We start from the raw sequence: 55,586 nt of genomic DNA on the forward strand, positions 1-55,586 counted from the left end.
CTGGCGACTATAGCCGTTTGGAACCACCTGATACCATCTCGAACTCAGAAGTGAAACAAACTCGCGCCGATGATAGTGTGGGGTCTCCCCATGTGAAAGTAGGTCATCGCCAGGGCTTTTTTTAAATGAAATAGTCAAAAATCTAGAAGTTGGCTAAAAGAGCATGCTAACAAATGATTGACAAAGAGATAATAAATGCTTCTTAAATAGAAGCATTTTTATTACCTGAAATTTGTTAACAGCTTATTGTTTTTGCTGGCATAGCTCAGCAGGTAGAGCAACTGATTTGTAATCAGTAGGTCCCGGGTTCGACTCCTGGTGCCAGCACCATCTAGATAATACCTCAGATCAAGCTATTGACTTTAGTTGTTCCATGAAAGAAAATGGCGTTTTTTTGGAGGGGTTCCCGAGCGGTCAAAGGGATCAGACTGTAAATCTGACGGCTCAGCCTTCGAAGGTTCGAATCCTTCCCCCTCCACCAATGTTTGTGGATAGGAGTTTTGTAGCGAAAAGCATGGCTTGAAGCTGTATAAACACCATGTAGCGGGTGTAGTTCAATGGTAGAACCTCAGCCTTCCAAGCTGATGGTGTGGGTTCGATTCCCATCACCCGCTCCAATTTATAAGCAAAGGATAGTTTTAAAACGATAATACATAGTCTGCTGTGTAACTGCCCACATAGCTCAGGCGGTAGAGCACTTCCTTGGTAAGGAAGAGGTCGCTGGTTCGAGTCCAGTTGTGGGCACCATAAAATGATTAACTAATGAAACGGGGGAGATTTTCCGATGGCGAAGGAAAAGTTTGAACGTACGAAGCCGCACGTGAACGTGGGAACGATTGGTCACGTAGACCATGGCAAGACGACACTGACGGCGGCGATCACTACGGTTATGGCGAAGAAATTTGGTGGTACTGCCAAAGCATATGATCAAATTGATGCGGCACCGGAAGAGAGAGAGCGTGGTATTACAATTTCTACTGCCCACGTTGAATATGAATCATCCAACCGACACTATGCTCATGTGGATTGCCCTGGACACGCGGATTATGTGAAGAACATGATCACTGGTGCGGCGCAGATGGATGGCGCGATTTTGGTTGTATCTGCTGCGGATGGTCCGATGCCACAAACTCGCGAGCACATTTTGCTGGCTCGTCAGGTAGGGGTACCATACATTGTTGTTTACTTAAACAAAGCAGACATGGTTGACGACGCTGAGTTGCTGGAACTGGTGGAGATGGAAGTCCGTGATTTGTTGAGCTCATATGAGTTTCCTGGCGATGACATTCCGATTATTGTTGGTTCAGCACTGAAAGCTTTGGAAGGGGATACCAGTGAAATTGGTGTGCCTTCAGTTGAGAAGCTGGTTGACACGATGGATTCTTACATACCTGAGCCAGTTCGTAACATTGACAAGAGCTTCTTGTTGCCGATTGAAGACGTATTTTCTATTTCTGGACGTGGTACTGTGGTTACCGGCCGTGTTGAGAGTGGAATTGTCAAAGTTGGTGAAGAAGTTGAGATTGTTGGTATACGTGACACAGTTAAGACGACTTGTACTGGTGTTGAGATGTTCCGCAAGCTTCTGGATGAAGGTCGAGCTGGGGACAACGTAGGTGTGTTGCTGCGTGGTACGAAGCGTGATGAAGTTGAGCGTGGCCAGGTATTAGCTAAGCCAGGCACCATCAAGCCACATACGAAGTTTGAAGCGGAAGTTTATGTGTTGTCTAAAGATGAAGGTGGTCGCCATACACCATTTTTCAATGGTTATCGCCCACAGTTTTACTTTAGGACAACCGACGTAACAGGCACCTGTGATTTACCGGAAGGTATTGAGATGGTGATGCCAGGTGATAACGTTCAAATGACTGTTAGCTTGCATTCTCCAATTGCTATGGACGAAGGTTTGCGTTTCGCTATCCGCGAAGGTGGTCGTACCGTAGGCGCTGGTGTTGTTGCTAAAATTATTGAATAAAACAACACTATTTGTTTTCATACTTCCTGCCCAACAGGAAGTATGAATGATTGTTAGGCCAGTAGCTCAATTGGCAGAGCGGCGGTCTCCAAAACCGCAGGTTGGGGGTTCGATTCCCTCCTGGCCTGCCAACTAACCATACAAATATGAAAGAAATAAATAAGTCTAGAATACAGCCTCATGAAATAGCTTCCTGGATTGGCATTGTTTTAGTGACAGTAGCTGCCTTTTTTGGCACCTACTATTTTCATTTTTCTGGTCCGATTAAAGCATTGATTTGGGTGGGTTGGTTGGTCTTGATATTTGCCTTGGCTTTTTTTACATCGCAGGGGCAAAAAGTATTTTCTTTTTCTAAAGAAGCAAAAACTGAATTACAAAAAGTAGTGTGGCCTACTCGGCAAGAAACAGTGCAAACCACATCGATAGTAATGATCATGGTGGCAGTTACAGGGTTCATCCTTTGGGGTATTGACACCGGGATGATGTGGGTAATTGGAAAAATAACACATTTGGGTTGATAATGGTGGAAGAGCAAAAAACAAAACAATGGTACGTTGTGCATGCTCAATCTGGGAGAGAAAGATATGTTATGGACGAGATTAAATCTCGTGCTGCACACCATCATCTAGAACATAAGATCGGCGAAGTCGTAGTTCCCTCTGAAGAAGTAGTAGAAATGCGCGCTGGCCAAAAGCGAAAGAGTACAAGAAAATTTTTTCCAGGTTACGTGTTAGTCAATATGGTGATGGATGATGAAACCTGGCATATGATCCGTGCAATCCCGCGCGTTCTTGGTTTTATCGGCGGAACCAGTCAAACACCTACTCCAATTTCAGATAAAGAAGCCAATGCAATTTTACAACGCGTTGAAGAAGGAGTAACCAAACCCAAACCTAAAGTACTGTTCGAACCAGGTGAAGTGGTGCGCGTTAAAGAAGGTCCGTTTGTTGATTTCAACGGAGTAGTCGAAGAAGTAAATTACGAGAAAAACCGCTTGCGGGTTGCTGTCCTTATTTTTGGACGTTCTACCCCTGTAGAACTTGAATTCAGTCAAGTTGAAAAGACTTAAAATTGTGTGTGGGACTTAATGAGTCCTGATTAACCGGGGAGCCAAAGTAAACTTTGTTGAAATGGCGTTAAACCCAAATTGAGGTGTAATATGGCTAAAAAAGTAGAAGCATATATTAAGTTACAAATTCCTGCCGGTAAAGCAAACCCAAGTCCACCAGTTGGACCTGCATTGGGTCAGCGCGGTGTTAATATTATGGAATTTTGTAAAGCGTTTAACGCAGCTACCCAATCTATGGAACAAGGATTACCAACTCCAGTTGTAATTACTGTTTATAGTGATCGTAGTTTTACATTCGTTACCAAAACTCCACCTGCTTCTGTATTGCTCAGAAAAGCAGCTGGAATTCAAAAAGGCAGTGGCAGACCCAATACCAATAAAGTCGCTAAGCTTAATCGCGAACAGCTTGAAGCAATCGCAAAGACTAAAGAGCCTGATTTGAGCGCTGCTAGCTTGGCAGCTGCTGTTCGTTGCATTGCTGGTACAGCACGCAGCATGGGTATCGAAGTAGAAGGTTTGGAGTAAGCATTATGCCTAAGATAAGTAAAAAGCGACAAAAAATTAGAGAAAAAATACAGACAAACCGTTTGTATAAAGCTGATGAAGCCATTCAATTATTACAAGAATTTGCGAGTAAAAAATTTGTTGAAGGCTTGGATATCGCCGTTAATTTAGGTGTTGATCCACGTAAATCTGATCAGGTTGTGCGTGCATCCACCACGCTTCCTAAAGGTACCGGAAAAACCGTGCGCGTCGCAGTTTTTGCTCAGGGTGACAATGCCAAGAAAGCAAAAGACGCTGGAGCAGATATCGTTGGTTTTGAAGATTTGGCTGAGCAAATCAAAGCAGGTGAAATGAACTTTGATGTTGTCATCGCTACGCCTGATGCAATGCGCATCGTGGGGCAACTCGGTCAAATTCTTGGCCCACGTGGTTTAATGCCAAACCCTAAAGTAGGCACGGTTACTACCAACGTTGAAGCTGCAGTAAAAGATGCCAAGGGCGGTCAGGTTCGTTATCGAACCGATAAGATGGGTATAATTCATTGCACCGTCGGCAAAATTAATTTTTCTGCTGCTGACTTAATTGAAAACATACAGACATTAATTGCTGATTTGAAAAAAGCAAAGCCCGCTTCATCAAAAGGTATTTACATTAAGAAAATTACCTTGTCTTCGACCATGGGTCCAGGCTTGCCTATTGATCCAGCATCAATTGCTGTGTAGAATATTCACCCACTTTAAAGATTTCACGGCATAGACTTCGGTTCATGCCGTCGAAGACCGCAGGTGCTAACGCTTAATATCCTGCGCAGACGGTGAACCGGCTCTGGGATCCATGACTCTGAGACGGCCACCATAACTGGCAAATCCTCGATTTGCGCATTTAGGAGGTCAGTAACGTGACATTAAACTTAGCTGGAAAAAAAGCTGTAGTTGAAGAAGTAACCGCTGTTGCTTCCAAAGCTATTTCAGCAGTTGTTGCTGATTATCGCGGTTTGACTGTTAATCAAATGACCCAACTACGTGCTGAAGCGCGTAAGGCAGGGGTATATCTTCGCGTAGTGAGGAACACCTTAACCCGCAGGGCATTTGAAAATACAGAATTTGCTTGTCTGAGCGACATGTTGGTTGGTCCTTTATTTATCGCCTTGTCACTGGATGCACCCAGTGACGCTGCAAGATTATTAAAGGAATTTAACAAAACATTCGAAAAGCTTGAAGTCAAAGCCTTATCAGTCGGTGGTAGAGTGTATGGTGCTGAACAGCTCGATGCTGTCGCTAGCTTGCCAACCAAAGATGAAGCGATTGCTAAGCTGATGTATGTAATGAAAGCACCAATCGAGAAATTCGTTCGCACGCTGGCAGAGCCACATGCCAAATTGGTCAGGCTGCTTGCTGCGGTTAAAGACAAAAAAGCAAGTTAATCGCTAATCTTAACTAATTATTAAACTTAGGAGCTAGAAATGGCTGTAAACAAAAATGAGATCCTAGAAGCTATATCCAACATGTCTGTTATGGAAGTAGTAGATTTAATCGAAGCAATGGAAGAGAAATTTAACGTTTCTGCTGCAGCTGCTGCTGTTGCCGTTGCTGCACCTGCTGCTGCCGCTACTGCTGCTGAAGAGAAAACAGAGTTTGACGTTGTTATGACAAGCTTTGGCGATAACAAAGTTGGTGTTATTAAAACTATCCGTACCATCACTGGTCTTGGTTTGAAAGAAGCTAAGGATTTGGTAGAAGGTACTCCATCAACTGTCAAGGAAGGCGTATCTAAAGCAGAAGCTGCTGACATTAAGAAACAACTTGAAGAAGCTGGTGCTTCTGTCGAAGTTAAGTAACTCCGATAAGTCAAAAATTGATGACCCAGCCATGATTCATGGCTGGGTTTACTTGTTTAAAGATTTCAATATTTTATAGAGGAACCACCATGGCCGAAGCAGTTGCTAACAATCAATATTCGCATGCTGAGAAAAAACGATTTCGCAAGAGCTTTGGTAGACAAACTGAAAGGATGGCAATCCCTAACCTCCTGGAGATTCAGTTAAAGTCGTATAATGATTTCCTGCACCCCAATCCATCAGAACAATATAAAACAGGATTGCATGCAGCATTCTCATCCGTATTTCCAATTCACAGCTTTTCAGGTAACGCCAGACTTGAATACGTAAGTTACAGCTTAGGCGAGCCAGCTTTTGATGTGCGTGAATGCAAATTGCGTGGATTAACTTATTCTGCGCCGCTGCGCGTCAAGATTCGTTTGGTTGTTTTAGATAAAGATGCGACGGGTGAGCCAAAACCAATTAAAGACATTCGTGAACAAGATGTGTTCATGGGCGAAATCCCCTTGATGACCGATGTAGGTACTTTCGTAGTAAATGGTACAGAACGCGTTGTCGTATCGCAGTTGCATCGCTCCCCAGGTGTTATATTTGAGCATGATCGCGGTAAAACTCACTCATCTGGAAAATTATTATATTCCGCACGAATTATTCCTTACCGTGGTTCATGGCTAGATTTTGAATTTGATCCAAAAGATGCCGTGTTTGTACGAATCGATCGACGTCGCAAATTGCCGGTAAGCATTTTATTGCGCGCACTTGGTTTGGATGCTGAAGCCATTTTGGCCGAATTTTTTGAAACCACTGGTTGCCATATTAAAAATGGTGAATTCCACATTGATTTGGTTCCTTCCCGTTTACGTGGCGAAATAGCTTCATTTACCATTACAGTTCCTGAAACTGGTGAAGTCATCGTGGAAGAAGGCCGTCGCATCACGGCGCGCCATATCAAAATGATGGAAAAAAGCAATATGACCGTTCTTGTAGTTCCCCGCGATTACTTGATCGGCAAGGTATTGGCTAAAAATATTGTAGATACATCTACCGGTGAATCCATTGCGCAAGCAAACGATGAAATTACCAGCGAATTATTGGATTCCATCATTGATCATGGCATTCATGATTTTGAATTGATTTATACCAATGACTTGGATCATGGTTCTTATATATCAGACACGCTTCGCATTGATCCCACTTCTTGCCAATTGGAAGCGCTGGTCGAAATTTATCGCATGATGCGTCCTGGCGAACCACCGACTAAAGAAGCTGCAGAAGCTTTATTTAAAAATTTGTTCTTCACTGAAGAGCGTTATGATTTATCTGCCGTCGGTCGTATGAAATTTAATCGCCGCGTTGGCCGGAAGGATGATCATGGCCCTGGCACGTTAACAAAAGAAGACATTCTGGCTGTTATCAAGACTTTAATCGATATCCGCAATGGTATTGGCATGGTTGATGATATTGACCACTTGGGTAACCGTCGGGTACGCAGCGTTGGTGAAATGGCAGAAAACCAATTCCGCGTTGGTTTAGTGCGCGTCGAGCGAGCTGTAAAAGAACGTTTAAGCCTGGCCGAATCCGAAAATTTAATGCCGCAGGATTTGATTAATGCCAAGCCAGTTTCGGCAGCAGTAAAAGAATTCTTTGGCTCAAGCCAATTGTCCCAATTTATGGACCAAGTTAATCCATTGTCTGGAGTAACGCATAAGCGCCGTGTATCGGCTTTAGGGCCCGGTGGTTTAACCCGTGAGCGTGCCGGTTTTGAAGTACGCGACGTACATACGACTCATTATGGCCGTGTCTGTCCAATTGAAACTCCGGAAGGTCCAAACATCGGACTTATCAACTCATTGTCTGTATATGCACGTACAAATGAATATGGTTTCATTGAAACACCTTGCCGGAAAGTCATAGATGGACGGGTAACTGATGAAATTGAATACATATCTGCCATCGAAGAAGTAGACATGTATATTGCTCAATCTACGGTTCCTGTCGATAAAGAAGGGAATATTCTGGCTGATTTGGTGCCATGTCGTCACCAAAATGAGTTTTCATTAACAACGCCGGATAAAATCAATTATATGGACGTGTCGCCAAAACAGATCGTGTCCGTAGCTGCCTCATTAATCCCATTCTTAGAGCATGATGATGCGAACCGTGCACTGATGGGTTCAAACATGCAGCGCCAAGCCGTTCCTACCTTGCGTGCTGAAAAGCCACTAGTTGGAACTGGTATGGAGCGCACGGTGGCTTCTGATTCCGGCGTGTGCGTCGTTGCTAAGCGTGGTGGTGTGATTGATTTGGTCGATGCTGCACGTATTGTGGTTCGCGTTAATGATGATGAAACTTCCGCCGGTGAAACAGGTGTGGATATTTACAACTTAACTAAGTATTTCCGCTCAAACCAAGATACTTGCATCAACCAAATTCCGATTGTTGCAAAAGGCGATCGCATTAACCGCGGCGATATATTAGCTGATGGCCCTTGTACTGATATGGGTGAACTGGCTTTAGGCCAAAATATGCTAGTGGCTTTCATGCCTTGGAATGGCTACAACTTTGAGGACTCCATCCTCATCTCTGAGCGTGTCGTACAGGAAGATCGATTTACTACCATTCACATCGAAGAATTGACTTGTATTGCTCGCGATACCAAATTAGGCACAGAAGAAATTACCGCTGATATTCCCAATGTAGGTGAGTCGGCTCTTGCTAATCTGGATGAGTCCGGTGTGGTTTACATCGGTGCGGAAGTAAGCGCTGGCGATATTCTGGTGGGTAAAGTTACTCCTAAAGGCGAGACACAGCTTACCCCGGAAGAAAAATTATTACGCGCTATTTTCGGCGAAAAAGCTTCTGACGTTAAGGATACGTCGTTGCGCGTGCCTTCAGGTATGAATGGTACCGTAATTGACGTACAAATTTTTACCCGTGATGGTCTTGAAAAAGATGAGCGCGCGAAGAGCATTGAAGAAGAATATCTGGCTCGGGTTCGTAAGGATTTAATTGATGAGCGCCGCATCCGGGAAGAAGATATCTATCACCGTGTTTATAACTTGCTTATTGATAAAGTGGCCACTGGTGGTCCTAGCAGTTTAAAGCCAGGATCGAAAGTGACTGCAAGCTATCTTGAAAAAACTGATCGTGAAAAGTGGTTTGATGTGCGCTTGGAAGACGATGCTAGCAGTCAACAGCTAGAGCAACTGTCCAAACAAATGGAATCCTTGGCACAGGAAATAGAAAAACGTTTCAATGACAATCGCAAAAAAATCACCCAGGGCGATGATTTAGCTCCAGGTGTTTTAAAAATTGTAAAAGTTTATCTGGCGGTGAAACGACGTATCCAGCCCGGTGATAAAATGGCGGGTCGCCATGGAAACAAAGGGGTAATTTCAATTGTAGTACCAGTGGAAGATATGCCTTATATGGAAGATGGGACTCCAGTCGATATCGTATTGAACCCATTAGGCGTGCCTTCGCGAATGAACATTGGTCAAGTACTTGAAACCCACTTGGGGCTTGCTGCCAAAGGCTTGGGCCACCGTATTGGTGAGTTACTGGACAGCAGACGTTCTATTGCAGAAGTCAAAGAATATTTGCACACCATCTACAACCATGATGAACAAAAGCGAGTCGCACTGGATCGATTGAGTGATGAAGAACTCCTCTTGCTGGCAAATAACTTGCGGGCAGGGGTTCCCATGGCTACCCCAGTATTCGACGGTGCAAGTGAAGCTGAAATTAAGTCCATGCTTAAGCTGGCTGGCTTACCTTTAGACGGCAAAACAACATTGATTGATGGTCGAACTGGTAGAAAATTCGACAACCCGGTTACTGTTGGATACATGTATATGCTGAAGTTGAACCACTTGGTGGATGACAAGATGCATGCCCGTTCCACGGGTTCATACAGCTTGGTTACCCAACAACCATTAGGGGGTAAAGCCCAGTTCGGAGGCCAGCGTTTCGGGGAGATGGAAGTTTGGGCCTTGGAAGCTTATGGTGCTGCTTATACTCTGCAGGAAATGTTAACTGTTAAATCGGATGACGTGAGCGGTCGAACCAAGATATACAAAAATATTGTGGATGGCGACCACCGTATGGATGCCGGCATGCCTGAATCCTTTAACGTGTTGTTAAAGGAAATCCGCGCATTGGGCATTGATATTGAGTTAGAACACGACTAACTGTATTTATTCGACTGTAACGAGCACGGCAATCGCTTGTCTGTGCTCAATGATGTTACTTCTGACTGACCATTTTTGGAGGCATTAACTTGGCTAATCTAGGCAACGAATCGATGAAGAAAACACCTGTAATGAGTGATTTGCTAGGCATGCTCAAACAACAAGGCCAAAGTGAAGAATTTGATGCAATTAAAATTGCGTTAGCTTCTCCTGAATTAATTCGTTCATGGTCTTATGGTGAAGTCAAAAAACCTGAAACCATTAATTACCGCACGTTTAAACCAGAACGCGATGGATTATTTTGCGCCAAAATTTTTGGCCCTATCAAAGATTATGAATGCTTATGCGGAAAATATAAGCGTTTAAAACACCGTGGTGTAATTTGTGAAAAGTGTGGTGTTGAGCTTGCGCTGACCAAAGTAAGACGTGAGCGCATGGGGCATATTGAATTGGCAAGTCCTGTAGCCCACATTTGGTTTTTAAAATCTCTGCCTTCCCGCATCGGTCTGTTATTGGATATGACTTTAAGAGATATTGAGCGTGTACTTTACTTTGAAGCATTCGTAGTGGTTGACCCAGGAATGACTGAGCTTGAGCGCGGGCAACTGCTCAATGATGAAGCATATCTCGAAGCGATGGAAGAATATGGCGATGAGTTTGACGCACGCATGGGTGCTGAAGCAATCCGTGACTTGTTGCGTCAAATCGATTTGGAAGAGGAAATTAAATCGCTACGTGAGGAATTGCCGACTACCAATTCTGAGACAAAAATTAAAAAAATCACCAAACGTCTCAAATTACTTGAGGCATTTTATGATTCAGGAAATAAACCGGAATGGATGATTATGAATGTCCTTCCTGTTTTGCCACCGGATTTAAGACCTTTGGTTCCTTTGGATGGCGGTCGCTTTGCTACCTCTGATCTCAATGACTTGTACCGTCGCGTTATTAACCGTAATAATCGTTTGAAACGCCTGTTGGATTTAAATGCTCCGGATATTATTGTCCGTAATGAAAAGCGCATGCTGCAAGAATCAGTAGATGCTTTATTGGACAATGGTCGCAGGGGTCGTGCCATTACAGGAACGAATAAGCGTCCATTAAAATCTTTGGCTGACATGATCAAAGGTAAGCAAGGTCGCTTCCGCCAAAACTTATTGGGTAAGCGTGTCGATTATTCAGGCCGTTCGGTTATTGTAGTAGGTCCTACACTACGTTTGCATCAATGCGGGTTACCTAAAAAGATGGCTTTGGAATTGTTTAAGCCATTCATATTCAGCAAGCTGGAATTTCGTGGTTTAGCGACTACGATTAAAGCGGCTAAAAAAATGGTAGAACGTGAAGAGCCCGTGGTTTGGGATATTCTTGAAGACGTAATACGTGAACATCCGATTCTCTTAAACCGTGCTCCAACACTCCACCGTTTGGGGATTCAGGCATTCGAACCCGTTCTCATCGAAGGCAAGGCAATTCAATTGCACCCGCTGGTGTGTACAGCATACAACGCAGACTTTGATGGTGACCAAATGGCTGTGCACGTGCCACTGACCATTGAAGCGCAGTTGGAAGCTCGTTCATTAATGATGTCTACCAATAATATCTTGTCGCCAGCAAACGGCGAACCCATTATTGTTCCTAGCCAGGATGTGGTACTGGGCTTGTATTATTTAACCCGCGAACGCGTAAATGCTTTAGGCGAAGGTAAAATATTTGCCAATATTCAAGAAGCACAGAATTTTTATGAAGATGGTTATGTTGATATCCATGCCAAGGTAAAAATTCGCATGCCCGTAGACAAATCGGTTCATCCTTCTGGTTATCAGTTGGTTGATACCACGGTTGGAAGAGCAATTCTTGCTGACATCCTTCCTAAAGGCATGCCGTTTTCCAACATCAACAAGCCGATGACTAAAAAAGCCATATCCAGGGTCGTCGATAGCTGTTACCGAAACTTTGGCTTAAAGGAAACCGTCATATTTGCAGACCAATTGATGTATATGGGCTTTAAATATGCCACCCGTGCCGGTGCATCCATCGGTATTGAAGATATGGAAATTCCGGATGATAAAGCAGATATTATCGAGCAAGCTGACAATGAAGTTCGGGAAATTGAATCACAATATCGTTCTGGTCTGGTAACCAATGGTGAGCGTTATAACAAAGTCATCGACATTTGGTCGCGTACCAATGAGATGGTCGCCAAATCGATGATGACCAAAATTGCGACCGAAGAAGTAGTCAATGCCGAAGGAAAAGCAGTTCGGCAGGATTCATTTAACCCAATCTTTATGATGGCTGACTCAGGAGCGCGGGGTTCGGCGGCCCAGATCAGACAGTTAGCCGGGATGCGCGGATTGATGGCGGCTCCGGACGGCTCTATTATTGAAACCCCGATTACTGCGAATTTCCGCGAGGGATTAAATGTATTCCAGTACTTTATTTCGACCCACGGTGCGCGCAAAGGTCTTGCTGATACAGCATTGAAGACAGCAAACTCCGGTTATTTGACCCGGCGCCTCGTAGACGTAGCGCAGGATGTCGTGATTACTGAAGATGATTGCGGTACGGAAAAAGGCATTTTAATGCAGCCGTTAATTGAGGGTGGTGACGTAGTAGAGCCTTTGCAAGAGCGCGTTTTAGGGCGCGTGGTAGCTACCGACGTGTATGTGCCTCACCAAAGTGAACCCATCGTCACGGCAGGAACATTGCTGGATGAAGAATGGGTTGAGCGTTTGGAAAAGATAGGTGTTGACCAAGTTTATGTCCGTTCACCTATCACTTGTGAAACGCGTTTTGGCTTGTGTGCTAAATGCTATGGTCGCGATTTGGCACGTGGGCATTTGGTAAACACTGGGGAAGCAGTAGGGATTATTGCTGCGCAATCCATTGGTGAACCGGGTACACAGTTAACCATGCGTACTTTCCACATTGGAGGTGCTGCATCACGGGCCACTGCTGCTAATAATATCCAAGTTAAAAACAAGGGTATAATCAGGCTGCATAATATTAAGACCGTAACCCATGAAAATAATAATTTAGTTGCTGTATCCCGCTCTGGGGAAGTAACCATTGCTGATGAGTTTGGCCGTGAGCGTGAGCGTTACAAGCTGCCATATGGTGCCGTATTATCTGTGCGTGATAACTCACCGGTTGAAGCAGGGCAAGTCATTGCCACTTGGGATCCGCACACCCATCCAGTCATTTCAGAAGTGGCCGGAAAATTGAAGTTCGTCGATTTGATTGAAGGTTTGACCATGAATCGTCAAACCGATGAGCTGACCGGGCTTAGCAACATTGTTGTCATTGATGCCAAACAGCGTGGTATCGCCGGGCGTGATTTACGTCCTATGGTTAAGCTGGTATCTGATGAGGGTGATGATATTTTCTTGGCAGGTACCAATGTTCCTGCTCAATACTACCTGCCTGTTGATGCCATCATCAACTTTGAAGATGGCAGTCGCGTTGGCGTGGGTGATGTTATTGCCCGTATTCCGCAAGAGCGCTCGAAGACCCGTGATATCACCGGGGGCTTGCCGCGTGTAGCAGACTTGTTTGAAGCCCGCAAGCCAAAAGATTCGGCAGTCATGGCGGAAATATCTGGAATTGTTAGCTTTGGTAAAGAAACCAAGGGTAAACGCCGCCTGATCATTACAGGAGCCGATAATCAAATTCATGAAGAATTGATACCAAAATGGCGACATATTTCTGTGTTTGAAGGTGAACATGTAGAAAAAGGGGAAATCATTGCCGATGGTCCTCCAAATCCGCATGATATATTACGTCTTTTGGGAGTCGGTGCATTAGCGAATTACATCGTCAATGAAGTTCAGGATGTGTACAGACTGCAAGGCGTAAAAATTAACGATAAGCACATTGAAACCATCGTGCGGCAAATGTTGCGGAAAAGAACCATTGCATTCGCTGGCGACTCCAAATTCTTGGTGGGTGAGCAAGTGGAAGAGACGGCTATGCTCCAGGAAAACGATAAACTGGTTGCAGACAATAAAATGCCTGCAGATGGTACGCCGATACTCCTTGGAATCACTAAAGCTTCATTGGCTACCGAGTCGTTTATTTCAGCGGCGTCATTCCAGGAAACGACACGTGTATTGACTGAAGCGGCGGTAAGCGGAAAAGTTGACGATTTGCGTGGTCTTAAAGAAAACGTCATGGTGGGACGATTGATTCCAGCAGGTACTGGATATGCTTATCATCAAGGACGTAAAGCCAAGCGCAGGTCGCTTATGGAACAATCTTCGCACACAGTTACTGCAAGCGATGTTGAGCATGCATTAAGCGAAGCATTGAATGCAGATAATCGCGATGAGGGAACAGGGTTCTAAGATTGATAATTTTGGGAGTTTTTAATTAAATTTTCGTGAGCGGTTTTGCTGCCTTACATGCAAATGTCAGGCAGCAAAGTATCATGTGTATCCATGCAATAAACAGCGAGCTCAAAATTTAGCTTTGCTTTAGCGATTAAGGCAAAGTTGAAACTCAAAATTTAATAATCTGAAACCAGGTGCATACAGGTTAGGCTTGACAAACCGGCTGGAGCTATATAGAATCCGGCCTCCTTATGCATACGAAAATAATCTAAAGATAAAGTTCGGAGTTAACAATAAATGGCTACTATTAATCAGCTGGTGAGAAAGCCACGTCGGGATGTTAAAAGAAAAAGTAACGTTCCAGCGTTAGAATCTTGCCCACAACGCAGAGGGGTATGTACCCGCGTTTATACAACAACACCTAAAAAGCCTAACTCAGCTATGCGTAAGGTGGCGCGTGTACGGTTAACAAATGGCTATGAAGTAACCTCCTATATCGGCGGCGAAGGTCATAACCTTCAAGAGCATTCTGTTGTTCTCATCCGTGGGGGCCGGGTTAAAGACTTGCCTGGTGTGCGCTATCACACGGTTCGCGGTAGCTTGGATACGTCAGGTGTTAATGATCGTAAACAAGGCCGCTCTAAATATGGAACCAAAAAACCAAAAGATAAGAAATAATCTTAGATTAGGAATTTAGACATGCCAAGAAGAAGAGAAGTCCCCAAAAGAGAAATTTTGCCTGATCCAAAATATCATAGTGAATTGTTGGCAAAATTTATTAACGTTTTAATGATCAGCGGTAAGAAATCAACTGCTGAAAAAATCATTTATGGTGCCTTATCCATCCTGGAAGAGCGCCTGAAGAAAGTTAAAAAATCGGATGAAGACGAAGGCGATGCTGGCAGCAGTTCTGCTACAGGCGTTTTACGTTATTTTGAACAAGCATTGGATAACGTTCGCCCTACCGTTGAAGTTCGTTCACGCCGTGTTGGTGGTGCAACTTATCAAGTTCCGGTGGAAGTCCGATTGGATCGCAGCATTGCATTAGGTATGCGCTGGATTGTTCAAGCTGCACGTTCACGCGGTGAGAAGGGCATGATGTTGCGCCTGGCGGGTGAACTGCTTGATGCATTTGAAAGCAAAGGTTCAGCCGTGAAAAAACGTGAAGAGACCCACAGAATGGCAAAAGCTAACCAAGCCTTTGCGCATTTCAGATGGAATTAATGAGAGAGGTTATCCGTGTCAACTACACCTTTAGAATTATATAGAAATATTGGCATCGCCGCACACGTTGATGCGGGAAAGACCACCACCACAGAACGCGTTCTTTTTTATACTGGTCGTTCTCATAAGCTGGGTGAAGTGCATGAGGGTGCTGCGACTATGGATTGGATGCCCCAAGAACAAGAGCGGGGAATCACCATTACATCAGCAGCAACTACTTGCTACTGGTCTGGCATGGATAACCAATTCAAGCGCCATCGCGTTAACATCATTGATACCCCTGGACACGTTGACTTCATGATTGAGGTAGAGCGTTCTCTACGCGTTTTGGACGGTGCGGTTGTCGTATTCGACTCAGTATCTGGCGTAGAGCCGCAATCCGAAACCGTGTGGCGGCAAGCAGACAAATATGGTGTGCCACGCATTGTTTTCGTAAATAAAATGGATCGCATGGGTGCTAATTTCATTCGTGTGGTCAAGCAAATTAAAGAACGTCTGGGCTCTAATCCGGTGGTTGTGCAATTACCTATTGGTGCTGAAGAAACCTTCAAAGGGGTAATTGACCTCGTAAAAATGAAAGCAATTCACTGGGATGAAGAAAGCAAGGGTATGAAATTTGAATACCATGAAATCCCTGCTGAATTAAGAGCACAGTGCGAAGAATTGCGTAGTCAAATAGTTGAAGCTGCTGCCGAAGATTCTGAAGCGTTGATGGAAAAATACCTCGAAGGCGAAGAACTTTCCGAAGAAGAAATTAAGGCTGCATTACGCCGCAGAACGATCAATAATGAAATCGTCCCCGTTTTTTGTGGCTCTGCCTTCAAAAACAAAGGCGTACAAGCCGTGTTGGACGGCGTGGTTGATTATTTACCTTCTCCACTCGATATTCCTCCTGTACGGGGTGTTGATGAAGATGGTGAAGAAGCTTTCCGTAAAACATCTTATGATGAGCCTTTTTCGGCATTGGCGTTTAAAATTGCTACCGATCCATTTGTAGGTACGTTAACTTATTTCCGTGTTTACTCTGGGGTATTGAAGTCAGGTGATACGGTTTATAACCCAGTTAAAGACAAAAAAGAACGAATTGGCCGCTTGTTGCAAATGCATGCTAACTCTCGCGAAGAAATCAAAGAAGTTAGGGCAGGAGACATAGCCGCAGCCGTTGGATTGAAAACAGTAACCACAGGGGACACTTTGTGTGATACTAATTCAATCATCACCTTAGAGCGTATGGACTTTCCAGATCCAGTAATTGCTGTTGCCGTTGAACCTAAGACAAAAGCTGACCAGGAAAAAATGTCGATTGCATTAGGTAAGCTGGCACAGGAAGACCCTTCGTTCCGAGTGCATACCGATGAAGAGTCAGGACAAACAATCATTCAAGGTATGGGTGAATTACACCTTGAAATTATCATCGATAGAATGCGCCGCGAATTTTTGGTTGAAGCAAATGTAGGTAAGCCGCAGGTTGCTTATCGTGAAACTTTAAAATCCGCTGTGGAACAAGAGGGCAAATTCGTACGTCAGTCAGGCGGTCGTGGTCAATATGGTCACGTTTGGCTTAAAATCGAGCCTAAGGCGCGTGGTGAAGGTTACGAATTCGTTAATGCAATTGTCGGCGGTGTTATTCCAAAAGAATATATTCCTGCTGTTGATAAAGGTGTACAAGAGCAATTGCAAAACGGTGTTATTGCTGGTTATCCAGTGGTAGACGTGAAGGTAACATTGTTTGACGGTTCTTTCCACGAAGTTGACTCAAGTGAAATGGCATTTAAAATTGCCGGTTCGCAATGTTTCAAACAAGGTGCATTAAAGGCAACCCCTATATTGCTTGAGCCAATTATGAAAGTGGAAGTAGTTACCCCTGAAGATTACATGGGTGATGTAATGGGTGACTTAAGCCGCCGCAGAGGTGTATTACAAGGTATGGATGAGTCTCCAGCTGGTCGTGTTATTCGTGCAGAAGTACCACTTGCTGAGATGTTTGGTTATTCCACTGATTTACGCTCTGCAACCCAAGGACGAGCTACGTATACCATGGAATTTGCTAAGTACGCAGAAGCGCCAGCAAATATTGCTGAAGCGATCATCAAGAAACAATAAAAGTTAACGAGGTACAAGATGGCGAAGGAAAAGTTTGAACGTACGAAGCCGCACGTGAACGTGGGAACGATTGGTCACGTAGACCATGGCAAGACGACACTGACGGCGGCGATCACTACGGTTATGGCGAAGAAATTTGGTGGTACTGCCAAAGCATATGATCAAATTGATGCGGCACCGGAAGAGAGAGAGCGTGGTATTACAATTTCTACTGCCCACGTTGAATATGAATCATCCAACCGACACTATGCTCATGTGGATTGCCCTGGACACGCGGATTATGTGAAGAACATGATCACTGGTGCGGCGCAGATGGATGGCGCGATTTTGGTTGTATCTGCTGCGGATGGTCCGATGCCACAAACTCGCGAGCACATTTTGCTGGCTCGTCAGGTAGGGGTACCATACATTGTTGTTTACTTAAACAAAGCAGACATGGTTGACGACGCTGAGTTGCTGGAACTGGTGGAGATGGAAGTCCGTGATTTGTTGAGCTCATATGAGTTTCCTGGCGATGACATTCCGATTATTGTTGGTTCAGCACTGAAAGCTTTGGAAGGGGATACCAGTGAAATTGGTGTGCCTTCAGTTGAGAAGCTGGTTGACACGATGGATTCTTACATACCTGAGCCAGTTCGTAACATTGACAAGAGCTTCTTGTTGCCGATTGAAGACGTATTTTCTATTTCTGGACGTGGTACTGTGGTTACCGGCCGTGTTGAGAGTGGAATTGTCAAAGTTGGTGAAGAAGTTGAGATTGTTGGTATACGTGACACAGTTAAGACGACTTGTACTGGTGTTGAGATGTTCCGCAAGCTTCTGGATGAAGGTCGAGCTGGGGACAACGTAGGTGTGTTGCTGCGTGGTACGAAGCGTGATGAAGTTGAGCGTGGCCAGGTATTAGCTAAGCCAGGCACCATCAAGCCACATACGAAGTTTGAAGCGGAAGTTTATGTGTTGTCTAAAGATGAAGGTGGTCGCCATACACCATTTTTCAATGGTTATCGCCCACAGTTTTACTTTAGGACAACCGACGTAACAGGCACCTGTGATTTACCGGAAGGTATTGAGATGGTGATGCCAGGTGATAACGTTCAAATGACTGTTAGCTTGCATTCTCCAATTGCTATGGACGAAGGTTTGCGTTTCGCTATCCGCGAAGGTGGCCGTACCGTAGGCGCTGGTGTTGTCGCTAAAATTATTGAGTAAGAGAAAATGAGCAATAATCAAAACATTAAAATTCGTCTCAAATCATTCGACCACCGAATGATTGATGCCTCAACACGTGAAATTGTTGATACTGCCAAGCGTACAGGCGCACAAATTCGTGGTCCTATTCCTCTTCCCATGAAGAAGGAAAAATTTACTGTGCTCACTTCTCCGCATGTGAATAAAGATGCACGGGATCAATACGAGTTGCGTACCCACAAGCGTTTAGTCGTTATTGTTAATCCAACTGAAAAAACAGTGGATGCATTAATGAAGCTAGATTTGGCTGCCGGTGTGGATGTTCAAATTAGTCTTGATGATTAGCTAAGTGGACACAGGATATTTAAAGAGGTGTTAAAATGACGACGATCGGTTTATTAGGCCGTAAAATCGGTATGACGCGAGTTTTTACAACAGAAGGAAAATCTATTCCTGTGTCTGTAGTGGAAGTTTACGCCAATCGCGTTTCACAATTGAAAAATGTCGATGTTGATGGGTATACAGCTGTACAGTTAGTAGCTGGCACAAAAAAAACGAGCCGAGTTAACAAAGCTATGGCAGGTCACTTTGCAAAGGCACAAGTTGAAGCAGGAGATATGCTGTGCGAGTTCCGCTTGGATGATATTGACCAGTACACACTGGGACAAAGCTTGACTGTTGCCGATGTATTTAACGAAGGTCAATTCGTAGATGTGTCTGCAATTTCCAAAGGTAAAGGATTTGCCGGTACGGTTAAGCGTCATAACTTCCGCACACAAGACGCTACGCATGGTAATTCACGTTCACACCGTGTCCCAGGTTCAATTGGACAAAACCAGACCCCTGGCCGTGTATTCAAAGGCAAAAAGATGGCTGGGCAAATGGGTAACAAACGCTGCACCATACAATCGCTGGAAGTAGTAAAAGTTGATAACGAGCGTAATTTGCTTTTAATTAAAGGCGCTATTCCTGGTGCTCCGGGAGCCCGAGTCGAAGTTAAGCCCGCAACTAAAAAGCAAGTAAGGGGCCAATGATGCAATTAGAAACAAGAGATACAAACGCAAAGTTTGACGTTAGTGAGGCAATATTTGCCTATGACTACAATGAAAGTTTGGTTCACCAAGCTGTTGTAACGTTCATGAATAATGCACGTAGTGGTAATAGTGCGCAAAAAACCCGTTCAGAAGTTCGTGGCGGCGGTAAAAAACCTTGGAATCAAAAAGGCACTGGCCGCGCTCGTGCCGGGACGATCCGCAGCCCTTTGTGGCGTAGTGGTGGTGTTACCTTCGCTTCCAAAAAGCGTGATTATTCACAGAAATTAAACCGCAAAATGTATAAGCGTGCCATGCGCAGTATCCTTTCTGAGCTGCAGCGTACAGAAAATTTAATAGTGGTTAGCGATTTTCAGTGCCCTTCATTGAAAACTAAAGATTTTATGCAAAAAATGAAGGAACTTAATTTAGAAAATGCGTTAATTGTCATGGATGAAATCGGTGAAAATGAATACTTGGCTTCACGTAATCTCATTCAATATGAAGTATGTGATGTTGTCGGATTAGATCCGGTAAACTTACTGCGCTTTGAAAAGGTTTTAATTACTAAAGATGCCATCAAGAAATTAGAGGAGCAGTTACAATGAATGCTGAACGATTAATGATGGTTCTAAGAGAGCCGCATACCTCTGAGAAAACAACTGTTATGGCTGAGCATTTTAAGCAGTTTACTTTTAAAGTGCTTAAAAATGCTACTAAGAATGAAATTAAACAAGCTGTTGAACATATTTTTAACGTAAAAGTTAAAAACGTATCTGTGGTGAATGTGAAAGGCAAACAAAAACGCTTCAGACAGATGCTCGGTAAGCGTAGTGACTGGAAAAAAGCGTTTGTTACTTTACAGTCAGGCTACGATATCGACTTCAGCGTAACAGAATAAAAGGCAGATTAAGATGGCATTATTAAAATCAAAACCTACGTCACCTGGAAAGCGCAGTGAGCTGCGGGTTGTTCACCATCATATCCATAAAGGCAAACCGCACGCAGCATTGACAGAAAAGCTGAATAAAACCGGTGGGCGCAACAACCAAGGTCGAATTACGGTACGCCATATTGGCGGCGGTATTCGCGGACAATACCGTTTAATCGACTTTAAGCGCAATAAAGATGGGATTGAAGCCAAGGTTGAACGAATAGAATATGATCCAAATCGTTCTGCATTAATTGCTTTAGTTGTTTACAAAGATGGCGAACGGCGGTACATTATTGCCCCATCCCATTTGAAGCAAGGGGATGTGATTGTAAGTGGGGATGATTCTCCGATCAGCAATGGAAATTGCCTGCCTTTAAAAAATATTCCGGTAGGTACAACCATTCACTGTGTTGAACTCAAGCCTGGCAAAGGTGCACAAATGTTACGCAGTGCTGGTTGCAGTGGACAGATCGTTGCAAAAGAAGGTGCTTACGCAACTATTAAACTTCGCTCTGGCGAAATGAGGAAAGTTCTAATTGCTTGTCGCGCTACTGTTGGTGAAGTAAGCAATAGTGAACACAGTCTTCGCTCTTTGGGTAAAGCCGGCGCAAAGAGATGGCGTGGTGTACGACCGACCGTCCGTGGTGTTGCAATGAACCCAGTTGACCATCCTCATGGAGGTGGTGAGGGAAGAACTTCTGGTGGCCGTCATCCTGTGACTCCTTGGGGTGTACCAACCAAAGGTTATAAAACAAGAAGTAATAAACGGACTGACAAGTTTATTGTAAGAAGACGCAAGAAAAAATAATTCGTTAAGAGGATATAAAAGTGGCACGTTCTGTTAGAAAAGGTCCATTTGTTGATCATCACCTGCTTACCAAAGTGGAGGCGGCTGTTGAGTCTAAATCTAAAAAGCCGATTAAGACTTGGTCAAGACGTTCTACAATCATTCCAGAAATGATTGATTTAACCATAGCCGTCCATAACGGCAAAGATCATGTTCCTGTGTTCATTACGGATAACATGGTTGGTCATAAGTTAGGCGAATTTGCCATGACTCGCACATTCAAGGGCCATGCTGGTGACAGAAAGGCCAAAGGTAAGTAAAGAGGGCAATGATGGAAGTTACAGCTAGATTAAAAAATGCACCATTATCTGCTCAGAAAGGCAGATTGGTTGCTGACATGATTCGTAATATGAACGTTTCAGGGGCAGTGGAAGTACTAAGGTTTACCCCTAAAAAAGGGGCGCAGTTAATGCTGAAATTATTAGAATCTGCTATTGCTAATGCAGAAAATAATAATGGCGCGGATATTGACGAACTGAAAGTAGGTATGGTGTGCGTAGACGAAGGGGTTACATTAAAACGTATTAGCCCTCGTGCAAAAGGCCGCGCAAATCGTATAAGCAAGCGTACTTGCCACATCACCATTAAAGTGTCTGACGAGGAATAGCAATGGGACAAAAAGTAAATCCAATCGGTATACGCCTTGGCATTATTAAAGATTGGAACTCAAAATGGTACGCAAGCAAAAATTATGCACAGTTATTGAATCAAGATATCAATTTGCGTAAACAATTAAAAAAGAAATTGATGGCAGCTGCCATCAGCCGCATCCAGATTGAGCGTCCTGCTAATAATGCAGTAGTAACCATCCATAGCGCTCGTCCTGGTGTTTTAATTGGTAAAAAAGGTGGCGGTATTGAGTCTTTACGCAGTGAAATTTCTGCTGAGCTTGGTGTGCCGGTACATTTAAACATTGAAGAAGTTCGCAAACCCGAACTGGATTCGACGCTTGTTGCTGAGAGCATTGCTCAACAGTTGGAACAACGTGTTATGTTCCGCCGTGCAATGAAGCGTGCTGTTACGTCTGCGTTAAAAGCTGGTGCCAAAGGTATTAAAATTTGCGTAAGCGGTCGTTTGGGTGGTGCAGAGATTGCGCGAAGTGAATGGTATCGAGAAGGCCGAGTTCCTTTGCATACTTTCCGTGCTGATATTGATTATGGCACTGCTGAGTCTAAAACAACCTACGGTATTATTGGCGTCAAAGTTTGGATCTTTAAGGGTGAGACTGTTACACAAAAAACCCGTAGTGCTGACAGCGATAAGAAGTGAGGATTTGAATTATGTTACAGCCAAAACGAACAAAATATCGTAAGCAAATGAAAGGCCGAAATCGTGGTCTGGCACTAAGAGGTTCCAAGATCAGCTTTGGCGAATTTGGTTTGAAAGCGGTAGAACGAGGCCGTTTGACGGCAAGACAAATTGAAGCAGCACGTCGTGCCATGACTCGTCATGTCAAGCGTGGTGGCAAAATTTGGATCCGCGTTTTCCCTGACAAACCAATTACACAAAAACCTTTAGAAGTCCGGCAAGGTAAGGGTAAAGGTAACGTTGAGTACTGGGTTGCTCAAATTCAGCCTGGCAAAGTTCTTTTTGAAATGGAAGGTGTGAGTAAAGAACTTGCAATGGAAGCATTTGATTTAGCTAAAGCAAAGCTACCATTCAAAGTTGTATTTGAAGAGCGCAAGGTGATGTGATGAAAAGTATAAATGAACTGAAAAACATGACGATTGATGAATTGCAGACTGAGTTGCTCTCTTTACGTAAAGAACAGTTTAACTTACGCATGAAAAAGGCTAATGGCACACTGGATAAGACACATTTAGTTTCCAAAGTAAGAAGATTGATTGCCAGAATTAAAACACTTATGACTGAAAAGGCAGGTAATTAATATGTCAAACAGTGAATCAAATGCCAGAACAATGATTGGTAAAGTAGTTAGTGACAAGATGCAAAAAACCATAGTTGTCATGGTTGAACGTACGGTTAAGCATCCAAAATATGGAAAAATCATGAAGCGTAGAACCAAATTACACGCTCATGATGAAAATCAAATATGTAAAATTGGTAATATTGTGAAAATTCGTGAATCCAGACCTCTGTCAAAACTGAAAAGCTGGGTCCTAGTCGAAGTAATTTCTTAATATTCATAATTTGATTACTTTTAAAAAACCAAGAAGGCTGATATAATCAGCAGCCTTTTTCTGGTCGAATTTAGAGCTGGAGAATAGAATGATACAAATGCAGACCGTGCTCGATGTCGCAGATAATAGTGGCGCGCGCAAAGTAATGTGTATCAAAGTGCTTGGCGGATCGCATAGGCGTTATGCACGCATTGGTGATATTATCAAAGTCAGTGTTAAAGAAGCCATTCCACGCAGCAAAGTTAAAAAAGGTGCTGTGATGAATGCAGTTGTAGTGCGTACAAGCCAAGGTGTGCGTCGCGATGACGGATCTTTAATCCGCTTTGACGGAAATGCTGCCGTACTTTTAAACAACCAGTATGAGCCTATTGGTACCCGTATTTTCGGGCCAGTAACTCGCGAGCTAAGAGAGCGATTCATGAAAATTATTTCTCTTGCCGCTGAAGTATTGTGAGGATTGTTTATGAAACGCATTAAAAAAGGCGATACAGTCATTGTGACAGCCGGAAAAAGTAAGAATCACGTAGGCAAGGTACTGCGTGTGGTTGGGGAAAAGCTGGTAGTTGAAGGCGCTAATGTCGTTAAGAAACACGTCAAGCCAAATCCTCAAATAAACCAAAAGGGTGGAATTATAGCAAAAGAAGCTCCATTAGACGCTTCAAATGTAGCTTTATATAATCCTGCCACGAAAAAAGCCGATAAAGTTGGGTTCAAGTTTCTTGAGAAAGACGGTAATCGATACAAGGTAAGATACTTCAAATCAAATGATGAAGTAATCGACCTTGTTTAATTAGGTGATGGAAATGGCTAGACTGAAAGAATTTTATAAAAAAGATGTAGTCGAAATGATGATGAAAAAATTTGGCTACAAAAGTGTCATGCAAGTCCCCAAAATTGAAAAAATCACCCTGAATATGGGGGTTGGTGAAGCAGTGGGCGACAAAAAAGTAATGAACTTTGCAATCGAAGACATGACAAGAATCTCTGGTCAAAAGCCAGTTGTTACGCGTGCAAAAAAATCCATCGCCGGTTTTAAAATTCGCGAAGGCTGGCCTATTGGATGTAAAGTTACTCTGCGTAAAGACCGCATGTATGAATTTTTAGATAGATTGATTACTGTAGCTTTGCCACGGGTGCGTGATTTTAGGGGTTTAAATCCTAAATCATTTGACGGAACCGGCAATTACAGCATGGGGATACAAGAGCAAATCGTATTCCCTGAAATCGATTTTGATAAAATTGATGGTATTCGTGGGCTTGATATTTGCATCACGACCAGCGCAAAAACGAATGAAGAAGCTAAAGCTTTATTAGAGGCCTTTAATCTTCCATTAAAAGATAAAGATAGAAAATAAGAAGGGTATAACTGTGGCTAAAAAATCTATAATAGAACGTGAGAATCAAAAAGCTCATCTAGTAGAAAAATATAGAGCTCGACGAGCTGAATTAAAAGACCTCATTAAGTCATCTACTGATTTTGATGAAATCATGTCAGCTCAGGCGAAGCTAGCCAAGTTACCGGTTAACTCGAATCCTGTTCGTCTTAGTACACGTTGTCAACAATGTGGCCGTCCTCATGCTGTATACCGTAAATTTGGACTCTGCAGAATTTGCCTACGCCAGCAGTTGATGAGTGGAAACGTTACTGGCGGCAGAAAGTCCAGCTGGTAAGAACATTTATTCATTGGAGAAAGATTGTGAGTATGCATGATCCCGTTGCTGATATGCTGACTAGAATTAGGAATGGCCAGCAAGCAAAGCATCAGTATGTGACGTTAGTTTCGTCAAACTTAAAGGAAGCAATTGCAAAAGTGCTAAAAGATGAAGGATACATAGCAGACTACGCTGTTGAGTCCTTGGATAATAACCTTAAGAAAATTACTTTGCAGCTTAAGTATTATCACGGGCGCCCGGTTATTGAGCGAATTAAGCGTATCAGCCGACCTGGATTGCGGATTTATAAATCAGCAAAACAATTGTCTGCTGTACCAGGGTTCGGTATCGCTATTTTATCAACCTCTGAAGGCGTGATGTCGCACATTAAGGCAAAAAAGAGTGGTGTAGGCGGCGAAGTTATTTGTGAAGTCGCGTAATAAAGAACGAGGATAGATATGTCTAGAGTAGCAAAAGCCCCTATTGTTCTGCCGGCCAATGTTGAATTGACAGTCGATAAAGATACAGTAACAGTAAAAGGGCCCAAAGGTTCATTAACCCAGCATCGCAATCGACTGGTTGATGTACAAACGACTGAAGAAAATGGTAAAAAAGTTATTTTTAAACCTGCTTCAAATGACCCAAATGCTTGGGCACAAGCTGGAACAGCACGTGCTTTAGTAAATAATATGGTAAAAGGTGTTACCGACGGTTTCGAAATGACTCTTGAACTGGTAGGCGTAGGTTATCGTGCGCAAGCTAAAGGCAAATCTGTTTCATTATCGCTTGGTTATTCTCATAACATTGATTACAACCTGCCTGAAGGTGTGGTTGTAGAGACGCCTAACAACACGACCGTCATCCTGAAAGGTATTAATAACCAGCTTTTAGGACAAGTTGCAGCCGAGATTCGTGCTTTCCGTCCACCTGAGCCATATAAAGGGAAAGGTGTTAAATACGCTGGTGAAGTGATTATTCGCAAAGAAGCGAAAAAGAAATAAGGTGTAAATCATGACAAAATTGAAAGCCCGTGAACGGAGAGCTGCTAAAGCAAAAGCTGTTATTAAAAGCTCCCGCTCTAACCGTCCTAGACTGGTAGTTCGTCGCAGTGCATCGCATATTTATGCACTCATTGTAGAAAAAGGCTTAAATGGCGATCAAGTGCTTGCATCTTCATCTACTGTAGATAAAGAATTGAAAGCCACTTTGAAAGGCAATAAGTGCGAGCAAGCACAGCAGGTTGGCAAATTATTGGCGCAGCGTGCCAAAGAGAAAAACATATCTCAAGTAGCGTTTGACCGAGCAGGTTATAAATATCATGGCCGAGTTAAAGCGCTGGCAGATGGTGCTCGTGAAGCGGGCTTGGATTTTTAAGGAACGGTTATGGCATTAGATGAATCAACAAAAACTGATGGCTACCAAGAGAAATTAGTATCCGTAACGCGTACTGCTAAAGTAGTAAAAGGCGGTCGGGTTTTTGGATTTGCAGTTTTGGTAGTAATTGGTGATGGTAAGGGTAAGGTTGGCTTTGGTCGTGGTAAAGCTCGTGAAGTTCCGATTGCTATTCAAAAGGCAATGGATCAAGCACGTAAAAACATGGTGTATGTCCCTCTTGCAGGTACAACCATTCATCATGAAATAACTTGGAACTATGGTGCCTCTAAAGTATTTATGAAGCCTGCCAGTGAAGGTACAGGAATTATTGCCGGTGGTGCAATGCGGGCTGTTCTTGAAGTTTTGGGCGTACAAAACATTTTAGCTAAAAGCATTGGTTCCACCAATCCAAGCAATATTGTCCGTGCGACAGTTGGTGCGCTGACCAACATTGGTACACCGGATTACGTCGCTGCCAAGCGCGGTAAGACCGTTGAAGAAATTACGGCAGGTTAATCATGAACAATAACAAAATTAAAATCACACTCGTTAAAAGTTTGATTGGCCGACTGCCCAAACATATTGAAATTGCTCGGCAGCTAGGCTTACGTAAAATGAACCATTCAGCTATACATCAAGATATTCCACAAATTAGAGGTTTAGTGAATGTAATTAGCTACTTGGTTAAGGTTGAGGAGAGCGCATAATGAAGTTAAATACACTTTCTCCTGCACCAGGCGCACGCACTAGCCGTAAGCGTTTAGGGCGCGGTATAGGCTCCGGACTTGGTAAAACAAGCGGAAAAGGTCACAAAGGACAAAAAGCCAGAGCTGGTGGCTATCACAAAATCAATTTCGAAGGCGGTCAGATGCCTATCCAACGCCGTTTGCCCAAAATGGGATTTAAATCGCGCGTTGCTAAGACAATTGATGAAGTTACTTTAGGCGAACTGGCTAAGTTGGATGCAGAAGTAATTGATTTGGCTGCCTTAAAAGCTGCTGGATTAATTAATAAGTCCATATTGGATGTCAAAGTCATTTTGTCTGGTGAATTAACCACTGCTATCAAGCTTAGAGGCCTTCGTGTAACCCAGGGTGCACGTAAAGCAATTACTGATCTGGGTGGAAGCATAGAAGAGTGACTATGAAAAACCAGAAACAAGCAACATCCGGTCTAGCTCGTGGTGGCTTGGCTGAGCTAAAGTCAAGATTGCTATTTGTGGTTATTGGGATTTTGGTATACAGACTTGGAGCGCATATACCTGTTCCAGGTCTGGATCCGCAAAAGCTAGCAAATTTCTTTAACGAACAACAAAATACTATTTTTGGCTTGTTCAATATGTTTTCTGGTGGCGCATTATCACGAGTCACTGTATTTGCTATCGGGATCATGCCATATATTTCTGCTTCCATCATGATTCAGTTATTTTCAGTTGTCGTTCCATCGTTGGAACAATTGAAAAAAGAAGGCGAATCGGGCCGGCGGAAATTAAATCAGTACACGCGCTATTTAACCTTATTCTTGGCTATATTCCAGTCATTGGGAATGGCAAGATGGTTAGCCAGCCAGCAGATTGCATTGCAACCGGATTTATTTTTTTATTTTACGGCTGTAGTCACTTTAGTTACTGGTACAATGTTTCTTATGTGGCTTGGTGAGCAAATTACCGAAAAAGGGATAGGAAATGGCATTTCTCTTATCATTTTTTCTGGGATTGTATCAAGCATGCCTAGTGCAATTGCTTCTGTTTTGCAACAAGTAAAAGAAGGGCAAATGCAGGCATTAACCTTGATATTAATAGCAGTAATCGTTGTGTTGGTAACTGGGTTTGTTGTGTTTATAGAGCGCGCACAACGGCGAATTCGTGTAAACTATGCGCAAAGAACGCAAGGGCGCAAAGTTTATGCAGCGCAATCAAGCCATTTACCTTTGAAAATTAATATGGCTGGAGTTATTCCACCTATATTTGCATCAAGTATTATTTTGTTGCCTGCAACGTTGGCTCAATTTTTTGCTCGCGGCAAGGGAATGGATTGGTTGGCTGACATTGGCATGGCTTTATCACCCGGACAACCATTGTACTTAATTGTATATGCTGTTGCGATTTTGTTTTTTGCATTTTTCTATACAGCGTTGGTATTTAATCCGAAAGATACAGCTGACAATTTAAAGAAGTCTGGTGCTTATATTCCTGGAATTAGACCAGGAGAACAAACGTCAAGATACATTGATCAGGTCATGACACGCTTGACATTAGTTGGTGCAATATACTTGGTTTTAGTTTGTTTGTTGCCCCAGCTGCTAATGTATACATGGCATGTTCCTTTTTATTTTGGTGGTACTTCATTATTGATTATTGTTGTCGTAATTATGGATTTTGTTGCACAAATACAAGCCCATTTGATGACCCAGCAATATGATTCATTAATGAAAAAAGCCAATTTTAAAGGCACGAAATTGCCGGGTCTGTTATGATTTTATTTGGAGTTAATAAGAATGAAAGTTAGAGCGTCAGTAAAGCGAATTTGCCGCAACTGTAAAATTATTAAGCGCAGTGGATCTGTGCGAGTAATCTGTAAAGATGCCCGGCATAAGCAAAAGCAAGGCTAACAAGCTTGATTTTAATTAATGAAACTAGTATTCTTCTGTCCCTTTCGGCAGAGCAAATAACGATCGGAGAAATTAATGGCTCGTATTGCAGGTGTGAACATACCGGATAATAAACACATAGTAATTGCACTTACATCGATCTACGGTATTGGAAAGCCAACATCTCTTAAATTATGCCAACAAGTTGGTATTGATCCTGCGACAAAAGTGTCGCAATTGAGTGATGACCAACTGGAATTGTTCAGAAATGAGATTGCAAAAATAACAGTTGAGGGCGATTTACGCCGTGTAATTAGCATGAATATTAAGCGTCTGATGGATCTTGGTTGTTACCGAGGTTTACGTCACCGTAGAGGTTTGCCACTGAGAGGCCAGCGTACGAAGACAAATGCTAGAACACGAAAAGGTCGACGTAAAGGCACTGTGGTTTGATTTTTCACGTAGGAAATTAAGATGGCTAAGGCAAAACAACAAAGGGTAAGAAAAAAGGTTAAACGTGTAGTATCAGATGGTATTGTTCACGTACATGCCTCCTTTAACAATACAATCATTACTTTTACTGATCGCCAGGGTAATGCGCTGTGTTGGGCTACCGCGGGTGGTTCGGGCTTCCGTGGCTCACGTAAAAGTACACCTTATGCAGCCCAGGTTGCTACTGAAAGAGCAGCAGCTACTGCCAAAGAATATGGCATGAAGTCTGTAGCTGTTTTTGTACATGGTCCGGGACCTGGCCGTGAATCAACTATTCGTGAATTGATAGCGCAGGATTTTAAAATCGTAGAAATAACCGATGTAACGGGTATACCTCATAATGGTTGTAAACCGCCTAAAAAACGTCGTGTATAAAGACTCAGGAGTATTCAATGGCTAAATATCTTGGTCCAAAGTGTAAATTGTCACGTAGAGAAGGGACCGATTTATTCCTTAAAAGTGGTGTTCGTGATTATAAATCAAAATGCAAAGCTGAGAAGTTGCCTGGTCAACACGGTGATAAGCGCCCACGTTTAAGCGATTATGGTTTGCAATTACGTGAAAAGCAAAAAATTAGACGTTTGTATGGCGTGCTAGAAAAGCAATTCCGTAACTATTATAAGCTGGCTAGCCGGCAAAAAGGTGCCACGGGCGAAAACCTGATGATTGCTTTGGAGCGACGTCTAGATAACGTTGTGTACCGTATGGGATTTGCCAGCACACGTGCTGAGGCAAGACAATTGGTTTCACACCGAGCTATTTTGGTCAATGACAAAATTGTTGATATAGCGTCATATTTAGTTAAGGCAGGCGATGTTGTGTCAATTCGGCAAAGAGCAAAAGATCAGGGCCGTATTCAAGCTGCAATCGCATTGTCTGAACAGCGTGCACCTTGTGCCTGGTTGAATGTAGATGCAAATTCTTTGAAAGGTACATTTACGTCATTGCCAACATTGAATGATCTACCTGCTGATTTTAACGTTAACTTGGTGGTAGAACTTTACTCTAAGTAAAACTGGAGGCATAGCCGAATGTATACTGATATTAATGAAATGCTGACCCCTAAGGTTTTAAAAGTGCAGTCTGAGACGCCTAATCACTCAAGAATTGTACTCGAACCCTTAGAGCGTGGGTTTGGGCATACTCTTGGTAATGCATTGAGACGAATTTTAATTTCTTCCATGCCAGGCAGTGCTATCACCGAAGCTACAATTGAAGGCGTGCTGCATGAATACAGCACGATTGAAGGCGTACAAGAAGACGTAGTGAATATTCTTCTAAATCTGAAGGAAGTTGCTGTTAAAATTTCCGTCGGACATGAAGCTACCTTGACTTTGAACAAGCAAGGTCCTTGCCAAGTTACTGCCGGTGATATTCAGCTGACTCACGGTGTTGAAATATTAAATCCAGACTTTGTCATTGCTAACTTGAATGAGAATGGAAAACTCAATATGACTTTAAAGGTCGAAAAAGGAGTAGGTTTCCGCTCTACTGAAACATTCGCTCACTATGCTCTGGATGAAGAAGTACAAAAGAAATCTGTAGGCAAGTTAAAAATTGACAGTATTTTTTCACCCGTACGTAAAGTTGCTTATTTTGTCGATAATGCGCGTGTGGAAAATCGTACTGACTTGGACAAGTTAACTATTGATTTACAAACGAACGGTACTCTGGATCCGGAAGAAGCCATTCGAATTTCAGCCAGCATCCTGCAACGTCAGTTGCATGCGTTTGTTGATATGAAGTTTGAAGAGTCACGCCTTGATCATAAAGAGCGTAATGAATTCGACCCCATACTGTTACGCCCTGTGGATGATCTGGAGCTAACTGTACGTTCAGCAAACTGCTTAAAAGCTGAAAATATTTACTACATCGGTGATTTGGTGCAGAAAACAGAAAATGAATTGTTGAAGACACCAAATTTGGGTAAAAAATCACTGACCGAAATCAAGGATGTTCTGGCTTCCCGCTCTTTATCATTAGGGATGAAACTTGAGAATTGGCCGCCAGAGAACCTTGGCGAATAAATTTAGGAGTTTTTGTTATGCGTCATCGTAATATCGGACGTAAATTAAGTCGTACAAGCAGCCATAGAGAAGCGATGTTTTCAAACATGTGCTGTTCTTTAATCAAGCATGAGTTGATTAAGACGACATTGCCGAAAGCAAAAGAATTACGTCGTTACATTGAGCCATTGATTACTACTGGAAAATCCGATTCAGTAGCAAGCCGAAGACAAGCTTTTGCTTCTTTACGTTGCAAAGAATCAGTTGGCAAATTGTTTACAACCCTAGGGCCAAGATATGCAAAGCGTCCCGGTGGTTATGTTCGTGTGTTAAAATGCGGTTTTCGTCCAGGCGACAATGCCCCTATGGCAATTGTTGAATTGGTAGACAGAGCAGAAGCTACTGAGGAATAAAAATCAGTAGTAAAAAGCCAGGCTTGTCCTGGCTTTTTTGTTTTTTTATAAATCGTTTTAAGTTTCTTTTGTAAAGCCTGCGTTCAGAAGCTGGTACAGCAACATTGGAACATGCCGCTTCTGTCACCCAAGTAAGTTCAACTGTTATCTCCTTGCCTTTTATTATGATTGCGATGTGGTGTAGCCAAAGGAATATGCTTAACATCATCCATTGAAAAGTTGCTTAGACTAAAGCTTATTATGTGAGGCGTATCGGGTTGGATCTGCTATGCCTGCTTCGGCAAAACCTTTCTTGCGATACGTGCAGCTGTCGCAATACCCGCATGCCGAAAAATCAGAAGGATTGGCATTGTAGCATGATACGGTGAAAGCATAATCCACACCATTTGCAATCCCGAGCTTGATGGTTTCTGCTTTGCTTAAATAGAGCAATGGAGCATGCACAGTTATTTTTTTACCCTCCACCGCATCTTTGGTAGCCAGGTTGGCTAGTTTTTCAAAGGCTTGTAGGTATTCAGGTCTGCAATCTGGATAACCCGAATAATCAACATGGCTGATGCCCAGAAAAATATCCTGAGCACCGATGCTTTCCGCATAGCCCAAAGCGATAGAGAGGAAAATGGTATTTCTCGCGGGCACATAAGTAATAGGAATGCTGGATGCACGGTCTTCTTTGTAGGCAGGTACAGTAATTGTATCTTCTGTCAATGCCGATGCGCCGAACATATTTGGTGAAAGTTCAATGATTTTGTGCTGCTTGATGTCAAAATGCCGGAGAATATTTTTAGCTGCCTGTAACTCAATCGAATGCTTTTGCCCATAATTAAAACTGATGGGATAACAATCAAAATTCTGATTTTTAGCGAAAGCCAGAACTGTGGTTGAATCGAGCCCTCCAGAGAAAAGAATAACCGCTTTTTTCATAAATAAATGCTCTCGTGTTTACTGCGCGTACCTAATGACAGGCATGCATGTTTGCATAGCTATTGATGATTATTTTTGAATGCATTCCATCCAACGGCAAAAAACATTCATAACATCTGGCCATGCAATGATTGAAAATTAAATGAAAGTTTATTCAGAAATCATATTCTAGCGAAAATAATCATTTTTATAAAATTTCATCATTGTAAATAAATGCGTTGGCGATTTGTGTAATAAATTCTATAAAAGTCGAATTAATAGAGATTGTTTACTGCTCATATGTGGCTTTCTTGTCATGTTTTGATAGCAAATACCTGCAAGCTTATATTTGTAATTTTATACTATTTTTAAAATAAAAAGCCCAAATCCATGGGCTTATAAAATAATTAAACTTTACTCAGGCTTTTAGAATGGGATATCGTCATCCAGCTCATCAAATGCTTCTTGTGCGGTTTTTTGTGACGGTTTTACCGGGGTGTGAGAATTTTCATGGTGCATGGGAGGTGCTTCACTATAATTGTTTGCTCCCGCACCTGGACTCTTGCTGTCCAGCATTTGGATATCAGCAGCTACGATTTCAGTAGTGTAGCGATCTTGGCCTTGCTGATCTTGCCATTTTCGTGTGCGCAAGCTGCCTTCCACATAGAGTTTGGCGCCTTTGCGAATGTATTCGCCTGCTATTTCACCCAGACGATTAAAGCATACTACCCGGTGCCATTCGGTGCGTTCTTGTTTTTCGCCAGTTTGTTTATCTTTCCATGTTTCACTGGTTGCAACCGATAAAGTAGCGACCGCATTGCCGTTTGGCATGTAGCGGATTTCAGGATCCGTGCCGACATTACCTACCAATATAACTTTGTTAATCCCGCGAGCCATTGAATTCTCCATTATGCGATAGTTAGCAAGCCATTATACTGAATATTTATGCCCTTGCGTAGAGTAAGAAGACGCAGGACAACGACTAAATCAAGCCTTAAATAAGTTTTCCGCGCTGCCTGGTTTATAGAGGGATTTATCAATTCGCAAATAAATGATGCGTTCATCTGACGCCAAGGTAACCTGGTGCACACCTGGAATTTTGCCTAGCTTTGCGATTAAATCATTGCTTATTTTTTCATCAGGGAAAGGCACAAGCAAGGTAGTTTGATACAAGTTAGGCTGCATGGGCAATGCCACTATAAACCAGATGCAAGCCAGCAAAGTATTAATGAAGAATATGCCATTAATGCCTGCCCATTGAAATATGAAACCGGCCAGGGCACCACCAACAAAAATTCCCAGAAACTGACTGCTGGAGTAAATACCCATGGCGGTGCCTTTGCTTTCGGGATTCGCTTGTTTGGAAACGAGCGAAGGCAGGCTGGCTTCAAGCAAATTGAATACGACAAAGTATAAAAAAATTACCGTACAGAAGGCAAACCATGAGGTATGCAATGGAATGAGTATGCTTTGACATAATGCCGTTAATATCACAGCAGCTAAAAAAATCATTTTAAATTTATGTTTGCGTTCAGCAAAAACAATAAATGGGATCATGGCGATGAATGAGAATAGCATCAGCGGTAAATAAAAATGCCAGGATTGTGTTAAGTGGCCTTGCGCAATATGTTCTTGCAACAGCAAAGGGAGTACGAAAAAAGTAGAGGTTAAAATAAAATGTTGGGAAAAAATGCCTACGTTTAAACGTTGTAAGTGCGGGTTACTGATAACGGTTTTGAATAATTTAGGATTAGTTTCACTGTCGATATGAAACGGTTCCTTCTTGGGAGTTGGTATGACGACATGCAACAAGAATAAGCCTAGAAAAGCCAGGATTGCTGTGAAATAAAATATGCCCGATAAGCCAAAATAACGCGTGATGGCGGGGCTTATGACCATGGCGAGCGTAAATGATAAACCGATGGTCGCACCGATTACCGCCATCGCTTTGGTGCGTTCTTCATCCAGTGTCAAATCAGCCAGCAGCGCCACCAGTACACTGCCAATTGCTCCCATTCCTTGTAAAATACGTGCCGCAATCATGCCGTAGATGGAAGTAGTTAATGCGCCCCATAAGCTTCCTAAAATAAAGAGTGTCAGGCCCAGGGTTAGCATAGGTTTTCTTCCCAAGCGATCGGACAACAAGCCAAAAGGTATTTGTAAAATGCCCTGGCTTAGACCATAACTTCCCAATGCTATACCAATTAAAGCGGGGGTTGCCGCTTGCAAAGTCGGGGCGTAGATAGTAAATACTGGAATTAGCATGAATAAGCCAAGCATGCGGAAGGAAAATATAGCCGCAATGGGGAAAACGCTTCGGGACCAAGTTTGTTTCATTACCGCGGTTCACACTAGCAAAACATGGCATGATGGTACAAAGATAGGTATGTAGAAACAAGCATAATCTTAAGGTTACCCAATAGTGAGCCACGTGTGAATAGTTTAATTGCAACGCTTGCAATGATAATAAATTATTCAATTTTGTGCAGATGATGAAAAATTACAGCTAAATAAATCGCTTGCAAAATATATTGCATAAATAAAATCTAGCTTGCATTTAATTCAAGGAATTGATTCTTAATTTTTCTTCATTCTCGTTTGAGGCTATTTTCTTCTCACTCTTTGTTTTTCACGTTCAGCTTTAAGTGAGTTATTGCTTTTTTCATGCGTTGTGACGTGCTGTTTGACAAAATTTTTACTGCTGCTGGAGTCCAGCCATAAGATCCATAGCTTCAGTTTTGCTAAATGCGCTCATGATTATGCTCAGATAATGCAAAGAATACATTAATTATAGGCAAACGCGCAGCAGCTAAAATCGAAAAATTACTGTAAGAACAAACTTTATTGACAGATGCATTGAATCGCGTTAGCTTGTGCATTTTTCTTGCAGAGATTGACTGATGAACCAGCTATTTGCCGATAGGGTTGCTTTAATTACCGGTGGGGCACGGGGTATAGGCCGGGCAACTGCCTTAAAATTAGCTAAAGCAGGCTGCGACATAGCCATTGTGTATTACAATAGCTCCGATAGTGCGCAAGCCTTAGTGGGCGAAATTCAGGCATTAGGCCGGCGGGCATTAGCCATTCAAGGCAATGTGGCGGATCATGCTTCCGTAAAGGAATTGATGGGGCAATTTCGCCAACATTTTTCCCGGCTGGATTTCTTAATCAGCAATGCGGCTAGCGGCGTGTTAAAGCCCGCCATGAAAATGTCCACCAAACATTGGCGCTGGTGCCTGGAAACCAATGCTTTGGCATTGAACCATTTAGCAAGCGAAGCGCGCGCCATGATGCCGCGCGGTGGACGTATTATTGCCTTATCAAGCTTGGGTGCGTCGCGTGCTATCCCCAATTATGCCTTTATCGGTGCTTCAAAAGCTGCGCTGGAAGCTTTGGTGCGCTCGCTTAGCCTTGAACTGGCGGAAGATGGCATCAGCGTCAATACCGTTTCTGCTGGCGTAGTCGATACGGATGCTTTAAAGCATTTTCCAAACCGTGAGCAATTACTGGATGAATACCAAGCGCATTCATTGGCAGGCCGCCCTTTATTGCCGGAAGACGTGGCCAATACCATTTATTTATTGTGTTTGCCGGAAGCGGAAATGATTAAAGGACAAATCATTTATGTGGATGCTGGATACAATATCATAGGCTAGACTTTCTTGCGTTATGATAGCTGCACTCATGAAACTTATGATATACTCCCGAGATTTGAAGATTAGTAAGCTCAGAGGTATAACATGAATGTAGAAAGCGTTTATCCCAAAGTTCGGGAAATTATCGCTGATGTGTTGGTCATTGACGAAGATGAAATTTCCTTAACCAGCCGCTTAATTGGTGATTTAGGGGCAGAGTCTATTGATTTCCTTGATTTGGTCTTTCAATTAGAAAAAGAATTTGACATTAAGATCCCTCGCGGTCAATTGGAAAAAAATGCCCGTGGTGATTTGGCGGAAGACGAATTTGAGAAAGGCGGTGTCCTCACCGAGCCCGGTATGAATGCTTTAAAAAATTATTTAAGCGAAGTTCCGGCTGATCATTTTAAACCCAACATGAAAGTCAGTGAAATTCCTCTGCTGTTTACCGTGGAAACTTTTTGTAAATTAATCGTGGTTGCGGTGCAAGAGCAAAAAACTCGTGAACATGTGGCCTAATGCGTTTCTTATTTGTTGACAGAATATTGCAATTATCCCCTGCTGAATATGTATGTGGAATAAAGCATGTTACCTTTGACGACCATTACCTTTGCCAAGACGGTGAGGGTAAATGGTGTTTTATCCCATCCCTGATTGGCGAAACTTTGGGGCAGTTGGCGGCATGGAATGTCATGCTGCACAACGATTTTACCTCACGGCCTGTGGCAGGCGTAGTGGCGAGCGCTCATTTGCATCGTTCTGTGTACGTCGGGGAAACCCTGCTGCTGGAATCCTTTATCGATGCTTTGGATGATGCTGCGGTGCGCTACCATAGCGTGGCACGCGTGGGTGATGAAATCGTATTTCGTATCGAAAATGCCTTAGGCCCGTTGCTGCCGATGGAGGATTTTATTGCTCCGGAGTGCGTTCGCAGGCAGTTTGCGGAAATCAACAGGCCTGGCCACTGGCCCCTTGTTGCGCCGGCGGGGATTGAAATATTGCCTGCGGCGCCTGCACAAATTTCGTGCGCGAACATGTCTTTTGACCGCATTGTTAGCAGCACGCCTGGCGAGCAATTATGTGCCGAGAAATTCATTAACCGCGCCGCCTCTTATTTTCCTGATCATTTTCCCAATAAGCCGGTGCTGCCCATGACGGTATTGCTTGAGTGCAAGCTAAACCTGGCCCGCGAATTCCTTGCACGTGCCCAATTTACACAAGGCTATCAGGTTCGGGAAATGCGCAAGATCAAAATGAATGATTTCGTTCAGCCAGGTGATGTTATTGCTTGTCAGCTGAGCGTGAAGCAACGTGATGAAGAAGAACTCATCCTTGCGTTTCGCAGCGAAGTGGCAGGCAAGCGAGTTTGCGTTTTGGAAATGGTATTGACTGCAGAGGTGTAGTATGAAAAAAAGACGAGTTGCGATTACGGGCCTCGGCGTGGTATCCCCTTTAGGTAATGATGTCGTTTCTACCTGGAACAATTTAATGGCTAGGCAATCCGGCATCGCTGAAATAAAGCAATTTGATGCTTCTTGTTTTCCTGCCCGCATTGCCGCGGAAGTAAAAAATTTTTCTCCATCGCCCGAGTTAACCGGTAAGCACACACGTTTTGCCATGTCGTTTACCCATTTTGCTTTGGATGCAGCATTGCAGGCATTCAACGACGCGGGTGTTTTACCTACCGAACAAACGGCTTGCCGCTGGGGAGTAGTAACTGGCAGTGGCATGATGACGGCAGAATACGATTATCTGCATCGTTTCCAAGAAGCATGTGCAGCAACCGGTGAAATCGATTGGCAGCGCTTGCATCAGGAATCCCGGGAATTCCATAAGCTCACCGATTTTGGCAAAACCACGTCCAATTCAGGGTTGTCACTCTTGATCCAGCAGTTTGGTATCAAGGGTTATGCAAGTTCCGTGCATACGGCATGCGCTTCTGGCGGGCAAGCGTTAGGTCTTGCCATGCAAGTTATCCGGCGTGGCGATGCTGATTTTATGTTGGCCGGCGGCTTTGACTCCATGATAAATCCCTTAGGCTTATCCAGTTTCTGCTTATTGGGTGCCTTGTCTACGTTTAATGATACACCGCAAACGGCAAGCCGCCCCTTCGATGGCACACGCAATGGATTTGTTTTGGGTGAGGGAGCTGCCTTTTTAATCCTGGAAGCGTGGGAAAAAGCAAAAGCGCGTGGGGCACATATTTACGCGGAATTAGCCGGAGAGGGCAATACGCTCAGTTCCTACCGCATTACAGATTCCCATCCCAATGGCGATGGCGCCAGACAAGCAATAGAGCAAGCGTTGCGGGATGGCGGGGTTCGCCCGGCGGATGTGGATTACATTAACGCGCACGGTACTTCTACCAAAATGAATGATTTAAGTGAAACCAATGCAATAAAAGCAGTATTTGGCGAAACGGCATATCGCTTGCCGGTTAGTTCAACTAAAAGCCAGACAGGGCATTTAATTGCAGCAGCAGGAGCTCTTGAAGCCGTTTTATCCGTCTTAGCGATTAAACATGCACACGTGCCTATGACAGCAAATTTAACCACGCCTGATGCTGAATGCGATTTGGATTATGTTACAGAAGGCCCCCGTGAAAAATCCTTGGGCGTGGTATTGTCCAACTCCTTTGGTTTTGGCGGCTCCAACAGCTGTCTGTTGTTTAAGCATCCTGAATTTGAGGGAGCGTCCCATGAATAATACGCGACGTGTCTTTATTACAGGGTTGGGTGCGCTTACCGCTTCAGGGGCGACCTTGGAGCAAACCTGGAATGCCATTTTAACAGGCAAGCAAGGCATCGGTGACATCAAACAATGGGATTTATCTTCCTGGACCCATCGCATTGGTGGTGAGCTACAGAATTTCCAACCGGCAAAGATGCTTCCTGATCGTAAATTAATAAAAGTCATTTCCCGGCAGGATGTCATCGGCTTGAATGCTGCCATCCAAGCTGTGGAACATAGCGGTTTATTAACTTATCGCGACAGCCTGGAGGATGCGGAGCAATTTAATGATGAAACAGGAATTTATGTAGGTTCCCCAGGTAATAAATATTGCCAGCAATATGATTTCTTATCGTTAGTGAGTAAGTCTGGCAAGGACATGCAAAAATTTGCAAGCCAACTTTTCGGGGAAGTGCATCCCATGTGGTTATTGCGCATTTTACCGAATAATGTCTTGGCTTATACCGGTATCACCTATGGTTTTAAAGGCCCCAACCATAACATCACCAATCATGCGGTCGGCGGCATGCAAGCTATTCTGGAAGCATATCATGCAATCAAAAGCGGGCAGGCGGAACGCGCTGTAGTTGTTGCTTATGATTTGGGAACCGAACCCCAGGGCTTATTTTATTATGAAAAATTAGGCTTATTAAGCGCACGTCATTTAAAGCCTTTTGATAGCGATCATGATGGGACCTTGCTATCAGAAGGCGCCGCTGCATTAGTTTTGGAAAGCGAGCAAAGTGCTCGTGCGCGTTCGGCATCTTGCTATGCCGAGATCATGGGTGGCAAAGGGGCAACCGAGGCATCCGGATTATTTGCCCTGGAAGCGGAAGGCAAGCATTTGGCGGCTATGATGGAAGCTGCACTCGCCGAACAGGAAATCCGTAAAGAAGAGGTTGGCCTTTTGATTGCTCACGGTAATGGCAATAAACAATCCGATGTTAGCGAAGCGCATGCGCTCCAAAATGTTTTTGCTGATTACCATATTCCACTGACTTCTTTTAAGTGGTCCATGGGGCATACTCTCAGTGCTGCCGGCGTATTGGATACTGCATTGGCAACGTATGCTTTGCACACCCAATGTATCCCCGGTATAGCGAATTTTGCCTCGCCCGCAAAAGGCTGTGAAGGCCTCAACATTTGCAAAGAACACCGTACCTTGGCGCCCACAAAACCCTATGCTGTGGTAGTCAACAGAGGGTTTGCAAGCATTAATACTTGTTTGGTGATAAAAGCTTGTGTCTGAATTAGTAAATTATATTAATCACTTGCCGGTCTCTTGGGCCGGCAGGCTAATTTATCATTGTTTACCTTATCGCCGGCAAGTGATTTTAAACAATATCAATCAGGCATTTGGCAAGATTTTAGACGAGCAGCAGCGAATTCATCTGGCAAAGGCGTTCTATTCACACCTTGCAACATCCCTTAAAGAAATGTGTGTGCTTCGCTTTATGTCTGAGGAAAAATTACGTGAAAAAGTTGAAGTGCGTGGCCATGAGCGTGTATTGAGCATTGCTGAAGCGGGGAAAGGCGTTTTAATTCTAACCGGGCATTTTGGTAATTGGGAATTTGCTCCATTGGGCGGAATTTTAAACTTTAAGCAGTTTAAAGGACAGTTCCATTTCATCCGTCGTACGTTAGGCAGCAAGACAATAGAAAGAATTTTGTTCAGGCGGTATTACCGCGCTGGCCTTCATGTCATTCCTAAAAAAAATTCTCTGCAGCAAGTATGTACTGCCCTGGAAGAAAAGCATGCTGTCGTTTTCGTGCTCGATCAGCATGCTTCGCTGGCAAACCGTGACGGTATCGCAGTGGAATTTTTTGGTAAAAAAGCGGGCACTTATCGCAGCCTTGCCAGTCTCGCACGACATACCAATTTGCCTATCATTCCTGCGGCAAGTTACCGCTTACCCGATGGCCGCCACGTATTGGAATTTTTTGAACCCATTCCCTGGCAGGATTATGCAACCACCCAAGAATCCATTTACCGTAACACGCTGGCTTACAATCAAGCTTTGGAGCGCATGATTTTAGCCCATCCTGAGCAATGGATGTGGCTACATAAGCGTTGGAAATTAAAAGAACCGCATTAAGTTTTTACTGGCATTCGCTGGTAGATTACAGTTATAAATGTTAAACCTTACCCCGATAAAGCCGCGAAGCATCAAGCTATGCCAGCCTGGCTTCCCTAATTCCCTTATTTTTGCCAGAATGCCCGAGTAAATAAAATGAGTAAAGAAAATATCTCCAGCCGACCCGCCAGCATAGCAAAAATCAACAGCCACTTGCTCTGGAGGTTCAAATCGGTAAATGTAACGCTTAATGCTCCAATGCCTGCGCCCGCATTAGCAAGGCTTGCGACTATTGCAGAAAAAGCAGTGGTGAAATCATTTCCAAACGCCATAAAAACAATCATTAAGAATAAAAACAAGGCGATAAACACGGAAAGAAATCCCCACATGGATTGTAGAACGGGTTCTGCCAGTTGATGTTTGCCGAATTTTATCGGAATGATGGCGTGCGGATGCACCAAACGGATCATTTCACGACGGCTTTGTTTAAAAAGTAACAAGGTTCGCAATATTTTCACACCGCCACTCGTCGACGCAGCACAGCCCCCAATGATGGCAAGGAGGAGTATGAAAATGGGCAGGAAAGAGGGCCATGTACTAAAAGGTGCCGAGATAAACCCGGTAGTAGTTGCCAGGGAAATGACATTAAACAAACTGGTTATGAAGGCATGATGATCCGCTTTATAAAATTTGTAGGCAATGAGGCTTACCATTACTACAAGGCTTGAGATGAATAAAATAAGTATATACCAGCGGAATTCTTCGTCTTCCCAATAATGCTTAAGGTTGCGTTTCTTAAATGCCATAAAATGCAAGGCAAAATTGGTTCCGCCAAGCAACATGAACACGCAGGCGATCAATTCAATTGTATCGCTTTGATAAAATGCAAAACTAGCATCGTGCACAGAGAACCCCCCGGTGGATACTGTGGCGAAGCTTTCTCCCAAAGCATCAAACCAGTGCATGCCGGCGGCCCAATAGCACAGCATGCACAATAAAGTGAGTAAAAAATAAATAAACCACAAGGCTTTTGCCGTTTGCGCGATGCGAGGGGTAAGCTTCGTTTCTTTCATAGGACCTGGGGTTTCAGCCTGAAATAGTTGCATGCCTCCGACGCCCAGCATCGGCAGGATCGCTACAGCTAATACTACAATTCCCATACCACCCAAAAATTGCAATTGTTGTCGGTAAAATAACAGTGCATGCGGCAAACCCTCCAATTGGGTGATAATGGTGGCGCCGGTTGTCGTAAACCCTGAAACCGATTCAAACAAGGCATCTGTTAAGCCATGCGTATGGTCATCAATAGCAAATAAAAATGGCAGCGCGGCAAAGAAACATAAAACAAACCAAAATAATACAACGATGAGGAAGCCATCGCGTATTTTTAATTCCTGATGGTGTTTTCGGCAGCAAAACCAAAGCAATGTTCCTGTTCCCCAAGTAACAGTAAACGCTGCAACAAAAGGCATCCAAAATGCCTCATGAAAGATAAAATTAAAAATTAAAGGGGTAAGCATGCTTAAGCTGAAAATCATCAGCAGTAAGCCGATTAAGCGCAGAATGGTTTTAATTTGCATACAATTATAAACTTTTGTTGCTGCAGCTAAACCCAGTGTTAGCTGACAAAGCTTAAATTTACCTGAAAAAGTGCTTCTACATGGCGGACATAACGTTTTTTTAATAGCAGCAAAATAACATGATCCCCTGTTTCGAGCACCAATTCTTTGCTGGCAATGTACACTTTTTCCTCACGTACGATCGCGGCCAGGATGCAGGTAGGCGGCAATGCAATTTCATCAAGCCGGCGGCCAATGACTTGCGAAGTCTGCTTATCGCCGTGCACGACCAGCTCAATGGCTTCCGCCTCATCATGCAGGCGGTGGACTTTAATCATATTACCGCGCCGCAGCTTGGTAAGAATGCTGCCGATAGTAATGAGTTGCGGCGATATGGCATGGTCAATCGTGCTGTCGTCAATCAAATCAACATAAGCATTCCGGTTTACCAAAGCCATTGCGTGGCGTGTTCCCAACCTTTTGGCCTGCAGACAAGACATGATATTTGCTTCATCATCATTAGTAACCGCGCAAAACACATCGGTAAATTCAATATTTTCATTAACCAATAAATCCCGATCGGCGATGTCTCCTTGCAAAATGGTGGATTTATGCAAATGTGAAGCCAGGAAATTGGCCCGTTCAGCATTGTGTTCGATGATTTTAATACGATAGCGCGTCTCCAATGTCTGAGCGAGTTTTGTGCCTATATGGCCGCCTCCGGCAATAATAATTCTGCGATTAGGGTGTATGTAACGGCCAAAAGCAATCAAGGTTTGTTGAATGGCCTGGGGTGATGCGACAAATAAGACATCGTCTCCTTTCATTATCATACAGTCCGTTTCTATAGGAATTGCGGCGTTATTGCGAAATATTCCCACCACGCCCGCTTCTATGGCGCTTAGATATTGATCCAGTTCGCCTATGGTTTTGCCAACCATCATACTTTCTGCTTGTGTTTTAATGGTGACCAGTAAGACGCGTCCTTCGGAAAAATCAATGACCTGCGAGGCACCTGGATATTCAATTAAATTTACTATGTGCTCGGTAACCAATTGCTCAGGGCTAATGCAAGCATCCACCGGGATGTGATCATTGTGAAAAATTTCCGGGTATTGATAATATTGGTGTGAGCGGATGCGGGCGATTTTATTTGGGGTGCGGAATAAACTGTAGGCAATTTGGCAGCCCATCATATTAATTTCATCACTGTCGGTGACAGCAATCAACATGTCGGCTTGTTCGATACCGGCCTCAATTAATACGTTGGGATGCGAAGCACTGCCTTGTACTGTTTTTATGTCGAGGCGGTGCTGTAAATCGCGCAAGCGCTCGCCATTGATATCCACCAAGGTAATATCATTATCTTCATGTACCAGATTGTAAGCCAGGGTGCCTCCCACTTGTCCGGCGCCTAAGATCACGATACGCATGAGCATTCCTTTCCTAATGTCAGCATAATATCTTACCTTCATAAACGAATGCGGCCGGGCCAGTCAAAAAGATGTCTTTTTGCACATCAGGCCAAAAGACAAGCAGACTGCCTCCAGGTAGGTCCACTTTGACGGTTTCACCCAAACCATGGTAGAGCCGGCCCACAGCGGCGGCAGCTACTGCACCGCTACCGCAAGCACGCGTCTCCCCGCACCCGCGTTCATAAACCCGCAATGCGATCGATTCCGCGTTTTGGATTTGCATGAAGCCGACATTGGTTTGTTCAGGAAACAAGGGATGTTCACAAATAAATCGCCCCAAATCAGTTACCGGTGCTTCGGCAATGTGGTCGGTTATAAGCACAGCATGTGGATTGCCAACATTGATTGCATGAAATTCACATGTGCTTTCATTATCCAGAGGGAGAGAATAAACTGGTTGCAGGGCCATCCTGTTTAAAGGGATTTTTTCAGGAAGTAACTGCGGCTTTCCCATGTTTACTGTGACCGTATCATCGGGATTAATATGAAGTTGCATACGGGTAGTTTTGGTAGCAACTGTAATGGCTTTTTTATCAGTCAGTTGATAATAATGAACAAAGCGTGCCAGACAGCGAGCCCCATTTCCACATTGCCCCACTTCTTGTCCGTCTGCATTGAATATACGGTAAAAAAAATCGCAATCTGCAGCGCGACTCGCTTCAATCAACAAACATTGATCAAATCCGATACCAGTATCTCGCTTGCTAAGCATGGCGATGCGTGCTCGGGTCAGGTTAACGGACTGGCGGATGGCGTCAATCACGATGAAGTCATTCCCCAGTCCATGCATTTTTGTAAAATATAAAGTCATTGCTGTTTAGCTTCATGGTTAGTTTGGGAGTCAGGCAAATACAATGGGCCTTTTTGTCCACATGCAGTCAAAAAAATAAACAATAATACACTTAGAAATAAGACGGGCTTGTTTTTTTTCATCTTCGCTCTCTGGCGTCACAGCAGGGATTAGAGTTTCGAAACTTTATGCATCATTGAGCAAGAAGTATATACCATAATTCAAATAGCTCCCAATGCCTTACCTGTATATCGAGAAATGCCTATGGCTGCATGGTTATTGCCTTGCTATGCGAGCATCTATTAGCGATAATTTGAGCTTTTGTCGGAGAGATGGTTGGACGCATACATAAAAGAGCAGGCAAATCCCAAAGCTTGTGTAATTTGGATGCATGGGTTGGGTGCTGATGCACAAGATATGGCGGGATTGACCGAGCAATTATCGATAAATATTCCTGTACGGCATATATGTGTGAATGCGGCGGTACGGCCGGTCACGATGAATAATAATTTTCCCATGCGCGCCTGGTTTGACATTGCCAATTTGGATTTTAATGAATTTGGTGAGCCAGCAGGAATATTCGATTCCGAACGCATGATCCAAGAAATCATTGCAAACCAAATTGGGCAAGGGTTAACTCACGAGCAAATTTTCTTAGCAGGGTTTTCCCAAGGAGGGGCCATGGCTTTATTTGCCGGATTGCGCAGCTCAACCCCTTTGGGAGGAATCATCGCGCTGTCAAGTTTTTTACCCAATGTATTGCAGGTGCAGCAAATGCATAAAAACATACCTGTTTTTATGGCGGCCGGCATTTACGATCAAATCGTTTTACCTGTGTGGACGAAAGCCAGTATGAATTGGCTGCAAGCGCAAGGATTTGCCAATATTACTTACCGCGAATATCCGCTTGAACATTCGATTTCAATGCAGGAAATACAAGATTTATCCCATTGGTTTAATCAACAATTGCCAGTAGTAAGTGGAGGAGCCCGATGACCATAGTAAAGAAATCCCGGGTAGTGTCTTATTCATGCGAACAAATGTATGATTTAGTGAATGATGTAGAGCGTTATGCTGAATTTCTACCTTATTTTTCCAAGACCTTGGTTCACCATCGTGATGCAGACGAGGTACAAGCGACTCTGGTGATTGCGGCGGCGGGCATGAGTAAATCATTTACAACTCGCAACCGTCTGCAAGCAAATAAAATGATTGAAATTCGTTTAGTGGATGGGCCTTTTAGCCACTTGGAGGGATTTTGGCGTTTTGACGAGGTTCCGGAAGGCTGCCACGTTTCATTTGATCTGGAGTTTGATTTTGCCGGCCGTATGCTTTCCATGTTATTGGGTCCTATTTTTGAGCAAATTACTGACAAAATGGTAGACGCTTTCTGTAACCGTGCCCAGGTTTTATATGGAAACGGTTGAATTGGTATACATTCCTCTTAATGGCGAGCCTGTACACCTGCATTTGCAGGTGCCAACCGGCACCACCGCCAAAGAGGCAATTCATAGAACGGGTTTGCAGGAAAAATATCCTGAAGTTGCCTCTTTGCCAATTGGAATTTTTTCCAAACCGATATCGCCCGATACGGTGCTAAAAACCGGGGACCGGATTGAAATCTACCGGCCACTGTTGGTTGATCCTAAAGAAAAAAGACGGCAACGAGCACGCCGCAACGGGTAAACCAGTTATATGGCTCTTCTTTAAAAGCCATATAACTTTGTTTTATGTAAGAGCTTAGGGGTTATGCTGTATACGCACTAATTGTCCATGTCTGAAATATAAAACCAGGTTGCGCTGCTGCATTGGGCCGTTGCCCCGCCGCCAAGTATACGCATAATCCCAGCGGTCTTGCGTGAATAATGGGCTGATTAAACTTGTGCCCATCAAGATGGCAACGTCTTCTTTGCTCATGCCAACATGCAGGCGTTCTATTTTAGATTGGGGCAACAAATTTCCTTGTTGCACCGCCCGTCGTGAAAAATCATAAGAGGCACAGCTGGGTAGGGTCAATACAAAAGCAACACTGATGAGAATGGTTTTAATCCGCATTTTTTTGCCTAGGAGAAAAATCCGCCATCATACCACGGCAGATTGGGAAAGACACTAGGACTATAAATTGCAAGCGTTTCCGCGCTTTGTTAAAGTTAGCCAACTTGTTTGGATAAGTTTTGTCATGAGTAGTATGACTAGGAGTGTTTGTGGAAGAAAGCCAGCAATTGAAAGATGCCGGACTTAAAATTACCATCCCGCGTTTGAAAATTTTACAAATTTTGGAGCGTTCTTCTCAACATCATTTAAGTGCTGAAGACGTCTATAAAACGTTAAAAGATATGGGAGAAGAAGTTGGCTTGGCTACGGTTTATCGGGTGCTTGCACAATTTGAAACAGCGGGTTTGATTAATCGTCATAATTTCGAAGGCGGATATTCCGTGTTTGAGTTAAGGCAAGATGAACATCATGACCATTTAGTTTGTATTAAATGTGGCCGAGTGGAAGAATTTTTCGATGAAATTATTGAAAAAAGGCAGAAGCTTATCGCTGAAAAAGCACAATTTGAAATGACGGATCATGCTTTAAATATCTATGGAATATGCCCGGAATGCCAAGCGCTTGCACTGCGAGAATTAAAATAAATCGCGTTCAACTAAGGCGGGTAAATTCTTGGCTTGTTCGATCCAGGATTCTAGATGTGTTACATTGGGCAGCTTTTTTACCAAATTATTTTGCTCATTAATTTGTTGCATATGGCTAAGCAGCTTCTTGGAGTTGCTTTGTGCCAGGGCTGGCACGGAATCAATGCGAACTTGCAGCAGTAATTCAGCATAATCGTCGCCAATGCCGCTAATCCTTGCTAAATCGGCTTGTTGTGTCCATTTTAATAATAATTTTGCATTGATGCCTAATTGTTTTGCCAATGCCTGACGCTCTTTGCGTGGACCGCAGCGGGCTAATAATTGCTCCTGATTTTCAATGCCAACCTGCTTTAACAATTCCGTAAATTTGACACCGATACTCTCCAGATTGGCTATTTTTTGCATGTACTGCTCCATCTTTTGATGCGGGCAATTAAAGTATAGTTGAGCTTCAAAAGATTATTCATAAAACTTGTAGCAAATCTTTTAAGCTTGCCGACAAAACATGGAGCAATTGTGAGAATAAATATTCATGGTCTATCAAGGCTTGATTGCTTTCCACTTCAATTCCTAGGTATTCTTTTTCAGAATATTGTTTACGCAAAGCGCTGGTGAAGCCATCGCTGTCGCCGCGATAGGGATAATTCATGCGGATTCTGTAAGCAGGGGTTTGTTCTAGCAATAATCCTCGCCAGATGCGGGCCACTTCTTTTTCTGCATGCCGCTGATAATCGTACAATAGGGAAATGGCAGCATTACGGATGACTCCTTTAAGTTCGGGCACAAAAGAGTGGATGGATAAATGCAATACTTGATGCCCTAGAGCAATATGTTGTTGGATTAAACTTTCCAATTTCCGACGGTAAGGTAAATAGTAAGCGTCAATTAAGACTTGTTTTTCAGCTCTGCTTAGCTTTTTAGTAAATTCTGAAAAGCATTTAGGGTGATTTAAACTACGGTTGCAATCAATTAACAGGCGGGTAATGGTCGTGTACACAAAGTCACAGGAAAATTTTTGTTGTAAATACTCAGCAATGGCCAGTGAGCCTGCATCATAGGCTCGGTGCGTTGCTAGGATTTCCGCATTATCTTTGAATAATAGTGCGTATTGGGGGGGCACATCATTGCCCCCATGCTCACAGCTTATGACGAGGATAGTTGGTTTCATAAAGCACTGAATAATCGGTTTTCTAATAAACAATCGCCCAATTGGCGGTATACGTGCATTAACGTTTTTCGGCTGGTATCATCACCGCAAGCGCGTATGATGCGCTCGCTCAGATTGCCATGCCGCAGTATGTGTTCCAGTGTTATTTGCGTGGTGGCATCCAATTGGCTGCTGACCCGCTCAAGCAATTGCGACCAGGCTTCACGCATTTTCATAGTGCGTTTTGGCAATTGCCAATGCTCAAGTACCTGTGAATCGGTTATCTCAACATCTAAGCCTTCCTTAATGCTTGCATCGTAAAGAGCTTTAAGACATGAAGTTTCACAACGCTTATCGATGCGCAATGGGGATTTTTCATGCCAGTCCTTGAGGATGGCATGGATGGCATAAGCGATGGCAAGATCCGCGCTGACGCATTCCTGGGAATCAAGAATACGAATTTCAATGGCATTGTATGCAAATTTTGCAATGGCGGCCCGTGAATTAAGCCATTCATGTTGCAAGATGCCTTTAGGGTCCAGCGGACTTATTTCTTTATACATGGGGTTTAGTATTTTTTGCTCGTATTCTGCCCGAGAACAGATGAATTCAGGAATAATATCGCCGCTTATGGATGGGATACGCTGCTGATTTTTGCCATAAAAAAACAAGCGTGAATCTAAAAGTCCTGTTTTTTTCCCCTCCAGAAAAGGCGTGCTGGCTGCTAAAGCAGGCAAAAGTGGCAGGAGCAGGCGTATGGAATTATGTAATTGGCAGAATTCATCGTCGTTCGCAAAAGGTAAATTGACGTGCATGCTTTGTAAATTTGACCATCCATGGCCTTGGCAATTAAAAATCTCGTCATACTGCTGGTAAATTTCCCGATTGCCATGTGGCCAGCGTCTGGTTTCTTGGTGTGGATTCATCCAAGGATGTGCGCCAGTGGGCAATAATTGCAGGTTATGTTGTTCCAGCACAGGTTGTATCTGCAGGATGGCCTGTTGGAACTGCGCAAGCACCTGCGGGGAGGGTGATTTCGGCCCATGGTTTTTAAATTCCAAAACGTGCAGCACCAATTCATTGCTGATGGCTATTTCACCTAAAACGGTTTCATTGGTGAGCTCGCCTGCCAGCAATTTAAGAATCAAGTCGCTTTGCGGTTGCACATCGAGAGTGGTTTTATTAACCAGCATGTATTCAATTTCAATACCAAGAACAGATAATAGCGGATAATTAGACATAACCATGCTTCCTGCGAATGCGTTGTAGGAAAATCCCCATGATTTGCTGATACAACGTTTCGCCAAGAATTTCATCTTCTATGCCGAAATCAATGTTGGGGTTATCGTTTACCTCGATTACGTAATGCTTGTCTCCATGGCTTTTGATGTCGACCCCATAAAGGCTGTCACCGATTAGGCGTGTGGCTTTCAAAGCAGTCTTGATAATTGCTTCAGGAACTTGGGATAACGGAACGGATTCGCAACGCCCCTCGCGCTCGAATTTAGAATCCCAGTTATAAATTTGCCAGTGGTTTTTAGCCATAAAATAGCGGCAAGCATATAAAGGTTTGTTGTCGAGAACACCAATTCGCCAGTCAAAATCAGTTGGAATAAATGGTTGGATGAGAATCAAATCGGATGTTTTAAAAAATTGTGCCAAGGATTTTTGTAAATCTTTTTCATCATCTAATTTTATTACCCCATGCGAAAAAGCACTATCCGGTTTTTTTAGCACGCAAGGGAATTTGATATCAGGGAGCGCTGTATCGTATTTGCTGATGAATAATGTTTCGGGAGTTAGGATTTGATGGCTTTGCAAAAGTTCTGCCAAATACACTTTATTTGTACATTTCACAATGGATTGCGGGTCATCAATCACGACTATATTTTCCTGGGCGGCACGGCGGGCAAAACGGTAGGTATAATGATCAACGGCTGTGGTGGCACGAATAAACAGTGCATCATATTCAGCAATCGAGCGGCTATCATTTTTATCAATAAAATCAATGTTAAGCCCCATTTCTTCCCCAGCATTGACAAAAGAATCCAATGCTTTTTTATTAGAAGGAGGATTTGGTTCTTGAGCATCGATTAAGATGGCTAAGTCATGGAAGCGTTGTTTTTTCCGCCACTGATGAAATCTTTTTTTGGAAAAATAACTTTCAGCGGCTTGTCGCATAAATTCATCATGGTGTGCCGGAATATCGCCTAGCGATAGGGTTTGTAATTTTTTTATACTCCAATGCTTTTTTTTCTCCAGGGTAAAACGAAGCAGCGGTAAAGGAAATAATCCATGCAATTTTTTTGCTAAAACTGCATGCCGTTTGGCCATGTTTTGCCCAAAATACAAACTTAAAACGAATTCATTCCCTTTGATGTCATGCAAGCTGTGCTGGATTTCTTCATCAATTTCTTGCGAGATTTGCTTGGATAAACTGGCATTAAGGACATCTTGAATGCTTAAGACGGAAGGGATGGCTTTATGATCGCGTGCATGCGCAAGCAGGGAAACATAATACCCAATAGTTTGATAATTGTAAGATTGGCATAAGTTGATGATGCGCATGGATTTGCTTTGATGGTAATTTTCATTGGACAAGTAATCGAAAGCATGAACCACTGGAGCTAAATGACTTAAAAATTCCCAACTTTGTACATTATCAGTTACTAATATCGTTTGCATGCAAATCCCTTTTCGGTCGTATGATTAATAAATTGGCATCATAAGTCAGCACCCCTAACATAATGGCATTGATTAGATTGGTGCTTCCTACCTTGTAGTAGTTATCATGCGATAGAGGATTCTCGCGGTGCGGATCGGCGACGACAATATGTCTTTTTTTATCGTCATAGCCGCACAGCACTACAAAATGGCCGCAAGGCGTACCCCGAATATCATCATAGTAAGCTATCCCCTCAGTGGTATAAATTTCCCGTGCACTGCGATAAAGATAAGTAGCACTCAACCCGGTCAAAATAGGAATTTTTTGCTGGAAATACTCTTTTAGCAGGGAAACGCTTAACGTACTGAAACGTACTTTGCCGCCCAATTCCAGATATTCTTGATAAGCCGTGCTGGATTGCACAATGCCAATGTCGATTTTGTGCTTTAATTGCGCGTCGAGTTTCGCCATGAGCACCTCGCGCTCGGATTCGCCGTCTGGTGCAAACCAGGTGGGATCAAATACATCCAAATTATTCACATAAATGGTGGTTTCAAAGCCATGGGTTAATGCATGTTTCCCAAGCATAGGCGCCAAGGTCCCGCCGGATAAAGAGCGTTCGACGTCGCGTACCACATCTTCCAGCTTAATCATGAGCCCATAATAAGTATAAATTGCATGCAAACACGTGGGACCGCAGCTCTCATCATCGGGTTGTGTGTGCATGTGAAGATTAATCATGGGCGTTGTATTTTCAAAAGAAAAGCAATGAGTGTGACTACTAATACTAAAATTAGAATTGTATGCCGGGTTTGTCAATTACGGTTTTTTTTACTTGTACAACTTTTATGGAGAGTTCCAGGATAAAGGATGCTACTTCTGTTGCGGAGGCGGGATAATTTACATAAGCTTTGACTGGAAGTTTTTCGTGCAGACGCAAGCCGTTTTTCCGAGATTGCTGAATCATGTTTTTTACGGTTTTACCTTTGTCGCAGATGAAATATACATCTGATTCAGGTCTTTGCAGAAATTCTGCCTGGAAGGATTTAAATGCCAGTGAAATTTTTACCCCTTCCTGTTCTGCATGATAGAAACCATGCAAGCCTCCTGCGATGTCGGCGCCCACCGCCAAGGCTCCGAAGTACATTGAATGCAAATGATTACGGGTGCGGCGGTGCAGCGGAATTTTAACTACTATTTTTTCTGCATCAAGTTCTACTAATCGTGGCCTTACATACCCAATCATCGGGATTTTATAGTGGCTAAAATACCACAGGAAAAATCTAAATCGGGTTAAGGCTTTCATTAAGCATCATCCTTCTTGATTTCCAGATGAGAAATGATTTTCCTAACCCCGCGAATGGCGCTTACCCGCTTTAAGATAGCTGCAATGGCTTTATCATTTTGGATAGAGCCTGATAAGGTAACTATGCCATTGGTCGTTGATGCTTTAACCCCGACTAAAGGAATGGATTCGTCATCCAAAACCTTGGCTTTAAATATGGCCGCTTCTACCCGGGCCGTAATATAAGCATCGGTTAAGGCTAAATTTACAACTTTAATATCCAAGCCTTCTGCATCAACGTTTTTAACACCTTTAGTGTTTCTTGCCAGTTTTAATGCCTCCATGAAGGCTTGTTGATCCTTAACGTGGCCATGCAAAGTGACCAAGCCATTTTCAGTTGAGACGGAAATTTTTAAAGGATTTAAGTTCCTGTTTTTAGTAAATTTGGCTTTTATTTTTGCAGTGATGACGGAATCACTAATTTCTTGCTCGATTTCTTTTATATCCTTACCTAAAGCGGTCGCATGTAAAGGAGCGAAGAAACAGCAGAAAATTGCAATTAGGATGAGATGCTTGCTACGCTGCATATACCCCTCCAAATATAAATAAAAACAAGTATATCCATCTATTATGGATATACAAGAATTTTGGCAGGGAATACACAGAGATATCCACAGATTTTGTGGATATCTTTCGCGTAAGTTAGATTGGCGTTAAGCTCAGAACTTAATATTCAATGATAAGGGAAATTCTCCTGCAGTAATTCGCTCAAGAATATTATCGATGACTTCAACTTTTACATGCTGCGGATTGCCGGCCCCATATACTCTAAAAATGGAGTAAGGTTTGCTTTTTTGCTGGTAGCGAATTATTTTTTGAAATTCGCCATTGGAAATAGTGGCATAATGCTCTGCATGAGCGGTAGTGGTTTTAACTTCCAGGCGCTGTTTCTCGGTAATGGCTCCGTTTATGGTGATTTCAACTCCGAAATCCTTGCTTTTATAACTCTCAGCGTCTTTATTGTACCAAATGATTTCAATTTTATTTTTATTGTTACTGGCATCGGTCAATGCAAAGCCGCGGGTTGTGAGAGTAAAGACGTGATTAGGATATACTGTTTGATAATATTTTTGTAAAAGATGGAATACATGTTCTTCTCCCCAACGCCCTATTTTTTTAAGCGCTTCCTCACTAAACGAAGTTTGCTCAATTTCTGTTTGTGAAGATTTTTCCTCGTTGTGTTCAATATTGCTTTTCCTCGGGGATTGTTTGCTTGCTGCAGGGGAGTCTCGCCGTTGCCTTTCTTTTTTAAAAAATTGAATACTCTGATAATCCATGTCGCGCGGTTCGATGGCAGGTATAAATTCACGTAATTTGGTCCGGATCACTTGCTCTGGGGGTTGTGCTGGCGTGGGTGGCTCATTGGCAGTTTGTAAAAAAACTTTGGCATTGGATTCTTCGGCAGGAAAATCACGCTTGCGCTTATGGGTTAGGGGATGAGGCCCGCTGAAATGTGGAGATAGGCTTTCTGATATCTCCAGCGATTGTTCTTGCCTTAAAGACACTTGTTGCAGAGGCGGCGTTACCTGGGCTTGAGCTTTTGTATTTGCATCGGTAGCATTATCATCAGTGGATGTTTCGGGTGAATCCGTTACCAGATATTTATGCCGCCTGGCATTGGATTTTACAGGCACAGCCAATTTAATCGGACTCGCGTTCTTGCTTGTCCCTGCGGATTGTTTGTGTTCTTCAAGAAGCCGATCAGCGTATTCCTTGGCTAAGCTGTAATGAGGGTTCGCCATAAAAGCCGCCAAGTATTTGGCGCATGCGTTTTTTTTCTTTAAATCAACCTCAACAGGTTTGTCTAGTGGCGCTAGACCATGCTCATAGGCTAAGCCTAAATTGAACAAATCAGACGCAGCCTTCTCGCGCGCGCGCATTTCCAAATCTTTAAAAGCGTCTTCTTTCATAGTTGAAAGAAGGGAAGATTTTGGATCATAAACAAGAGTATCCAGGGTCAAATCATGCAGATCGCGGACGCTATCTGCCTCCATCGGAGTTAATTCCTGATTGGCAATGTAGCTTTTAAATGTTTTGATTTCAAAGCCAGTATATTGTACAGATTCTTGAATATCTTCATCGGTAATCGCAATACTTCCATGTTTTTGGTGCATCATAATCAAGTGTAAGATGGCTAGCGAATCTTTAAGTGCCGCACCGTCAGCCAATAATATTTTCGCAATTTTAAGATGAGGTGCGTGTGGATCGCCATGGAGATTTTCTTTGTAAATAATCCCTAAAGCATTGATGGCAGCGCGATCCATTCGAGACGCTGCAAGCCGTAAGAAAGACAGGGCTAGGGGAATATCCTTTTTAAGGTATGTTCCAAAGAAAAGCATTAATCCTACCAGGTATAGGCGGCTATTTTTTAGATTGGCATTATGTAACACCCATTTCGTGGTTAATATTTTTTGTAAAGCTTCGGGCGAATGATGTGTTGCTAAAAGATCCAGTTCTTTTTTATCGGACTTGCTGAGGGCTTCATCAATTAATGTGCTATTTATCATGGTTTTTATTGGTGTTTTTTCACTAGCTTATAACATGGTTTTACCGATATGTGCAATTTTATTGCATTTTTGCCCGCATTTATTAAATTTAGGGCTATACTAAGCGTTAGTTCCAGACCATATCTAGGCTGGTAATAACAAATTTATTTTCTGTAGTTCGAATAATAAGCAATGTAAATATAATATTCTTGTCTACTTCAGGAATTGCTACGGCTTGT

68 protein-coding genes, 5 tRNA genes and 1 rRNA gene (1 of these 74 running past the window's edge) are annotated in these 55,586 nt (G+C 43.3%); 57 read left to right on the forward strand and 17 right to left on the reverse strand.

What is annotated here, in order from left to right:
- From rrf to rplQ, 47 genes are all read left to right on the forward strand, one after another.
- Window positions 1–115: ribosomal RNA gene (gene rrf / locus ELY11_RS04985) — 5S ribosomal RNA — on the forward strand.
- A gap of 139 nt (window positions 116–254) precedes the next feature.
- Window positions 255–330: transfer RNA gene (locus ELY11_RS04990), tRNA-Thr, on the forward strand.
- 66 nt (window positions 331–396) lie between these two features.
- Window positions 397–481: transfer RNA gene (locus tag ELY11_RS04995), tRNA-Tyr, on the forward strand.
- 62 nt (window positions 482–543) lie between these two features.
- A tRNA-Gly gene (locus ELY11_RS05000) sits at window positions 544–617 on the forward strand.
- Window positions 618–671: 54 nt separating this feature from the next.
- Window positions 672–747 (forward strand) — tRNA-Thr (locus ELY11_RS05005).
- A 37-nt stretch (window positions 748–784) separates the two neighbouring features.
- Window positions 785–1,975 (forward strand): elongation factor Tu, encoded by a 1,191-nt coding sequence (gene tuf, locus ELY11_RS05010; RefSeq protein ID WP_127032648.1) that lies wholly within the window; start codon window positions 785–787, stop codon window positions 1,973–1,975.
- Window positions 1,976–2,030: 55 nt separating this feature from the next.
- A tRNA-Trp gene (locus tag ELY11_RS05015) sits at window positions 2,031–2,106 on the forward strand.
- A 15-nt stretch (window positions 2,107–2,121) separates the two neighbouring features.
- The gene (gene secE / locus ELY11_RS05020; protein WP_126954999.1) at window positions 2,122–2,493 is read left to right on the forward strand and encodes a preprotein translocase subunit SecE; all 372 of its coding nucleotides are present in this window, start codon (window positions 2,122–2,124) and stop codon (window positions 2,491–2,493) included.
- Between the two features lie 2 nt (window positions 2,494–2,495).
- The gene (gene nusG, locus ELY11_RS05025) at window positions 2,496–3,044 is read left to right on the forward strand and encodes a transcription termination/antitermination protein NusG (protein ID WP_199737863.1); all 549 of its coding nucleotides are present in this window, start codon (window positions 2,496–2,498) and stop codon (window positions 3,042–3,044) included.
- Between the two features lie 90 nt (window positions 3,045–3,134).
- Complete coding sequence (gene rplK, locus ELY11_RS05030; protein WP_126954997.1) at window positions 3,135–3,569, forward strand: 50S ribosomal protein L11; 435 nt, start codon at window positions 3,135–3,137, stop codon at window positions 3,567–3,569.
- Between the two features lie 5 nt (window positions 3,570–3,574).
- Complete coding sequence (rplA, locus tag ELY11_RS05035; protein WP_126954996.1) at window positions 3,575–4,270, forward strand: 50S ribosomal protein L1; 696 nt, start codon at window positions 3,575–3,577, stop codon at window positions 4,268–4,270.
- A 176-nt stretch (window positions 4,271–4,446) separates the two neighbouring features.
- A complete protein-coding gene (gene rplJ, locus ELY11_RS05040) occupies window positions 4,447–4,971 on the forward strand; it encodes a 50S ribosomal protein L10 (RefSeq protein ID WP_126954995.1) in 525 nt (174 codons plus the stop codon).
- A 39-nt stretch (window positions 4,972–5,010) separates the two neighbouring features.
- A complete protein-coding gene (gene rplL / locus ELY11_RS05045; protein WP_126954994.1) occupies window positions 5,011–5,385 on the forward strand; it encodes a 50S ribosomal protein L7/L12 in 375 nt (124 codons plus the stop codon).
- Window positions 5,386–5,474: 89 nt separating this feature from the next.
- Window positions 5,475–9,575, forward strand: coding sequence for a DNA-directed RNA polymerase subunit beta (gene rpoB / locus ELY11_RS05050; protein WP_127032649.1), 4,101 nt, complete (start codon window positions 5,475–5,477; stop codon window positions 9,573–9,575).
- Between the two features lie 131 nt (window positions 9,576–9,706).
- Window positions 9,707–13,918: a DNA-directed RNA polymerase subunit beta' gene (rpoC, locus tag ELY11_RS05055; protein ID WP_199737866.1), complete on the forward strand. Its 4,212-nt coding sequence runs from the start codon at window positions 9,707–9,709 to the stop codon at window positions 13,916–13,918.
- A gap of 282 nt (window positions 13,919–14,200) precedes the next feature.
- Complete coding sequence (gene rpsL, locus ELY11_RS05060) at window positions 14,201–14,581, forward strand: 30S ribosomal protein S12 (protein ID WP_126954991.1); 381 nt, start codon at window positions 14,201–14,203, stop codon at window positions 14,579–14,581.
- A 21-nt stretch (window positions 14,582–14,602) separates the two neighbouring features.
- A complete protein-coding gene (gene rpsG, locus ELY11_RS05065) occupies window positions 14,603–15,127 on the forward strand; it encodes a 30S ribosomal protein S7 (protein ID WP_126954990.1) in 525 nt (174 codons plus the stop codon).
- Between the two features lie 15 nt (window positions 15,128–15,142).
- Window positions 15,143–17,230 (forward strand): elongation factor G, encoded by a 2,088-nt coding sequence (fusA, locus tag ELY11_RS05070; RefSeq protein ID WP_126954989.1) that lies wholly within the window; start codon window positions 15,143–15,145, stop codon window positions 17,228–17,230.
- A gap of 18 nt (window positions 17,231–17,248) precedes the next feature.
- Window positions 17,249–18,439, forward strand: a complete 1,191-nt coding sequence (gene tuf, locus ELY11_RS05075; RefSeq protein ID WP_127032648.1) for an elongation factor Tu — start codon at window positions 17,249–17,251, stop codon at window positions 18,437–18,439.
- A gap of 6 nt (window positions 18,440–18,445) precedes the next feature.
- Entirely contained in the window at window positions 18,446–18,763 is a 318-nt protein-coding gene (gene rpsJ / locus ELY11_RS05080; RefSeq protein ID WP_126954304.1) for a 30S ribosomal protein S10, read from the forward strand.
- Between the two features lie 35 nt (window positions 18,764–18,798).
- The gene (gene rplC / locus ELY11_RS05085) at window positions 18,799–19,452 is read left to right on the forward strand and encodes a 50S ribosomal protein L3 (RefSeq protein WP_126954303.1); all 654 of its coding nucleotides are present in this window, start codon (window positions 18,799–18,801) and stop codon (window positions 19,450–19,452) included.
- Window positions 19,452–20,057, forward strand: a complete 606-nt coding sequence (gene rplD / locus ELY11_RS05090) for a 50S ribosomal protein L4 (RefSeq protein WP_199737772.1) — start codon at window positions 19,452–19,454, stop codon at window positions 20,055–20,057. Before rplC ends, rplD begins: the two co-directional genes overlap by 1 nt.
- Window positions 20,054–20,350 carry a 50S ribosomal protein L23 gene (gene rplW, locus ELY11_RS05095; protein ID WP_126954301.1) on the forward strand — a complete coding sequence of 99 codons (297 nt, stop codon included), beginning with the start codon at window positions 20,054–20,056 and terminating at the stop codon, window positions 20,348–20,350. Before rplD ends, rplW begins: the two co-directional genes overlap by 4 nt.
- 13 nt (window positions 20,351–20,363) lie before the next feature.
- The gene (gene rplB, locus ELY11_RS05100) at window positions 20,364–21,191 is read left to right on the forward strand and encodes a 50S ribosomal protein L2 (protein ID WP_126954300.1); all 828 of its coding nucleotides are present in this window, start codon (window positions 20,364–20,366) and stop codon (window positions 21,189–21,191) included.
- A 20-nt stretch (window positions 21,192–21,211) separates the two neighbouring features.
- Window positions 21,212–21,490 carry a 30S ribosomal protein S19 gene (gene rpsS, locus ELY11_RS05105; RefSeq protein WP_126954299.1) on the forward strand — a complete coding sequence of 93 codons (279 nt, stop codon included), beginning with the start codon at window positions 21,212–21,214 and terminating at the stop codon, window positions 21,488–21,490.
- 11 nt (window positions 21,491–21,501) lie between these two features.
- A complete protein-coding gene (rplV, locus tag ELY11_RS05110) occupies window positions 21,502–21,837 on the forward strand; it encodes a 50S ribosomal protein L22 (protein ID WP_126954307.1) in 336 nt (111 codons plus the stop codon).
- A 2-nt stretch (window positions 21,838–21,839) separates the two neighbouring features.
- Window positions 21,840–22,499 carry a 30S ribosomal protein S3 gene (rpsC, locus tag ELY11_RS05115; RefSeq protein ID WP_126954298.1) on the forward strand — a complete coding sequence of 220 codons (660 nt, stop codon included), beginning with the start codon at window positions 21,840–21,842 and terminating at the stop codon, window positions 22,497–22,499.
- A gap of 11 nt (window positions 22,500–22,510) precedes the next feature.
- Entirely contained in the window at window positions 22,511–22,924 is a 414-nt protein-coding gene (gene rplP / locus ELY11_RS05120; RefSeq protein WP_126954297.1) for a 50S ribosomal protein L16, read from the forward strand.
- On the forward strand, window positions 22,924–23,118 hold the full coding sequence (gene rpmC, locus ELY11_RS05125) for a 50S ribosomal protein L29 (protein ID WP_126954296.1): 195 nt from the start codon (window positions 22,924–22,926) through the stop codon (window positions 23,116–23,118). Before rplP ends, rpmC begins: the two co-directional genes overlap by 1 nt.
- Before the next feature lies 1 nt (window position 23,119).
- Complete coding sequence (gene rpsQ, locus ELY11_RS05130) at window positions 23,120–23,371, forward strand: 30S ribosomal protein S17 (RefSeq protein WP_126954295.1); 252 nt, start codon at window positions 23,120–23,122, stop codon at window positions 23,369–23,371.
- Between the two features lie 88 nt (window positions 23,372–23,459).
- Complete coding sequence (gene rplN, locus ELY11_RS05135; protein WP_126954294.1) at window positions 23,460–23,825, forward strand: 50S ribosomal protein L14; 366 nt, start codon at window positions 23,460–23,462, stop codon at window positions 23,823–23,825.
- Window positions 23,826–23,834: 9 nt separating this feature from the next.
- Complete coding sequence (gene rplX, locus ELY11_RS05140) at window positions 23,835–24,161, forward strand: 50S ribosomal protein L24 (RefSeq protein WP_126954293.1); 327 nt, start codon at window positions 23,835–23,837, stop codon at window positions 24,159–24,161.
- 13 nt (window positions 24,162–24,174) lie between these two features.
- Window positions 24,175–24,726: a 50S ribosomal protein L5 gene (gene rplE / locus ELY11_RS05145; RefSeq protein WP_126954292.1), complete on the forward strand. Its 552-nt coding sequence runs from the start codon at window positions 24,175–24,177 to the stop codon at window positions 24,724–24,726.
- A 13-nt stretch (window positions 24,727–24,739) separates the two neighbouring features.
- On the forward strand, window positions 24,740–25,042 hold the full coding sequence (rpsN, locus tag ELY11_RS05150; RefSeq protein ID WP_126954291.1) for a 30S ribosomal protein S14: 303 nt from the start codon (window positions 24,740–24,742) through the stop codon (window positions 25,040–25,042).
- Window positions 25,043–25,074: 32 nt separating this feature from the next.
- Window positions 25,075–25,464: a 30S ribosomal protein S8 gene (gene rpsH, locus ELY11_RS05155; protein ID WP_199737775.1), complete on the forward strand. Its 390-nt coding sequence runs from the start codon at window positions 25,075–25,077 to the stop codon at window positions 25,462–25,464.
- Window positions 25,465–25,482: 18 nt separating this feature from the next.
- Window positions 25,483–26,025, forward strand: coding sequence for a 50S ribosomal protein L6 (rplF, locus tag ELY11_RS05160; RefSeq protein WP_126954289.1), 543 nt, complete (start codon window positions 25,483–25,485; stop codon window positions 26,023–26,025).
- 10 nt (window positions 26,026–26,035) lie between these two features.
- The gene (gene rplR, locus ELY11_RS05165) at window positions 26,036–26,398 is read left to right on the forward strand and encodes a 50S ribosomal protein L18 (RefSeq protein WP_127032650.1); all 363 of its coding nucleotides are present in this window, start codon (window positions 26,036–26,038) and stop codon (window positions 26,396–26,398) included.
- A 9-nt stretch (window positions 26,399–26,407) separates the two neighbouring features.
- Complete coding sequence (gene rpsE, locus ELY11_RS05170) at window positions 26,408–26,914, forward strand: 30S ribosomal protein S5 (protein ID WP_126954287.1); 507 nt, start codon at window positions 26,408–26,410, stop codon at window positions 26,912–26,914.
- Between the two features lie 2 nt (window positions 26,915–26,916).
- Window positions 26,917–27,105: a 50S ribosomal protein L30 gene (rpmD, locus tag ELY11_RS05175; RefSeq protein WP_126954286.1), complete on the forward strand. Its 189-nt coding sequence runs from the start codon at window positions 26,917–26,919 to the stop codon at window positions 27,103–27,105.
- A complete protein-coding gene (rplO, locus tag ELY11_RS05180) occupies window positions 27,105–27,539 on the forward strand; it encodes a 50S ribosomal protein L15 (protein WP_126954285.1) in 435 nt (144 codons plus the stop codon). The genes rpmD and rplO overlap by 1 nt, the downstream gene beginning before the upstream one ends.
- Before the next feature lie 2 nt (window positions 27,540–27,541).
- Entirely contained in the window at window positions 27,542–28,873 is a 1,332-nt protein-coding gene (gene secY / locus ELY11_RS05185; RefSeq protein ID WP_126954284.1) for a preprotein translocase subunit SecY, read from the forward strand.
- Between the two features lie 21 nt (window positions 28,874–28,894).
- Window positions 28,895–29,008: a 50S ribosomal protein L36 gene (gene rpmJ, locus ELY11_RS05190; RefSeq protein ID WP_126954283.1), complete on the forward strand. Its 114-nt coding sequence runs from the start codon at window positions 28,895–28,897 to the stop codon at window positions 29,006–29,008.
- A 75-nt stretch (window positions 29,009–29,083) separates the two neighbouring features.
- Window positions 29,084–29,440 carry a 30S ribosomal protein S13 gene (gene rpsM / locus ELY11_RS05195; RefSeq protein ID WP_126954282.1) on the forward strand — a complete coding sequence of 119 codons (357 nt, stop codon included), beginning with the start codon at window positions 29,084–29,086 and terminating at the stop codon, window positions 29,438–29,440.
- A gap of 21 nt (window positions 29,441–29,461) precedes the next feature.
- Window positions 29,462–29,854, forward strand: a complete 393-nt coding sequence (rpsK, locus tag ELY11_RS05200; RefSeq protein ID WP_199737766.1) for a 30S ribosomal protein S11 — start codon at window positions 29,462–29,464, stop codon at window positions 29,852–29,854.
- A gap of 17 nt (window positions 29,855–29,871) precedes the next feature.
- Window positions 29,872–30,492: a 30S ribosomal protein S4 gene (gene rpsD, locus ELY11_RS05205; RefSeq protein WP_126954280.1), complete on the forward strand. Its 621-nt coding sequence runs from the start codon at window positions 29,872–29,874 to the stop codon at window positions 30,490–30,492.
- Window positions 30,493–30,510: 18 nt separating this feature from the next.
- Window positions 30,511–31,506 carry a DNA-directed RNA polymerase subunit alpha gene (locus ELY11_RS05210; RefSeq protein WP_126954279.1) on the forward strand — a complete coding sequence of 332 codons (996 nt, stop codon included), beginning with the start codon at window positions 30,511–30,513 and terminating at the stop codon, window positions 31,504–31,506.
- A 17-nt stretch (window positions 31,507–31,523) separates the two neighbouring features.
- On the forward strand, window positions 31,524–31,898 hold the full coding sequence (gene rplQ / locus ELY11_RS05215; RefSeq protein ID WP_126954278.1) for a 50S ribosomal protein L17: 375 nt from the start codon (window positions 31,524–31,526) through the stop codon (window positions 31,896–31,898).
- A 228-nt stretch (window positions 31,899–32,126) separates the two neighbouring features.
- Here rplQ and queC read toward each other — a convergent pair whose 3' ends face one another.
- From queC to ELY11_RS05230, 3 genes are all read right to left on the reverse strand, one after another.
- Window positions 32,127–32,822, reverse strand: a complete 696-nt coding sequence (queC, locus tag ELY11_RS05220; RefSeq protein WP_126954277.1) for a 7-cyano-7-deazaguanine synthase QueC — start codon at window positions 32,820–32,822, stop codon at window positions 32,127–32,129.
- A gap of 405 nt (window positions 32,823–33,227) precedes the next feature.
- Window positions 33,228–33,710 (reverse strand): single-stranded DNA-binding protein, encoded by a 483-nt coding sequence (ssb, locus tag ELY11_RS05225; protein WP_407656428.1) that lies wholly within the window; start codon window positions 33,708–33,710, stop codon window positions 33,228–33,230.
- A 78-nt stretch (window positions 33,711–33,788) separates the two neighbouring features.
- Window positions 33,789–35,138, reverse strand: coding sequence for an MFS transporter (locus ELY11_RS05230; protein ID WP_127032651.1), 1,350 nt, complete (start codon window positions 35,136–35,138; stop codon window positions 33,789–33,791).
- Between the two features lie 563 nt (window positions 35,139–35,701).
- On the opposite strand from ELY11_RS05230, the gene fabL reads away from it, so the two are divergent.
- The 6 genes from fabL (at window position 35,702) to ELY11_RS05260 (ending at window position 41,262) form a co-directional block, all read left to right on the forward strand.
- Entirely contained in the window at window positions 35,702–36,457 is a 756-nt protein-coding gene (fabL, locus tag ELY11_RS05235) for an enoyl-[acyl-carrier-protein] reductase FabL (RefSeq protein WP_126954274.1), read from the forward strand.
- A gap of 84 nt (window positions 36,458–36,541) precedes the next feature.
- Window positions 36,542–36,955, forward strand: a complete 414-nt coding sequence (locus tag ELY11_RS05240; protein ID WP_126954273.1) for an acyl carrier protein — start codon at window positions 36,542–36,544, stop codon at window positions 36,953–36,955.
- On the forward strand, window positions 36,955–37,839 hold the full coding sequence (locus ELY11_RS05245) for a hotdog family protein (protein ID WP_126954272.1): 885 nt from the start codon (window positions 36,955–36,957) through the stop codon (window positions 37,837–37,839). The genes ELY11_RS05240 and ELY11_RS05245 overlap by 1 nt, the downstream gene beginning before the upstream one ends.
- Window position 37,840: 1 nt before the next feature.
- Window positions 37,841–39,142: a beta-ketoacyl-[acyl-carrier-protein] synthase family protein gene (locus ELY11_RS05250; RefSeq protein WP_126954271.1), complete on the forward strand. Its 1,302-nt coding sequence runs from the start codon at window positions 37,841–37,843 to the stop codon at window positions 39,140–39,142.
- A complete protein-coding gene (locus ELY11_RS05255) occupies window positions 39,135–40,415 on the forward strand; it encodes a beta-ketoacyl-[acyl-carrier-protein] synthase family protein (protein ID WP_126954270.1) in 1,281 nt (426 codons plus the stop codon). Before ELY11_RS05250 ends, ELY11_RS05255 begins: the two co-directional genes overlap by 8 nt.
- The gene (locus ELY11_RS05260) at window positions 40,408–41,262 is read left to right on the forward strand and encodes a lysophospholipid acyltransferase family protein (protein ID WP_126954269.1); all 855 of its coding nucleotides are present in this window, start codon (window positions 40,408–40,410) and stop codon (window positions 41,260–41,262) included. Before ELY11_RS05255 ends, ELY11_RS05260 begins: the two co-directional genes overlap by 8 nt.
- A gap of 104 nt (window positions 41,263–41,366) precedes the next feature.
- Here the strand turns inward: ELY11_RS05260 and ELY11_RS05265 are convergent, their stop codons facing one another.
- From ELY11_RS05265 to lptM, 4 genes are read right to left on the reverse strand one after another with little or no spacing between them, the layout of a single operon-like run.
- On the reverse strand, window positions 41,367–42,821 hold the full coding sequence (locus tag ELY11_RS05265; protein ID WP_126954268.1) for a TrkH family potassium uptake protein: 1,455 nt from the start codon (window positions 42,819–42,821) through the stop codon (window positions 41,367–41,369).
- Between the two features lie 38 nt (window positions 42,822–42,859).
- Entirely contained in the window at window positions 42,860–44,233 is a 1,374-nt protein-coding gene (gene trkA / locus ELY11_RS05270; protein ID WP_126954267.1) for a Trk system potassium transporter TrkA, read from the reverse strand.
- 19 nt (window positions 44,234–44,252) lie between these two features.
- On the reverse strand, window positions 44,253–45,086 hold the full coding sequence (gene dapF / locus ELY11_RS05275) for a diaminopimelate epimerase (protein WP_126954266.1): 834 nt from the start codon (window positions 45,084–45,086) through the stop codon (window positions 44,253–44,255).
- Window positions 45,083–45,208 (reverse strand): LPS translocon maturation chaperone LptM, encoded by a 126-nt coding sequence (gene lptM / locus ELY11_RS05280; protein WP_126954265.1) that lies wholly within the window; start codon window positions 45,206–45,208, stop codon window positions 45,083–45,085. The genes dapF and lptM overlap by 4 nt, the downstream gene beginning before the upstream one ends.
- Window positions 45,209–45,401: 193 nt before the next feature.
- Between lptM and ELY11_RS05285 the strand changes: the two genes are divergently transcribed.
- The 3 genes from ELY11_RS05285 to ELY11_RS05295 are packed head-to-tail and all read left to right on the forward strand — an operon-like array spanning window position 45,402 to window position 46,751.
- Window positions 45,402–46,061, forward strand: coding sequence for an alpha/beta hydrolase (locus ELY11_RS05285; protein WP_126954264.1), 660 nt, complete (start codon window positions 45,402–45,404; stop codon window positions 46,059–46,061).
- Window positions 46,058–46,492, forward strand: coding sequence for a type II toxin-antitoxin system RatA family toxin (locus tag ELY11_RS05290; protein WP_126954263.1), 435 nt, complete (start codon window positions 46,058–46,060; stop codon window positions 46,490–46,492). Before ELY11_RS05285 ends, ELY11_RS05290 begins: the two co-directional genes overlap by 4 nt.
- Entirely contained in the window at window positions 46,479–46,751 is a 273-nt protein-coding gene (locus ELY11_RS05295) for an RnfH family protein (RefSeq protein ID WP_127032652.1), read from the forward strand. Before ELY11_RS05290 ends, ELY11_RS05295 begins: the two co-directional genes overlap by 14 nt.
- A gap of 54 nt (window positions 46,752–46,805) precedes the next feature.
- On the opposite strand, the gene ELY11_RS05300 is transcribed toward ELY11_RS05295, so the two are convergent.
- Window positions 46,806–47,120, reverse strand: coding sequence for an outer membrane protein assembly factor BamE (locus ELY11_RS05300; RefSeq protein ID WP_126954261.1), 315 nt, complete (start codon window positions 47,118–47,120; stop codon window positions 46,806–46,808).
- 149 nt (window positions 47,121–47,269) lie between these two features.
- Here ELY11_RS05300 and fur point away from each other — a divergent pair, with 149 nt between their 5' ends.
- A complete protein-coding gene (gene fur / locus ELY11_RS05305; protein WP_127032653.1) occupies window positions 47,270–47,704 on the forward strand; it encodes a ferric iron uptake transcriptional regulator in 435 nt (144 codons plus the stop codon).
- Here fur and ELY11_RS05310 read toward each other — a convergent pair.
- The 9 genes from ELY11_RS05310 to ELY11_RS05350 all read right to left on the reverse strand — a co-directional run.
- Window positions 47,696–48,109, reverse strand: coding sequence for a DUF4332 domain-containing protein (locus ELY11_RS05310; protein ID WP_158614986.1), 414 nt, complete (start codon window positions 48,107–48,109; stop codon window positions 47,696–47,698). The genes fur and ELY11_RS05310 overlap by 9 nt on opposite strands.
- A 58-nt stretch (window positions 48,110–48,167) precedes the next feature.
- Complete coding sequence (locus tag ELY11_RS05315; RefSeq protein ID WP_126954258.1) at window positions 48,168–48,872, reverse strand: N-formylglutamate amidohydrolase; 705 nt, start codon at window positions 48,870–48,872, stop codon at window positions 48,168–48,170.
- The gene (locus ELY11_RS05320; RefSeq protein ID WP_199741512.1) at window positions 48,869–50,092 is read right to left on the reverse strand and encodes a carboxylate-amine ligase; all 1,224 of its coding nucleotides are present in this window, start codon (window positions 50,090–50,092) and stop codon (window positions 48,869–48,871) included. The genes ELY11_RS05315 and ELY11_RS05320 overlap by 4 nt, the downstream gene beginning before the upstream one ends.
- Window positions 50,085–51,536 (reverse strand): RimK family protein, encoded by a 1,452-nt coding sequence (locus ELY11_RS05325; protein WP_126954256.1) that lies wholly within the window; start codon window positions 51,534–51,536, stop codon window positions 50,085–50,087. Before ELY11_RS05325 ends, ELY11_RS05320 begins: the two co-directional genes overlap by 8 nt.
- A complete protein-coding gene (locus ELY11_RS05330) occupies window positions 51,514–52,257 on the reverse strand; it encodes a C1 family peptidase (RefSeq protein WP_126954255.1) in 744 nt (247 codons plus the stop codon). Before ELY11_RS05330 ends, ELY11_RS05325 begins: the two co-directional genes overlap by 23 nt.
- A gap of 52 nt (window positions 52,258–52,309) precedes the next feature.
- Complete coding sequence (locus ELY11_RS05335) at window positions 52,310–52,822, reverse strand: DUF4442 domain-containing protein (protein WP_127032654.1); 513 nt, start codon at window positions 52,820–52,822, stop codon at window positions 52,310–52,312.
- A complete protein-coding gene (locus ELY11_RS05340) occupies window positions 52,822–53,388 on the reverse strand; it encodes a BON domain-containing protein (protein WP_127032655.1) in 567 nt (188 codons plus the stop codon). Before ELY11_RS05340 ends, ELY11_RS05335 begins: the two co-directional genes overlap by 1 nt.
- Window positions 53,389–53,520: 132 nt before the next feature.
- On the reverse strand, window positions 53,521–55,368 hold the full coding sequence (locus ELY11_RS05345; protein ID WP_127032656.1) for an SEL1-like repeat protein: 1,848 nt from the start codon (window positions 55,366–55,368) through the stop codon (window positions 53,521–53,523).
- 106 nt (window positions 55,369–55,474) lie between these two features.
- On the reverse strand, window positions 55,475–55,586 hold the 3' end of the coding sequence (locus ELY11_RS05350) for a hypothetical protein (protein WP_126954251.1). 341 nt of this gene lie beyond the right edge of the window; the window shows 112 of its 453 coding nt (coding positions 342–453); its start codon lies beyond the right edge, outside the window; the stop codon is at window positions 55,475–55,477.

This window comes from Legionella septentrionalis, assembly GCF_003989745.1.
Classification (GTDB): Bacteria; Pseudomonadota; Gammaproteobacteria; order Legionellales; family Legionellaceae; genus Legionella_A; species Legionella_A septentrionalis.

Bases quoted from the DNA above. Each gene is read 5' to 3' on its own strand.
- tuf (WP_127032648.1), top strand. From the start codon at position 785: ATGGCGAAGGAAAAGTTTGAACGTACGAAGCCGCACGTGAACGTGGGA.
- secE (WP_126954999.1), top strand. From the start codon at position 2,122: ATGAAAGAAATAAATAAGTCTAGAATACAGCCTCATGAAATAGCTTCC.
- nusG (WP_199737863.1), top strand. From the start codon at position 2,496: ATGGTGGAAGAGCAAAAAACAAAACAATGGTACGTTGTGCATGCTCAA.
- rplK (WP_126954997.1), top strand. From the start codon at position 3,135: ATGGCTAAAAAAGTAGAAGCATATATTAAGTTACAAATTCCTGCCGGT.
- rplA (WP_126954996.1), top strand. From the start codon at position 3,575: ATGCCTAAGATAAGTAAAAAGCGACAAAAAATTAGAGAAAAAATACAG.
- rplL (WP_126954994.1), top strand. From the start codon at position 5,011: ATGGCTGTAAACAAAAATGAGATCCTAGAAGCTATATCCAACATGTCT.
- rpoB (WP_127032649.1), top strand. From the start codon at position 5,475: ATGGCCGAAGCAGTTGCTAACAATCAATATTCGCATGCTGAGAAAAAA.
- rpoC (WP_199737866.1), top strand. From the start codon at position 9,707: ATGAGTGATTTGCTAGGCATGCTCAAACAACAAGGCCAAAGTGAAGAA.
- rpsL (WP_126954991.1), top strand. From the start codon at position 14,201: ATGGCTACTATTAATCAGCTGGTGAGAAAGCCACGTCGGGATGTTAAA.
- rpsG (WP_126954990.1), top strand. From the start codon at position 14,603: ATGCCAAGAAGAAGAGAAGTCCCCAAAAGAGAAATTTTGCCTGATCCA.
- tuf (WP_127032648.1), top strand. From the start codon at position 17,249: ATGGCGAAGGAAAAGTTTGAACGTACGAAGCCGCACGTGAACGTGGGA.
- rpsJ (WP_126954304.1), top strand. From the start codon at position 18,446: ATGAGCAATAATCAAAACATTAAAATTCGTCTCAAATCATTCGACCAC.
- rplC (WP_126954303.1), top strand. From the start codon at position 18,799: ATGACGACGATCGGTTTATTAGGCCGTAAAATCGGTATGACGCGAGTT.
- rplD (WP_199737772.1), top strand. From the start codon at position 19,452: ATGCAATTAGAAACAAGAGATACAAACGCAAAGTTTGACGTTAGTGAG.
- rplW (WP_126954301.1), top strand. From the start codon at position 20,054: ATGAATGCTGAACGATTAATGATGGTTCTAAGAGAGCCGCATACCTCT.
- rplB (WP_126954300.1), top strand. From the start codon at position 20,364: ATGGCATTATTAAAATCAAAACCTACGTCACCTGGAAAGCGCAGTGAG.
- rplV (WP_126954307.1), top strand. From the start codon at position 21,502: ATGGAAGTTACAGCTAGATTAAAAAATGCACCATTATCTGCTCAGAAA.
- rpsC (WP_126954298.1), top strand. From the start codon at position 21,840: ATGGGACAAAAAGTAAATCCAATCGGTATACGCCTTGGCATTATTAAA.
- rplP (WP_126954297.1), top strand. From the start codon at position 22,511: ATGTTACAGCCAAAACGAACAAAATATCGTAAGCAAATGAAAGGCCGA.
- rpmC (WP_126954296.1), top strand. From the start codon at position 22,924: ATGAAAAGTATAAATGAACTGAAAAACATGACGATTGATGAATTGCAG.
- rpsQ (WP_126954295.1), top strand. From the start codon at position 23,120: ATGTCAAACAGTGAATCAAATGCCAGAACAATGATTGGTAAAGTAGTT.
- rplN (WP_126954294.1), top strand. From the start codon at position 23,460: ATGATACAAATGCAGACCGTGCTCGATGTCGCAGATAATAGTGGCGCG.
- rplX (WP_126954293.1), top strand. From the start codon at position 23,835: ATGAAACGCATTAAAAAAGGCGATACAGTCATTGTGACAGCCGGAAAA.
- rplE (WP_126954292.1), top strand. From the start codon at position 24,175: ATGGCTAGACTGAAAGAATTTTATAAAAAAGATGTAGTCGAAATGATG.
- rpsH (WP_199737775.1), top strand. From the start codon at position 25,075: ATGCATGATCCCGTTGCTGATATGCTGACTAGAATTAGGAATGGCCAG.
- rplF (WP_126954289.1), top strand. From the start codon at position 25,483: ATGTCTAGAGTAGCAAAAGCCCCTATTGTTCTGCCGGCCAATGTTGAA.
- rplR (WP_127032650.1), top strand. From the start codon at position 26,036: ATGACAAAATTGAAAGCCCGTGAACGGAGAGCTGCTAAAGCAAAAGCT.
- rpsE (WP_126954287.1), top strand. From the start codon at position 26,408: ATGGCATTAGATGAATCAACAAAAACTGATGGCTACCAAGAGAAATTA.
- rpmD (WP_126954286.1), top strand. From the start codon at position 26,917: ATGAACAATAACAAAATTAAAATCACACTCGTTAAAAGTTTGATTGGC.
- rplO (WP_126954285.1), top strand. From the start codon at position 27,105: ATGAAGTTAAATACACTTTCTCCTGCACCAGGCGCACGCACTAGCCGT.
- secY (WP_126954284.1), top strand. From the start codon at position 27,542: ATGAAAAACCAGAAACAAGCAACATCCGGTCTAGCTCGTGGTGGCTTG.
- rpmJ (WP_126954283.1), top strand. From the start codon at position 28,895: ATGAAAGTTAGAGCGTCAGTAAAGCGAATTTGCCGCAACTGTAAAATT.
- rpsM (WP_126954282.1), top strand. From the start codon at position 29,084: ATGGCTCGTATTGCAGGTGTGAACATACCGGATAATAAACACATAGTA.
- rpsK (WP_199737766.1), top strand. From the start codon at position 29,462: ATGGCTAAGGCAAAACAACAAAGGGTAAGAAAAAAGGTTAAACGTGTA.
- rpsD (WP_126954280.1), top strand. From the start codon at position 29,872: ATGGCTAAATATCTTGGTCCAAAGTGTAAATTGTCACGTAGAGAAGGG.
- ELY11_RS05210 (WP_126954279.1), top strand. From the start codon at position 30,511: ATGTATACTGATATTAATGAAATGCTGACCCCTAAGGTTTTAAAAGTG.
- rplQ (WP_126954278.1), top strand. From the start codon at position 31,524: ATGCGTCATCGTAATATCGGACGTAAATTAAGTCGTACAAGCAGCCAT.
- queC (WP_126954277.1), bottom strand. From the start codon at position 32,822: ATGAAAAAAGCGGTTATTCTTTTCTCTGGAGGGCTCGATTCAACCACA.
- ssb (WP_407656428.1), bottom strand. From the start codon at position 33,710: ATGGAGAATTCAATGGCTCGCGGGATTAACAAAGTTATATTGGTAGGT.
- ELY11_RS05230 (WP_127032651.1), bottom strand. From the start codon at position 35,138: ATGAAACAAACTTGGTCCCGAAGCGTTTTCCCCATTGCGGCTATATTT.
- fabL (WP_126954274.1), top strand. From the start codon at position 35,702: ATGAACCAGCTATTTGCCGATAGGGTTGCTTTAATTACCGGTGGGGCA.
- ELY11_RS05240 (WP_126954273.1), top strand. From the start codon at position 36,542: ATGAATGTAGAAAGCGTTTATCCCAAAGTTCGGGAAATTATCGCTGAT.
- ELY11_RS05245 (WP_126954272.1), top strand. From the start codon at position 36,955: ATGCGTTTCTTATTTGTTGACAGAATATTGCAATTATCCCCTGCTGAA.
- ELY11_RS05250 (WP_126954271.1), top strand. From the start codon at position 37,841: ATGAAAAAAAGACGAGTTGCGATTACGGGCCTCGGCGTGGTATCCCCT.
- ELY11_RS05255 (WP_126954270.1), top strand. From the start codon at position 39,135: ATGAATAATACGCGACGTGTCTTTATTACAGGGTTGGGTGCGCTTACC.
- ELY11_RS05265 (WP_126954268.1), bottom strand. From the start codon at position 42,821: ATGCAAATTAAAACCATTCTGCGCTTAATCGGCTTACTGCTGATGATT.
- trkA (WP_126954267.1), bottom strand. From the start codon at position 44,233: ATGCGTATCGTGATCTTAGGCGCCGGACAAGTGGGAGGCACCCTGGCT.
- dapF (WP_126954266.1), bottom strand. From the start codon at position 45,086: ATGACTTTATATTTTACAAAAATGCATGGACTGGGGAATGACTTCATC.
- lptM (WP_126954265.1), bottom strand. From the start codon at position 45,208: ATGAAAAAAAACAAGCCCGTCTTATTTCTAAGTGTATTATTGTTTATT.
- ELY11_RS05290 (WP_126954263.1), top strand. From the start codon at position 46,058: ATGACCATAGTAAAGAAATCCCGGGTAGTGTCTTATTCATGCGAACAA.
- ELY11_RS05295 (WP_127032652.1), top strand. From the start codon at position 46,479: ATGGAAACGGTTGAATTGGTATACATTCCTCTTAATGGCGAGCCTGTA.
- ELY11_RS05300 (WP_126954261.1), bottom strand. From the start codon at position 47,120: ATGCGGATTAAAACCATTCTCATCAGTGTTGCTTTTGTATTGACCCTA.
- ELY11_RS05310 (WP_158614986.1), bottom strand. From the start codon at position 48,109: ATGCAAAAAATAGCCAATCTGGAGAGTATCGGTGTCAAATTTACGGAA.
- ELY11_RS05315 (WP_126954258.1), bottom strand. From the start codon at position 48,872: ATGAAACCAACTATCCTCGTCATAAGCTGTGAGCATGGGGGCAATGAT.
- ELY11_RS05320 (WP_199741512.1), bottom strand. From the start codon at position 50,092: ATGTCTAATTATCCGCTATTATCTGTTCTTGGTATTGAAATTGAATAC.
- ELY11_RS05325 (WP_126954256.1), bottom strand. From the start codon at position 51,536: ATGCAAACGATATTAGTAACTGATAATGTACAAAGTTGGGAATTTTTA.
- ELY11_RS05330 (WP_126954255.1), bottom strand. From the start codon at position 52,257: ATGATTAATCTTCACATGCACACACAACCCGATGATGAGAGCTGCGGT.
- ELY11_RS05335 (WP_127032654.1), bottom strand. From the start codon at position 52,822: ATGAAAGCCTTAACCCGATTTAGATTTTTCCTGTGGTATTTTAGCCAC.
- ELY11_RS05340 (WP_127032655.1), bottom strand. From the start codon at position 53,388: ATGCAGCGTAGCAAGCATCTCATCCTAATTGCAATTTTCTGCTGTTTC.
- ELY11_RS05345 (WP_127032656.1), bottom strand. From the start codon at position 55,368: ATGATAAATAGCACATTAATTGATGAAGCCCTCAGCAAGTCCGATAAA.